Here is a 57,671-nt window from a genome sequence, read left to right on the forward strand (position 1 = left end):
AATGACCTGACTGAGAAGCAGTGATTTTCCTTTTAATCCAAGGTTGCCCCAAATCCTTGCAAAGGTAATCTGGATATTGCGGTCTGCCAAAACAAGCTTTGCCCCTGTTTCCTTGGCTGACTCAATTCCCTGAATCATTTCCTGGCCAGCCTTAATGCCAAATTGGTCGGCCATACGGTTTTGAAAGGATGAAATCGCCAGATTCATTAAAAGCAGTGATGCTTTCTTTTCCTTAATCACCTGGATGATATCCATTTCCTTCCACTTACTGCCTTCTGTAATCGACTGATATCTCTGCTCATCCAATTCCACACAAACAGAGTCAGGCTGTTCAGCCTCAATGACTTCCTTCACCTGTTCCGCACTGTACTTTGACACGTGTGCTGTTCCGATCAGTATGTATTCCTTGCCGTCTAAATGAATCCTCGTTATGTTTTCCTCTGACATAAATACCTTCCTTAGATACAAATTCTCTTATGTATGCATTAGCTTTGTCCCCATTATACCATGAACTGCGGGAAGATTTTAATCTATTAACCGCCAAACAGAACAAATGTTTTGATATAATATAAGAATGCATGAAAAAATGCAAATATCTCATAAAAGGTGGAAATAATTTTGAATGGTACCGCCCATGCAGCAATTGGAGCAGCAGCAGGATACGTGATAGCGAACACTGTTCATGCCAGCCCTTCCACAACACTATTATTAGTCGGCCTCGGAAGTGTTTCAGGATTAATCCCTGATCTCGATATTGATGGAAAACTACGCGGCCGGCTGACCCTATCACATGAAATCGTTCAGACAGTTGCCCAAATCATTGGAATTTTAATGATTATTTATAGTTTTTATGAGGGCTCCCAAAAAGAGAAATGGCTTGGAATGGCCATTGGAATCGGAATGACAGCCATTTCGGCGAAAATCAGGCAAAAGCATATGCTGACCATAACGGGAATTGGCGTCCTGGCAGGAGGAATCTCCCTGCAGGAGCTTTGGCTCATATTATTTGGGATCTATATATTGATAGCTTCCTTTGTTTCCCACCGCAGTTATACTCATTCCCTGCTGGGGGTTATTTTTTTCGCATTCATTTCTTCAAGATTTGAAATGTCCCTTGGTATAGAAGGAGTCTATTATACTTGCCTTGCCGGTTACATAAGCCATTTGATTGCCGATTTGAAAATCCTGCCCTTCAATAAAAGAGGGGTAAAGCTTTTTCTTCCCCTTTCATCGAAAGAGATTTAAGACAGCAGCCGCTCAAGTTTTTGAGCGGTTTAATCTTTGATTGGAATAAAAACTTCTGCCTCTTCCTCCTCATTTGGAGCGGGATAAAAAACTTCAATAATATACTGATCAGTAGACTGCTGGCGGTTATTCTCACTGAGCCAACGGTTAAGCCGCGAATGCAAATCACCCACTTCAGAAGTCTTTCCTCTGATTGATGCATAAGTTTGCACCGCATCTATATACTCCATCCCATTTGGCAGCATTTCTGCTTTTTCATGAACTAAATACCCGGTAAAAAAGGTACCCTCTAAGTGGTCTTCCCCTCTCTTAGGTTCATAAAAGGCCACTTCTAAACCGCTGCTATTTTGAACAAGATGTCCCTGCTTTAAAAAAGCCTGAGCTGCTTCAGGCACCAATTGGGCATAATCCTTAAATAAACCCCTGTTTCTTATGACAACCGCTTTGAAATCTTTTGATACCACATTGCACATATTAGGAATCCCCCCAAACTTTTATTCATATGAAATTCTCTAAGAGATGGGAAAATCCTCCTTTATTCTTTTGCATGAGAAAAGCGCAAGCGCCTTGCCCACGAATGAACGCAGACTAAGAACGCGACGTCCTGTGGCAACGTCTGCATGTCCCCCATCCTCCCAAAAGCTTTCGCTTTTGGTCGTGCGATGATTATGGTGACGAAGCCTTCCTCGTCCTGCGGGCCTCAGGTATAAGACGGTTCCTGTAAGAAGGTGTTTTTCCTTCTGAAAGGAAACGGCTTATGACCCCGAGTCCCTAAGAGCCGCAACTGGACAGGCTTGTGACCTCGAGGGGGTAGGCTGCTTGCGCTAGACAGTAATCGACGTTCAAAGTTTTATACTTTCTTATCTTTTTAGAAAAGACGCGCCTGGTGGGACGCGTCTCTTAACTACACGAGTTCATTATTTTAGTGACAGGCAAGGGGTATCTTCGGACTCTGCAAACTTTCGTATGTCTTTTTGAGTCTGAACCTGAAGCAACTTCGGACACAGCGACCTGGTTTTTCTGGTTTTGTGTCCGAACCCGGAGCAACTTCGGACACAGCGACCAGGCTCTTTCCAATGTTGAGTCAGAACCCAAGCAAACTTCCGAGACCTGAACCATCATTTCCCTTTTTTTAGTCTCAACCCAAGCCACCTCCTACTCAACAACCACCAATACCCCCTTTCAAGTCCACTGCTGCCCCATGCTAAATCATCAATATCTCCCGTATATCTTCTTCCGTCAGGCTTCCTGCTGCACTTTCATTTGAATCGATGATTTCTTCGATCAGGTACTTCTTTTTATCCTGAAGTTCATTCATCTTCTCTTCGATGGTGCCTCTTGACAATAATTTTATTACCTGGACGGTATTTTTCTGTCCTATGCGATGAGCCCGATCGGCTGCCTGTTCCTCAACGGCGGGGTTCCACCACAAATCATATAAGATGACTGTATCTGCACCAGTCAAATTTAGACCCGTACCGCCTGCCTTCAATGAAATCAGGAAAAAATCGCGCTCTCCCTCATTAAATCGGCGGCAGATTTCCACCCTTTCCGCGGAAGGTGTCTGTCCATCAAGGTAGAAAAACGGCAGATCCAGAAGGGCAAGTTCTCGGCCAATAAGATCAAGCATTTTAGTGAACTGCGAAAAAATAAGTACTCTTCTTCCAGACAATCTGGATTCTTCGATAATTCTCTTGAGCTGTTCAAATTTTGCTGAACTCCCTTTATATCCATCCACAAATAAAGCAGGGTGGCAGCAAATTTGACGGAGCCGTGTCAAACCAGCTAGGATTCTTATGCGGTTTTTTCTGAGTGTATCTTTATTTAAATGCTTTAAGGTATCTTCTCTCAGTTTTGCCAGGTAAGCTGCATAAAGCTTCTTCTGATCCGGCAGCAATTCAGCAGAATCAATAAGCTCCATCTTTTCAGGCAGCTCTGAAAGAACATCTACTTTCAGCCTCCTGAGCATGAAGGGACGAACCCTTCTGGCAATCGTCTTCCGTGTTAAATTACCGTAATCCTTTAACCCGCCAAACAATTCAGGGAAGACAACATGAAAAATAGACCACAGCTCTTCTGCTGAGTTTTCAACGGGTGTGCCTGTCAATGCAAACCGATATTTTGCTTTGATTTTCTTTACTGCTCTCGCTGTTTGGGTGACCGGATTTTTAAATACCTGTGCTTCGTCGAAAAATACCGTGTGAAATTGCTGCATCTCATACCATTTAATATCTTTAAGTACCAGTGGATAGGAAGTAATCACCACATCAACACCAGATAAATCCTTCTGCAGCATGGCTCGTTCATTTTGATTTCCGTCGATGACAATTGCCTCGATGTCCGGTGTGAACTTTGTCAGTTCGCTTAACCAGTTGTACGTCAAAGATGATGGGCACACAATAAGGGCAGGGCGGGTACTTTCCCGAATATCCTTAAGCTCAGACTGAATAAAAGCAATGCTTTGCAGTGTCTTCCCGAGTCCCATATCATCTGCCAAAATCCCGCCAAAACCATAATGCGCCATTGTCTTTAACCATTTAAAACCACTTTTTTGGTATTCCCTTAAAATAGAATCCATTTTTTCCGGCACAGAAATCTGCAGGCATGACGGATTCTCAAGCTCCGCCAAAAATGTCCTAAAAGATTCCTCATGACAGAACACTTCCTGATCACCAGATGCATCCAGCATTCTAAGACCAGATACAATCGGCATGTTCAAACCGCTTTCCAGATCCTCTGCCTGCTCTGGCACAGCTTTTAGAAAACGCTGGATTTCCTCAAATTCCCGTGTTTCCAAAGAAAGGAGCGCGCCATTTTTCAGGCGATAGAATTTTCGTTTCTCCTCAAGTGCAAATAATACATCCCGTATCTCCTGGTCAGCTATGCCGGTCAATTCAAACTTGAATTCCAGCCAATTGGTCCGCTCTTTTTTCATTTTTATCCGTATCTGCGGTTTGGCATTCTCCCTAAAAATCCGGTTTCTGACAGCCGTAGTCGCATATATTTGCACCAGTTTCTGCAGTTTAGGGACAACATGATAAAGGAATTCATATTCCAGTTCTTCATTCTGCAGAAAATAGCCTCCATCCGTCTTGGCAAAAGAGCTTTCCTCCATAAGCTGAAGGATTGCATCCTCTAGTGCCACATCTCTAATAATCCGCGTTCCGCCCTTCGGCTCTCTGCTCTCCAGCGGATTGATTACAATATTTTCGTAATGAAATTCAATTCCTGCCAGAAACCGGTTCCGCAGACGATCCAGGTACAGCTTGGCAGTCAAAGGAGTTTTCATAAATCTATGTGACATGTCTTCAGAGATACGGACATCCCCCAGTTTTCTCAATCCAGGAACCACTTTTTCCAGAAACAACTCCATTTGTTCAGCAGCTATCGGAATTTCATTTTTTCCGGTTGCCTCCAGCATTTGTGTTAAATCGTACAGTCGCTTACAGTCATCTTTCTTGAGCGTGATGAATTTGCCGCCGGATAGAACCGCACTATACGAATCCAGGATCAGCATCCTGTCCAGTCCTTTAACATGTAAATAATATTTATCATTTCTTTCGGCCAATTCAAATCGCAATGGCAGCCGGTCCTCTGAAAAAGTCATCCGATCAAATGTTTTTCCTGTTATTTCAAGCTTTACTTTTTCAGCAAACACCAAAACAGGCTTCAGCCGTTCCCATGATGATGGAGGGATTAAAAGCATATGCTTCGATGCTGTATAATCAAAATCATCCATTAAAGCATTGATATAGATAGATTCATCGTGTATTACCTGTATCAGCTGCTGAAGGACGGAATCCGCTTCAGGAGGGAAACAATGCAGGGCGGGATCATAGGAAAAAGAAAGTGATAATAGGCTTGGACTCCCCACTTTAACTGAATGGAGAAATTGACGGATATCCAGGACAGCAATTGGGCCGATGGAAATTTTAATGGCAAACAGATAATGCCCTTTTCCCAAATGAACAGGCACACAGGTGAACTCAGGCTGGAGCACTTGCCTGTTTTCAAAATGAAGCTGGTGCCCGCTTGACCTTCCCGGCTGTTCACTGAATAGTGTCATGAGGCTATCTGTTAATGCTTGTTCCGGAGAAGCATCAAGGCTTCCAGCTGATAGGGCTGGCAACTTATATTGCTGCATATCATGAATTGCCAGCAGTACAGCCGCGGCATGCTGGCACTCTTTATCAAATGATGCAAGCTTGGGACAGCTGCATGTAATTTTGTACCCATTACTTGAAGTTTTCTCTACTTCAACATAAAAATCTTCACCGGCAGAAACGGTTGCTTCACAAATATCACCATTGTATTTATTTATCGTTACTTTATGATTCCTGAAAAACGCGTCCCCTCTTTTGAAGGAGACAGTACCGCACAATTCTTTTATCATTTTGTGAGTCAATTTAATATCCACAAATGTTCTCCTTCCGGGAAAATCTATACCAAAATTGTATCATAGTCATCTGCCGAAATTCATTTTATGCAACACAAAAAGGGGGAGCATATCCCCCCTTTTTGAATCATCAATTATTTTAGTTCACTTTCCAGCCTGATAATCCATTTATAAAATATTACCACTAATAGAAGAAGGCATGGGTCAAGTATTGCCGCATGCCATAATCTCCACCAGCCATAGTGAAAATAGCCCCATGGTTCCGGCAATAAGGCGATGACTTCATACAGCAAAATGGCCACTACCCAAAAAAAGATATAAGAAAATCGTTTAATAAGATCTCCTTTAAATGGATACCAGTTCAGAAACATCATATTCACCGGGGGCACCAGCGCAACGTGCGCAAGCAGCCCTAACCAATTAGGCTCCCTGTCAAAATACCAATATCCTCCATATTTAAACTCAACCACAACATCAAATATCAGCTGAAAGGATATTGTAAATGTCCATATATGTAGAATTTGATTTTTCGTCAAACGCTTATTTGTTTTAAAGGCAATGAAATTAAAAAGAATGGTGGCTACCAGCAGTCCAATCATAGCAAAATCCTTTTTATTTGTTAATGTCTCTTAAATGGCTTTTTTTATTCTTGATTTGGTAACATTAATCATACTAACTGTGATTAAAAGGAGAATTTAATGGAGCGTTTATTGCTTACAATGTTTCTTCCTGCTATTCAGCGGCGGCATACCATATTATTTGGCTTCCCCCATCCATCAAGTGCAAATGGCCAAAGGGCTAAGCAGTTTGAACAGAACAAACATGCTATGACCGAAACAATCAAAAGGTGGGAAAGGCGGCTTTAACAAAAAGTTATCAGTCAGAATAACGGGCTGAAAATGAAAAAGAGCAGATCTCTAAAAGGAAATCTGCTCAAATATTTTAAGCTTTAACTTTCTCTAATCTTTCTTCCACTTCTGCCTCTGAAAGGCCGTGCTCAGCAATATAACGGTTCCGGGGATGTGTGCGGCATTCATCAGAACAGCTGCGCATATATTTATGCTCGTTTTCTTCAGAGCAAAGGATTTTTTTATTGCAGGCAGGATTTGCACAGTTGACGTAGCGTTCACAAGGCTCGCCTGTGAAGTAGTCCTTACCTACGATTACATGCTCCTTTTGGTTAACCGGTACGCCAATGCGATCATCGAAAACATAAAGCTGGCCATCCCAGAGCTGACCCTGTACCTCTGGGTCTTTTCCATATGTGACAATTCCTCCATGAAGCTGGGCTACATCTTCAAAGCCTTCTTTTACAAGCCAGCCGGAGAACTTTTCACAGCGGATGCCGCCTGTGCAATACGTAATGATCTTTTTATCGCCAAGCAATTCTTTATTTTCACGGACCCAGTTTGGCAGATCGCGGAAGTTTTCAATATCCGGCCTTATCGCTCCTCTGAAGTGTCCAAGATCATATTCATAATCATTTCGTGCATCCAGCACAATCGTGTCTTCATCCTGAAGTCTTTCGTAGAACTCTTTTGGCTCAAGGTATTTGCCAGTAATCTCGTTCGGGTTCACATCGTCTTCAAGGCGAAGTGTTACAAGCTCAGGGCGTGCACGAACCTTCATCTTAGGAAATGCATGTCCATCTGCTTCATCTATTTTGAAAACCATCTCCGCAAAGCGCGGATCCTGCTTCATCACTTCCATATAGTGGTCGGTCTGTTCCACTGGTCCGGATACAGTCCCATTAATTCCTTCATTCGCAACAAGAATACGCCCTTTAAGGCCCAGCTCATTGCAGAATGCTTTATGCTCCCTTGCGAACTCTTCAGGGTCCTCAATAGGAACATACATGTAGTAAAGCAATACTCTGTACGGTTTTTGACTCATTTGTATTTCCACCTATCACTTAATATTTGCAAGATATATCTGTTAATAGGTTAAAACAATATATACTTACCTAGATAAGTATAACAGATGATGTCAAGTTTCAAAATTTTCGGAGAGCGAAAGATTAATGGAATCTAATTCAATTCCCATGTAAACCACTTTCCATGCCCTTCTGTTTGACCGGCCAGTTTCTTGTATTCTGCGGCATATAAATAATAATCAAGATGCAGATTCCGGTCCTGGATATTATTATAAAGATGAAAGACATCCCTCATGCGTCCGCTTGCTTTTATTGTTGCAAGCAGATTCTCTTTTACTTCTGGCGGCATTTGATTGGCCACGTGTGTGTGGAATACACAGATTGAATGTTCTTCAGGTATACCTTCAATCAAACTTGGCAAAAGCTCAACACCATCTCCTTCTATAAGGGAGATTGGGTTTTCCCTAACACATTGGGCAGCTTTTTTGAATAGAGTTCTTCTCTCCTCATGTTCAGGCCAGATAAGTGATTTCAGCCACAAAAAATCTTCCCCGATATTCAAGTCATTTATATGAAGATCAATGCCAATTCTTGAAGCAACCGGCGGCATTTTTTCAGGAAAAATGGGGACTTTGCCCCCCTTGATTTCAGAGGATAAATGAACGTTCGCGTTTGGATTCCCGTATGTTTCTCCTGTTCCATAAGAGTAGCTGTACTGATCCCAAAGAAGCTGCAGGCCGGCGCTAGTCCCTATCTCAATCAGGGCCAGCGGCTTTTTGGTTTGCTGGTAAATATAAGCGAATACAGGGTACAGGTAAGCACAGCGCCTTACTTCATTCGTCTGAACTATTCTTGTTTTGACTATCTCTTTAATTTCTTGTGAATACAGCATGCAGAAATCTTTAAAGCTTTGAAAGGAATCCTGAGGGTTTCTTGGATCCTCCACTATACTTAGATAGAATTCCTTAAGCTCATGCTCTTTCCCTTTTAACAGCAGATAATGAATGGCTCCAAAAAACAAATTCGGCACAGGCTGGCCGTCTCTAGCTTCTGATGCCAAACCCAGCAACTCCTCATCCTCGGCAATTTTATAAGATAAAAATTCATAAAGATTACTCGAACCGCGGCATTCATATTGTCCGAAAGTCTTGAATACCGATGATAAATTCGGCTTTACCATTCTCCAGCGCCCCCGTTATATCATGTAAGTGACTGCATTCCAATGCTTTGAACCAGTTCTTCTCTTCCCGGTCCATCCGGATTTTTGAAGTTCTTTTGCAATATAGAGGTTGAAAAATCCGTGCCCTATGAGAACGGCATGCTGATGTTCCCTCGCAAAAGAAGTTAACTTTAATGAAGCCCGTTTTGCCCGTTTCTTTGCCTCACTGTATGATTCACAGCCATGTGAATAGCCGCAGATCCAAAGTAATCTTAAAAATACAGCCCATGTATTTGGCTTTAATCTCACGCCCGGAAATTTAATGTCAGGGACCGGCAATTCCATTTCCCTGAATATCGGATCAGATTGTATCTCTGCTGAAGGGTTAAGGGTTCTGGCTGACTCGATTGCCCTTCTTAAATCACTTGTGAGTAAAATTGATGTGGTGGCCCCTTTTTCGATTGCATCCATAGAGCAGCTCTCACCCTCAAGTATCCCTAAATGGTCATACGTTTCAACCCATTTTTTGTATTCCTTGCTGTTCATGCGGTGATTTTCAATTTGTGCTGACCTGCCATGTCTGATAAGTGTTATTTCCATTTAAAAACCCCAAAATTTATATATTTTATCCTTTATGGATAATTTAATTAACATGGAGGTGAAGACCATGCGGGAACAAGAATATCCAAACGTAAAGCTCGGCGGAAAAAAGGTGCACGAAAAGGGAAATGGCGGAGACCAGGTGCGCGGACATGAACAGGAAAATAAAAACGGGACATTTAATACAAATCCTAAATCTGATCTATAACCAAAATAACGGGACACCCTCATATTGAATGGCGGGTGTCTTTGAAAATTATTTAGACCCAATCCATTTTTCTCATGATGTAATGGAAAAACTGTTCTCCATCTATTTTTATTTCGCCAGCAAGCTTGAAGCCGCATTTTTGCAGAACTTTATTGGAACTGGCGTTGCTGGTTAATGCAACAGCATTTAGTGTTTCAAGAGCCGTTTTTTCAAAAAGAAAACCTACTAGCCCTTTTGCAGCAAGGGTGGAATAGCCTTTATTCCGGCAGTGCTTTGATATGGCATAGCCAATTTCCCTGTTCGGTTCCGGCAATTCATCCTTTATTCCTGTATTGCAAAAGCCTATAAACTCACCAGTTTCCTTTAGAATAATTCCCAAATTCAAAAATCCGGCATCTTTCAGATCTGGCATTGAAGACTTGAATTTTTCATTGGCCGGAATTTCATAATTCTTCATCCAGTTCACCCGCTGCTCAAGCGTAGCCTGTGCACCTTGAATAAACTCATAAACTTCCGGCTGGGAAGTAATTTCATGGAGTGCCTGGACGTCCTCCATCCGGTATTCCCTGAGGATTACTTCACCGCAATCAATCATGATTTCTTCGTTCATTTTTTCATCTCCATTGGTTATAGCTTTCTGCATTTAATAATAAAAGCAGCGGGTACAGCTCTTGCCTTTTCATAGGAATACCATCGATTGGCATGCCGCTGAACATCATCCTCAGTAAGACTTACATCTTCAATTACCCTTTCAACCGCAAACCCGTTTTCAATTAATAGATTGATATATGTACTTAATTTATATTGCTGCATAATGGCAGGCAGGTTCCATGCAATGTGCTGATAAGGGCCTTCTTCATGATAGGATTTATCCATAGTTAATACTCCATTTTCAGCTTTAATCCGGTTATATAAGGGATGCTCCCAGCTGAAAATAAACATCCCGCCTGATTTAAGATAGTAATGAACATTTTTCAGCGTCTCTTCTAAATTCGTGGTCCAGCCAATCGCATAAATGGAAAAAACGGCATCGAAATAATCAGCAGGGATTCCGGGATTTTGTTCCATCGGGGATTCAACCAGCTTTACTTTTGACGAGGAATTTTTCAAAAGTTCCTTGGCAGCATCGATTTGTCGGGACGATAAATCCAATCCCCATAACTCACCCGCTCCACGCTGATCCAAATATTTTAGGGAATGCCCGCTGCCGCAGCCAATCTCCAGCATTTTTAAACTGCTCACATCTCCAAACAAGTGAAGGTCATCTTCAGTTGGCGCCAATGGTCCATATTCAGGCAGCGGATTGCGACCATAAAACCTTTTAGCCGCTTCATCCCAGCTTTTCTTATTTATTTCCAGTGTTTCATTAATCATAAATAACTCCTTTATACTGAAAAATAGTAAACCTCTTCCTCTCCCCATTTCTCTCCAGTGGGGGAAAATCCGAAGTTTTTATAAAGTATCCTTGCGTGTTGATTTTCTTTATGAACCGTTAAGCGGATTTCCTCGCATTTTGGAACTTTAGATTTTATCCAGCTGATCATCACGGCTAATGCTGCACGGCCATAGCCCCTGCCCTGATACTTCTGATCAATAAAAAAACCGTTTATCCAATACATATTAATTGTATCCGGCTCATAGGCATGCATGATGAAACCAACCATTTTATCATTGTCGTAGATTGAGAATGGAATATACTCTACTGCATCCCCATCTGGTTTAATATAAACCTTGGCAAGTGAAACAGCCGCTGAGGGAACGAACTCACGCTGCCATTCTTTTACCTTCATCTGTATGGCTTCTTCCCAGTTGTCTCTTGTGACGGGTTTTAACTTAATGGTCATTAGTCTCAGCCCCTCTTACAATTTCCTGTTTTTCTCACCATCATGAATAATGATGCTTACATAAGCGGCCTCTCCATTTTCAACATGGCTTTTGATTTGCGACACATCGATCTCTTTCTCAATACGGATGAGCTTTACCTCGTTAGGGAGCAATTTAACGTTAGCAGTTTCACCGCTGTTCATCAGTGAAAGCATCTTTACATCCTCTTCAAATAAATATCTGTCATAAAAGCCGATAGTTTTTAATCAAGGCAGATCCTCCTTTACTTCTTTTCTGAGGATCCAAACGATGCCCCAATGGCAACTCCCATGGCAATGCCCAAAGCCCAATTTTCAAAAAGCATTCCAAAAACTAACCCCAGCGACAGACCATAGGCCATTCCGCTTCCTGAAAAACCCCAATTCACTTTTTTCACCCATTAAACCGCCTTTAAATGTTTTACCTTATATACGAACTATTGGACCTTTAGTTTCAGATTTTTGGAAAAAAGCAGGCAGTTATCTTATCATCACTGAGCTGCCAGCTGTCTTTTTAACACCCGGATTTGCCCCCGATGGCTGATTTCATCCTCCATAACGTGATACCAGAACCAATAGTTGTTGAAAGGGACTCCATTGTTCCACTTTCCTTCTTCATATAGCCAGCTATCCTGTTTAGATGCTAAAAGGTTTAACGTTGTCTCTCTAATTGATGATAGTTCCTCCAAGTAAAATTCTAGAGGATTATGATTAATTTCATTCCTTGCTTTCTCACCCAATTCATACGCCGCGGCCCATTTTGAGTATTCTTCATCGTTAAGATCTCTATTTTCAAAAGTAATGATTTGGTGAACATATTCAACAAAAGCAATATGCTTCAAAAGTGACCCTATTGAATTACTGTTTTCATCGGGAAGAAAATCCAGCTCATTCTGTGTCAAGCCAGCAACATCTTTAAGCGTCACAGACCTGGCATGTTCAAGCATTGACACAAGCTCTCCTATTTTTTCATCGTAGCCCTTCACATGTTTAATTCGATAATCGATCACTTATAAATTCTCCATTCCTATTTTTTCAGGGAAAAGACTGCCGGGAAGGCAGTCTTTAACATTATGCTATCGAATCCAGCAGCTCAATATCTAAATCCTCAATATTCTCCCAGCTATAATGGATTTCTAGGTGCCACTCATTTTTCAGCCGTTTGTATCCCTTTTCTTCAATCCAGATGTGCAATTCCCTATAGGAATTTCCAATCTCAACATTAGGTCCTTTGTGCCGGATAGAAGCATATTTTTGGGGTGGAATTTCTAATGAGAACATTCCATCAGGAACACTGATAAATTCATCCACCTCAATGCCAATCCAATAGCCGTCCTCATCAGGAGAGTCTTCCTCCACTTTAAAAGCACCAACAAGCCGATCTGGATTTACAGCTCCCTTAATTTCGGTAAGGCGTTCCGTTAATAAATTAATCGCCCGCGGAATTTCAGCTGGGTACTGATCCGGCGGGCATAAGACGCGGATCCCTACTAGTCTCAAACTTCCGCGTTCTGTCTCAGCAGCCCGCATAATCAATTCAGACATCCTTTCCCTCCTTATTAAGCAATGAGCAATGCCAGTTCTCTAAACCTCTCAGCTGCTTTTTGGATATCTGTGTCAAAGCCCATCTCGTTCATTGTTTCACCGATCAGCACAATGGCCCTTTCAAGCATCTCTTCAGTCGAATTTCCCATATGGCCGATTCGGAATGCTTTTCCTGCCAGATGAGCCAGGGCTCCGGCAACAATGACACCTTTTTTCGCCAGAGATGCCCGGAATTCAGCATCATCCATCCCTTCAGGGTAAAGGATACAGCTGAGAGTTGCTGCAGCGGCATTTTCGTCGGCAATTGCCTTCATACCATATTCAGCAAGTGCTGCCCTCACAGCTTTTCCAAATGCTTCATGGCGCTTATAGCGATGTTCCATTCCCTCCGCTAACACCAGTCTCATTCCCTCATCATAGGCATAAATCAGATTCACTGGAGGTGTAGCAAAGTATTTTTGTGGATCATTCATAATAGGAATCCAATTATAAATATCGCAATAATAGGCAGGAACCCGTTCCATTTGTTCACGGGCAGCCAATGCTGTCTCATTGAATGCCACAACAGCGAGTCCTGGCGGCACACCGATCGCTTTCTGTGAGCCTGTTAAAACGACATCAATTTTCCCTTTGCCATAAGACTTGCTCATATCCTCTTCCATCGCCGCCGTCGCACAGACTCCATCCAGAATAACCAGTGCCCCATGCTCTTTAGTGATAGGCACCAGGGAATCCAGGTCAGCCGCAACACCTGTTGATGTATCAGCATGGGTTATCGTCACCGCTTTATAAGAACGTGATGCAAGCTTTTCCTCAACAGCGGCGGGGTCCACCTGCTTCCCCCATTCGGATTGAATAATATCTGCCTGGATTCCGAACGCCTTGGCTAATTGCAGGAAACGATCACCGAAAAAGCCCTGGCTTATAATCAATAGCCGTTCTCCTGCTGCTACCGTGTTCACCAGAGCCATTTCCATCGCAATCGTACCGGAGCCGGAGATCACAAACACCTCACCATCTGTCTTCAGCATCTCCCTCGTTTTCTCTATCGCACTCTTATAAACAGCTGCAAATCTCGGATCTGTATGCCCCCTTGTTTCCTGTGACATAGCCTCATATATCGAATCCACAACAGGCGTAGGTCCCGGGATCAAAAGCATTTCCTCGTTTGGCATGATAAATCCTCCTTTGGTTGATATATAGATATCTAAATGTTTCGACATTTTATTTTAAAAACCTTTATTCTTATCATCAATTAATGTTAATTCATATTTTCTGTTCTTATATACTCCGGTGTGGGGTAGTTCCATAGAGTTGAGTAGTCGTGTAGTAGCTGCTGGAGAATCACAAGAGGAATATCACGCCGTTTTACAATCATTTTTTCACTCCAATCTATATTAATCTTGTTTGGATTGTTTATCGCACTTGAGCAAAAAAAGACAGGGCACCAGCCCCATCTTTCCTCAACCTCAATTATGAAAATTAGTCCCGTCCGTTGTCGCTTCTATAATACCCGCCCGGATCACGAAGTCGCCAAAATGCTCGCCTTCCTGACGTTCACGGGCGTAGCGCGGCAGGATGACGCGCAGCTCGTTCAGGATTTCTTCTTCCCCGATATTTTCGCGGTACATTTTGCTGAGGCGGCTTCCGTCAAAGGATGCCCCGAGATACATATTGTACTTGCCGACCGCCTTGCCGATAAAGCCGATTTCTCCGAGTGCGTGACGCGCACAGCCGTTCGGGCAGCCGGTCATGCGGATCGTGATTTCTTCATTCCGCAAGCCCGCCACATCGGCGATTTCATCAATTTTATCGATCAATCCCGGCAGATAGCGTTCAGCCTCAGCCATCGCCAAACCGCAGGTCGGCAGGGCAACACAGGCCATGGATCCGCGGCGCAGTGCACTGTAGCGGCTGCCGTCTGTTAAGCCATATTTTTCAATCAGCGACTCAATCACAGCTTTATCTTCGTCAGCCACACTGCCGATAATCAGGTTCTGATTGGCCGTCAGCCTGAAATCGCCTTTATGAACCTTGGCGATCTCCCGCAATGCTGTTTTCAGCTTATAATCTTCGAAGTCTGCCACACGGCCTCCTTCTATGAACATAGTAAAATGCCATTTTCCGCGGACACCCTTTACCCATCCGTAGCGGTCACCGTTGGAATCAAACTTAAATCCGCGTGCTTCCTCCAGCTTCCAGCCTAAGCGGTTTTCCAGCTCTTCAATAACTGTCTCCAGTCCAAGGCGGTCAACCGTATATTTAAATCGTGCATTTTTCCGGACAGAACGATTTCCGTAGTCTCGCTGAATCGTAATAGTCTTTTCAGCCACTTCGTAGATTTTATCTGCCGTCACAAAGCCGATTACCTTCGAAAGCTGAGGGTATGTGGCTTTATCTCCATGTGAGAAGCCCATTCCGCCGCCAATTGCCACGTTAAAGCCAGCCAGTTTGCCATCTTCAACTATCGCTATAAAGCCGAGATCCTGTGAAAAGACATCTATATCATTGGAAGGCGGTACAGCGATCCCAATCTTGAATTTCCTAGGCAAATAAAGCGGGCCATACATCGGCTCAATCTCTTCATCCACTTCTGGAGAGCCGGCTACTTTTTCTTCATCCAGCCATATTTCATGATAGGCACGTGTGCGGGGAAGAAGATCGTTACTTAGCATCTTCGCCAGCTCATACACTTCCTCATGAATTTCAGATTGATCAGGATTGGAGATGCACATGACATTCCGGTTCACATCTCCGCATGCCGCTATCGTATCAAGCATCGTCGAATGAATGCCCTGGATTGTCTTTTTCATATTCCATTTCAGGATTCCATGCATTTGAAAGGTCTGGCGTGTTGTTAATTTGAGTGTGCCGTTGCCATACTTCTCAGCCAAGTCATCCACGACAAGCCATTGCTCGGGTGTTGCGACCCCTCCGGGAAGACGCAGGCGGAGCATAAACTGATAAGCCGGTTCAAGCTTCTGCCTCTGGCGTTCATTCCGGAGATCCCGGTCATCCTGCAGATAGCTGCCGTGGTGCTTCATTAACCGGTTATCATCATCCGGGATTCCCGCGCTGATCCGGTCCTGCATGACTTCCGCCAGCGTTCCGCGCAAATAGTTGCTTCGATCCTTAATTCCCTCAACATCACTCGGAGGGCCGTCCGGTGCTTTTAAATTTGGGTTTACCATGCTGAAAAACTCCTTTCCTTCCAAATCAATATACGTCGCGCTGGTAGCGTTTATTTTTCTGCATATCGGCCAGATATTCCGCAGCCTGTTCGCGGCTCATTCCGCCTTCTTTTTCAATAATATCTATAAGTGTGTTATGGACATCATGTGCCATGTTTTTCTCATCGCCACAGATATAGACAGCAGCACCTTCCTCGAACCACTGGAATAGTTCCCTGCTGTTTTCCTGCATCCTATGCTGAACATAAACCTTCTCATCATCATCCCGGGAGAAAGCGACATCCAGCTTCGACAAGACTCCATCCTTGAGCCACTTTTGCCATTCAGTCTGATAAAGGAAATCGGTCACAAAATGCTGGTCGCCAAAAAATAGCCATGATTTCCCTTCCGTTCCGTTTTCTTCACGCTCCTGCATAAAGGATCGGAACGGGGCAATTCCGGTTCCAGGGCCAACCATAATGATTGGTGTGTCCGGATTCTCAGGCAGTTTAAAGTTTTCGTTATGCTGAATAAATACTGGCAGTGTATCGCCAGGCTGGAGACGATCCGCACATAAAATGGAGCAGACACCTTTGCGTTCACGGCCATGGGCATCATAGCGGACAGCACCGATTGTTAAATGAACTTCATCAGGATTCGCTTCAAAGCTGCTGGAAATGGAATATAGACGCGCAGGCATCTTGCGCAGTATAGAGACAAACTCCTGTGCTGAACTGTTCCATGGTTTAAAGTCACGGACTAAATCAATTAAGTCTCGCCCATCCATATAGGTTTTCAGTTGATTGCTGTCTGACACAAGCTGTTGCAGATCTTCATTTCCGGAAAGCTTTGCAGCCTTTTCAACAAGCGGTTTGGTTAGGACAGTAATCTCAAAGTGAGACGAAAGGGCTTCTTTTAATGTTACTGTCTCCTCCTTCACTCTGACTGCTTCCTCAGGATCCCAGTTCATCTCAGCTAAAAGCAGGTCAACCAATTCAGGATCGTTCTCAGGGTATACTCCCAGGCTGTCACCAGGCTGATACGTCAGTCCTGAACCCTCTAACGAAATCTCTAGATGGCGTGTTTCTTTATTGGAGCCGCGGCCATTGAGATTAATATTCTCAAGCACTTCTGCCCTAAACGGATTCGAACGGGAATAGACTGACTCGGCAGGTGCTGAAGCTGAAACTGCTGCTGCAGGTGAAGGACTGCTGCTTTCTCCTTCGCTCAACCCCGCTAAAACGGCTTTTGCCCACTCTGCTGCAGGCTCTTCGAAATCAAGATCACAATCAACTCTTGGTGTTATTCTCGTTCCGCCAAGCTCCTCGAGACGTTTATCAAAATCCTTCCCGGTCTGGCAGAAGAATTCATAGGAGCTGTCGCCAAGAGCCAAAACGGAGAATCTGAAGTCTTCCAGTTTTGGCGCTCTTTTTCCGTGAATGAATTCATGGAATGTCAAAGCGTTATCCGGAGGGTCTCCCTCACCATGAGTACTGACGACAATTAACAGGTTTTTGACCTTTTTAAGATTATTAGGCTTAAAGTCACTCATTGCTGAAACGTTTACTTGAAAACCTCTCTCCTCAAGCATTTTCCCGGATTTTTTTGCCAGATTCTGCGCATTCCCGGTTTGTGACCCAAATAAAATGGTTACCTCCTTTGGAATAGCCGGCGCCGCTGCCGGTGCTAGACGCTCTTCCACTGCAGGGGCAGCCTGCAATGATGAGGACTGTAACGCGGCAAGATATCCGCTCAGCCAGAGGGATTGTGTCTCTGTCAGAGTCGGGAGAAGACGATTAAGGAGCTCTGTCTGCTCCTGATTAAACGGACTGTTCATTACCTGAAGTTGCAACATGATCCACCTCGCAAACCAGCGCAAAGGCTGGTCTTATAGTATTTCTTTAAATTTCCTCTTTTCCTATAAAAAAAGTCGGTTTTATACGCAAAAAATATATATCTATTACTTTACCGAATGAGATTCCATTAGTAAAATAAATATTAATTATCGCAGCTATTAATATTACTAATTATAGAAGGGGTGATAATTTGTACTATGATGCCTTAAAGACATTCGTCACTTTGGCTGAGGTGAAAAATTTCACAAAGACGGCTGAGCTCCTTCTCATGTCTCAGCCCAGTGTCAGCCTCCATATTAAAAATCTGGAGAAGGAATTTCAGACAAAACTCTTTCAGCGTTCACCAAAATACTTGAAGATTACGCCCAGCGGTGAAATATTATATGACAGGGCCAAGCAGATGATTACCATTTACGAGCAAACCAGGCAGGAAATTTTAGATCAGCAGCATACCATTAAAGGGGATCTGAAAATTGCGGCCAGTTTCACAATAGGAGAATACATCCTTCCTCCCCTTCTGCTTGACCTGCAGAATGAATATCCTGAACTGAATCTCCAGATGACGATTGCCAACACAGAGGAAGTTGTTCAGTCCACTCGTTCCCATCATGTCGATATCGGCTTGATTGAGGGCCAGACAAATGAAAAAGAGCTTATCGTGACTCCCTTTTTAGAGGATGAATTATTTATTGTGACCTCTAACCAGCATCCCTTGGCACAAAAAAAAGAAGCAACGATTGCTGACCTCCAGGATCAGGCCTGGATTATGAGGGAAAACGGGTCAGGAACCCGGGAATATTTTAACCATGTGGTCAGATCAAATGGTCTTAAGGTGAAATCACTCCTGACCATCTCAAGCAATCAGGGAATAAAAGAAACACTCATCAACGGGCTGGGAATGAGCATACTTTCCGGAAGTGTAGTAGCAAGGGACGTAAAACAAAACAACCTGGCGATTATCAAGGTGAAAAGCCAGGAATTCAAACGCACTCTGTCCTATGTACTTTCTCCAATAATGCAGGAAAAAAGGAATGTCAGCATTTTTATCGAAGCTCTCAGCGAAAGATGGCATCATAAATAATGGCGCTGAGTCTGAAGTTACCTCGGGTTTGGACTCAAAAATGGAAAGATTCTGACCGCTGTGTCCGAAGTTGCTTAAGGTTCAGACTCTACATTGGAAAAACCTGGTCGCTGTGTCCGAACTTGCCCAGGTTCAGATTTAAAAAAACTTGACAAGCTTTTTTTCACACTAGTCCTAATTTATTCATATATTATAGTGTCGTGGTGTATAAAATCTGTCCATTTTATTCAAAATAAGGAAAAAATGGCTGAGGTGAAAAAAATGGGATTATTGAATGCCTTTAATGAATGGCGCGAAATGAGATATCAGAATCATGTCAATCGCATGAAGGAAGAAAACAAGTGTCCGGACTGTTACGGCAGGGGTTTTTCACTTTATCCGGGGAATGAATTCGCTTATCATGCTAACCAATTTGACTGCCAGGGCTGCAATGGAACCGGACTGTATTCAGAATGGAATAGTTTATCATAATTGAGAGGCCATGATCCACTTCCGGATCATGGCCTTATTTTGGCTTTATGCTAATGCCTTATTCGACTCGAATTCTTCTTTAACCCTTTTTAAAAGCTCCTTATTTGTTAACACTTCATACCCCGTAAGTGCCATTGCCTTAGCTCCAAGGATCATGGCTTCTCTGGCCTGTTCACTCATCGCAGCTTCGCGGAATTCATGTGTATGGCATGCATATGCCTCGTTGCAGATTTTAATATAAGGATGAATGGAAGGTGCCGCCTGGCTGACATTCCCCATGTCAAGAGAACCTGACCCGTCCTTCTGTTCCAGAATTTCCTCCTCATTCAAACCAAGGGAAATCAGTTCCTTATTAAATGCTTCTGATAAAGGACTGTTCGTAACCATATCGTCATAAGAGAATTCATAAAAGGACCACTTCATTTCTGCACCAGTCTGCAGAGCTGCCCCTTCAGCACATTTTTTGACCTTTTCTACTAACTCATTTACATATTCACGCTTTGCAGCACGAACATAAAATTGGGCAACCGCATAATCCGGAACCACGTTTGCCGCTTTGCCCCCTTCTGTTATAATTCCATGAATCCTTGCATCTGGTGTAATATGCTGGCGCAAGGCATTTATGCTGCTGAAGGTTTGAAGAACAGCATCCAGCGCATTTATTCCCAAATGCGGGCTGGCAGCTGCATGTGCTGACTTTCCAAAAAACTCAAACTGGATCGCATCCATCGCCAATGATGAACCGCTCTTCACATAATTGTCGAGGGGATGAACCATAATCGCTGCATCCAAAGCGTCAAAAATACCCGATTCGGCCATGGTCACCTTGCCGCCCTTTGTTTCCTCTGCAGGCGTGCCAAAGACAATGACTTTTCCACCTGTTTCATGAATCACTTTGCTCAGACCAATTCCGGCAGCAATCCCCATTGTTCCAATAAGATTGTGGCCGCATGCATGCCCAACTTCAGGCAATGCATCATATTCAGACATATATCCAACTACAGGCCCTTCTTTCCCGCTGTCATAAGTAGCTGTGAAAGCAGTGGGCAAACCGCAAGTGCCAATTTCCACGGTAAAACCATGCTTCTTAAGCTCCTCTGTCAATACTTTGCATGCCTTGTACTCTTCATGCCCCAGTTCGGGATTCTCGCCTATGTAAGTGCTTATTCTATTAAAATCATCTTGAAGTTCATCGATTTGGTTAATAATAAGATTTTTTCCCATATATCTGCTCTCCTAATCCGCCAATCTATATATTTATTCATATATGATTATAATAATACAACATTTTATATTTTTACAGCACGTTTATTTCGTTATTTTTTCTAATGGCCGTTCAACGATCAGTGCATCTTCCCAGTCCTTGCAGACATCCACCCAGGCTTTGGCATCTGAATATGTATTGATTTCATCAGGAGTCAGTTCAATGGCGGAATTGCTGCTTCCACATGCAGGAAAAAGAGTTTCGAATCTGTTCATAGATTCATCCAGATAGACTTCCAGGTCATTCTTCAGTCCAAATGGACACACCCCGCCAACAGCATGGCCGGTCTGTTCGAGAACTTCATCCGCTGAAAGCATACGGGCTTTAAATCCGAACGTTTTCCGGAACTTCTTGTTGTCAATTTTCGCGTCGCCTGCTGCCACCACAAGAATTGCTTCATCCCCATCACCCTTGAAGGAAAGCGTCTTGGCAATTTGTGCAGGGCAGACACCGATTGTTTCAGCAGCCTGTTCCACTGTTGCGCTTGAAGAATCAAACTCCATTACATCCTGTTCCCTGTCCCATTTCTTAAAATGGGCTTTCACACTTTCAATTGACACTCACACTCATCCTTCCCTTTTGTTAAAATCTTATATATATTCATTATCAATACTTTATAGTTGTCTATTTTAACATATTATCTGAGCCTGTCACCGGGATAATTCTCTTTTATCAGAAGATTTGCATTTGCTCTTATTGGTTGCTTGTACTAATATTAATTTAGATTAAAAACACATATTTAAAAAAGGATTTTTTATGAAACAGACTATTCCATATAAATTTATAGGAGGACGCATTGCCAAAACCGGACTGGCTGTTTTTATAACAGCTTTTATTTGTCATATGCTGAATTGGCCAGCCATGTTTGCTGTAATTACGGCCATCGTTACCATTGAGCCCACTGTTGCGGACTCCATCCGGAAAGCATATGTCAGGTTTCCGGCTGCTGCCATTGGTGCGGGTTTTGCTGTATTATTTACGTTCATTTTCGGGGACAGCCCTTACAGTTATGCTTCCGTTTCGCTTGCGACAATCATCCTCTGCCATAAGCTGAAGCTTCATGACGGGATGCTGGTGGCTACGTTGACTGGTGTTGCCATGATTTCTACCGTTCATGATCATTATTTGTCCTCTTTTTTCATTCGATTGGGGACTACCACTACCGGAATTGTCGTTTCCACAGCAGTCAACTTTTTTGTCATGCCTCCCAATTACTCAAAATCAATTATAAAAAACATACATGCCCTTTACAGACGATCCGGTGACATTTTATATAAAAGAGGCCTTGAAATTTTTAATTCACAGGGATCAGATGGCACTGTCCGTTCTGATTTTCAAAGACTTATTAAAGATATCGATAAAACGGAAACTTTATGCCATTATCAAAAAGCTGAATATAGATATCACCGATTCAGCCGTGAGGATATGCGCGACTTTCATTATGAATATAAAAAACTGACTATTTTAAGGCAGATTACCTATCACGTAGGAAACTTGATCTTTCTGCCTGCTGGCCTGCCAGAGCTGGAGGAGGACAGGAAAAAGACTGGCGCTTCTGTTCTTGAGGATCTAAAAAACAGCCTGTATGACCCGGGTTTTTTTATTACAGAAAGCCATCATAAAAAAATCAGCGAAGTAACACAGTGGTTTATTGAGCAAAAACAGCTGAACCCTGCGGGCGGTTTAAAACCTCGCACACACCACCATGTCCAGCCTGAAACAGCCATTCTATATGAAATTCTTTCCATACATGACTTAATTGAGGAATTGAAACAAATTCAGACTATGGAAATTAAGCACCGGAAGCTTTTAAAAGTTCCACTTGAAGCAGATGCCCATAAAATGAGGGGAACAGGCATGAATAAATGAAGACCGGGAATTCAAATCCCCGGTCTTTTCTTTCGTCAGGAAGATATACTCGCTTTATCGAGCAAATATCCTGCTATTATTCTTGTTAATACATCTCGGTCCATTTGCAGCATGGGAACCCCTGCAGCTGCAAGCAGCTTTTCCGTATTGTCTGATGGAAAATCAATGCTCCGCTGGAAATAACTGTGGAAAATGCTCATTGAATCATGAAAAGCCTTTTCCTCACTTGTCATTTCTGCAGAGTATCCAGGAACACACATCTCCAATTGCGGAAAATCCAGTACCTCTTTTACTATTTCATATACATCTGATTGCAGAGGCGGGTTAGGGTTTGTAATATTGTAAATCCCGCCATTTTCTGCATGAATCAAGGCGGCATTCAGTGTATCTATCACATAATTCACCGGCACGAAATTCTGTGACACTTCAGGATCCAGGTAGATTCTGCAGGTTTGGCCGTTTGGTTTTCGCAGGGACCGTTTTTTTAAGATCTTAATGCCTTTTAAAAATCCGTATAAGCCGAAGTTTGTATCAGCTTCACCTGTTCTGGAATCTCCGATGATAATCCCGGGCCGGAGAATAACAATATCAAGTTTATCCCGGAATGTATATACGAGGTGTTCTGCCTCGCATTTGGAAGCTTCATAGGGATTTACAAAATGCCTGTCGGCTGAATAAAGAGCCTCCGCCCCCTCTGTCTCTGTCCCAACCGTATAAGCGGTACTGATATATAAAACCTTAGGACAATTTATTTCCAAAGCAAGCTTCACAACATTTTCTGTTCCACTCACATTCACTTCAAAAGTCTTATTCCGATCTCTTTCATCAAATGACAGAAGTGCCGCACTATGGTATAAGGCATCTATCTTTCCTTTTAATGAACCCGCAAGTTCTCTATTTAATCCAAGATGCTCTTCTGTCACATCTCCTTCCAATATATGAATCTGCTTGGAAAAACCGCTTCCTTCGCCTTGCATGAAGGCATCCAGCCGTTTTCTGCTTCTGACTAATAAATAAAGTTCATGACCCTGTTCCAAAAGCTTTAATGAAAGCTTTTTCCCCAAAAACCCGTTTGCACCCGTAATAAGTATTTTCAAAAAAGAATCACAGCCTTTCTATCTGACATCCCTTTAAAAACTTTAGCGGGAAATTCAATTAAAAGCAATGGAAAAACATTTACTTTGAAAGGACTTGGAATTAAAGTAAGCTGTGATATTTCAGCACTTCCTGCATCCTCCTCTTCAGCTGCTGCGGAAACAACCATCAAATAATCTGAATTTTATGGTATGATCAATTTACTATAAGGAAGGAGCATGTGGATATGAACTCTTACAGCAGTACCTTAAATGGTGTTTTTCCATCTGTCTGCTCCTTGGATTGCCCAGATCAATGCGGCCTTCTTGTACATAAAAAAGAAGGGAAAATCGTAAAGATTGAAGGAGACCCCAATCATCCCGTCACACAGGGGAATATATGCAACAAGGTCCGGAGCATGCCTGCAAGGATTTATGATCGGAATCGGCTCAAGTATCCACTGAAGCGTGCCGGGAACAAAGGTGAAGGACATTTTGTACGGATTGGGTGGAAAGAGGCTATAGACACGATTACCTCCAGATGGAAGGATCTAATTGCCGAAAATGGTCCTGAAAGCATCCTGCCATACAGTTTCTATGGAAATATGGGCAGATTAAGTGCAGAAGGAATGGACCGCCGTTTCTTCCATAAACTCGGAGCAAGCCGTCTTGACAGGACGATTTGCCAATCTGCCGGTACAGCAGGATATGCTTATACAATGGGAGGAAGCTTTGGAATCGATCCGGAGGATACCATCCATTCAAAGCTCATTATTCTATGGGGCATTAATGCAGTCAGCACGAACATGCATCAAATGATTCTCGCCCAAAAAGCAAGAAAAAACGGTGCGAAAATCATTGTAATTGATGTCCATAAAAACCAGACCGGGAAAATCGCCGACTGGTTTATACCGATTACACCCGGCACTGATGCAGCTCTGGCACTTAGCATCATGCATGTTCTGTTTGAAGAAAACTTAGTGAATGAGACCTTTCTGGAGGAGTTTACGGTTGGCTCCCAGGAGCTTCGCGAACATGTGAAGCAATATGACCCTGAAACAGCAGCAGGCATAACAGGTGTGCAGAAAGAGGATATTATCAAATTAGCCCGTATGTATGGAGAGACTTCCCCCGCTTTTATCCGGATCGGCAACGGTCCACAGCATCATGACAATGGAGGAATGTGCATCCGCACCATCGCATGTCTTCCTGCCATTACAGGACAATGGCTCATAAAGGGCGGCGGTGCCATCAAGGGAAACTCCGGCTATCTTGCTTTTAATACTGGAGCTCTTCAAAGGTCAGATCTCCTGCACAAAAAGGATACACGCATTGTTAATATGAATCGGATCGGTTCTGCATTGCTTGAACTGGAAAAACCGATTAAATCTATGTATGTCTATGGGAGCAACCCTGCTGTTGTGGCACCGGAAGGGAATAAAGTCCGGCAAGGGCTGCAAAGGGAGGATTTGTTCCTTGTGGTCCATGATCTGTTCATGACCGAAACGGCTAAATTTGCTGATATTGTGCTTCCGGCGTCTTCTTCTTTTGAAAATACGGATATCTATTCATCCTATTGGCATCACTACATGCAGATTCAGGAGCCAGTCATTGAACCATATGGCGAGTCAAAGTCTAATGTAGAAGTGTTTCGGCTTCTTGCAGAAGGTATGGGCTATCAGGATGCTGTATTTTATGAAACGGAAGAAGAAATGATTAATGCCGCATTGAATTTTCCAGCTAATCCTTTCATTGAAGAAATCAATGCTGAATCCCTGAAGAAAGACAAATTTATCAAAGCGAGGGTAAAACCGCTGTTTCCCGGCAGGCTCCACACGCCAAGCGGAAAAATTGAATTATATTCGCAGAGAATGAAAGATGATGGACATCCTCCTCTGCCTACCTATATACCGCTGAAGGAAGACAACACCTTCCCGTTTTTATTTGTGCCTGCACCCAATCATAACTTTTTGAATTCAACCTTTTCAAATAATGAAAAACATGCAGGCATGGAGAAGGATCCCCGCCTTCACTTGAATAGTAAGGATGCGAAGGATGCTGGGATTGAGGATGGTGAGATAGTCCGCATTTGGAATGAGCGCGGAGAATGCGAACTCAAAGCGGCTGTTGGGGAGCTTGTCCTTCCAGGCACGGCAGTTTCTCAGGGAATCTGGGCAGATATCCCAGGAACCAAACATTTGGTCAATTCGCTGACACCGGACCGTCTTTCCGATATGGGCGGCGGTGCCGTTTTCTTCTCAGGCCGGGTGAATGTTTCGAAAATCAGTAAAGAATAACCCCTGCAAAAGTGCAGGGGGTTTCCTATTTTATAAAGCATTGTCAGTTTTGACATCGAAATCTTCAAGGAAAGAATCTATATCCAATCTGTTTTTCAGTACTATGACCTTTTTACCTTCTGCTGCAAACCTGTCAAGCCGCTCTGCCATTTTTCTTTTGCGTGGCCCGTAAGTTGTCACAATGAAATTAAGAAACTTCCAGTCCATTTTCTCCCTGCATCCGGCTGCCATATCAGGCCGGGTTTTGCCAAAATTGGTCACCCGCCTTTTTAATACCCTGTACAGGCAGAGATACAGGGGTACATCCAGATATATGACTGTATCACAAGCAGCTGCCCTGATTTCAAAAGTATTGCTGTAATTGCCTTCAATAATCCACTGCTTTTTTTTCACTATTTCACGCTGTGCATCCGAAAACTCCTGTAGCCCGCTTTCCACCCAGCCGGGCTTCCAGTATAAAACATCCAGATGATGTTCCTCAATGCCTGTTTTATCACCCAATTTTCTGGCGAAGGTTGATTTCCCTGCGCCTGCTGAAGTCCCAATCACCATTACTCTTTTCAAAAAATCACCTTCCCTCGCCGACTTAATCTAATCTTTGCGTGTAAGAATAATAACCGCTCTAAAGGAAAAAATATCTATCATAGTCAATTTCCATACGATGGAGGCATTCCAATGCTAAAGAATAATACCCGGCTCACTGCAGCAGAAATTGCATCTTTGTGGACTTCCTATATGAATGACAGCCTGGCTAAGTGCATTCTAGGTTTTATGATTAAAGACCTGGAGGATAAAGAAATAAAGGGAGTAGTCCAATATGCATATGATTTGTCCGCCGCTCACTTAAAAAAACTTGCAAGGTTCTTTAAGCAAAGTGAGCTGCCCCTGCCTGATGGTTTTTCTGATAACGATGTAAATATGTCTGCTCCATGGCTCTTTTCAGATATTTTCTGTTTAACGTACATAAACCATATGGCCCGGACAGGTCTTATTTCTTATGGCGGCTTTCTCTCCATGAGCACAAGAGAAGACATTTGTGAATACTTTACAAATGGGCTACAGGAAACTGCCGGTCTATATAATAAGTCAAACAAGATTGCACTCAGCAAAGGACTGCTGGCAAGACACCCTTATATTGAAACACCTGCTGTCTCTGAATATATAGACAGTAAAAGTTATTTAAGCGGGCTGAATCCTTTGTCAAATAAAAGACCCTTAAATGCGATAGAAATTTCCCATTTATATATGAATGTCATGACCAATGCCCTCGGGGTAAACCTTAGCCTCAGCTTTGCCCAGACTTCACCTGTAAAAGAGGTTTCGGATTTTATGCTCAGGGGGGCAGAAATAGCCAATAAACATATTAAAATCTTTACAGATATACTGCTGCAAAATGATATACCTACTCCCCGTCTCCCTGATGTCAGTGTGAGCAATTCAGTTACACAGACTTTTTCAGAAAAACTGATGATGTTCCATATGAGTTTAATCAGTGCAGCGGGAACCGGAAATTATGCTACGGCTGCAGCTGCCAGCCAGCGCAGCGACCTGGCCATGAATTATGAACGTTTATCCATTGAAATTGCCAAATATGCGAAGACCGGTGCAGACATAATGATCAAACATCATTGGATGGAAAAGCCGCCCGGTACAAAAGACCGAAAAAAATTAGCCCAGAATAAAAACCGCTTTTGAAGGAATAGAAAAAGAGCTGCCCCTTCTCTTTTTCTATTCTGCCCTATATCAGCCCCTCTTTAATAAATCCGTTTAATTACATTCAACACCTTTGCTTTTATTCCCTCTTCGGAAGCCAAAGTTATTCTTACTTAAATATTCACCCTGATAAGTGCTATAATATGTAAAGTATTTTAAGTAGAGGGGCTTGATCTTATGGCAATGACGAAGAAAAAACGGGTATTAAAAGAGGTAAAACAGCTCATCATGATCACGATAGGTGCGATGATTGCAGCAGCAGGACTTGAGTTTTTCCTCGTTCCCAACAACATTCTTGATGGCGGTGTTATCGGTCTTTCCATAATTGCTGCAGAACTGACCGGGATGACCATGAGTATATTTTTAATTATTCTAAACCTGCCATTTCTCTATATTGGCTACCGCAAAATAGGAATGAAATTCACGATACATACCTTATTTGGAGTAATTGTTTTATCCGCAAGTACCGCATATCTCCATCATTTTGAGCCTGTTACAGATGATTTATTCCTGGCAACAGTCATTGGAGCAGTCATTCTGGGAACAGGGGTTGGCCTTGTGATCAGAACAGGCGGAGCTTTGGATGGATCAGAGATTATTGCCATCCTGGTCAGCAAAAAGCGTCCGGTATCAGTTGGCCAATTTATCATGATTGTCAACGTATTTATCTTTATTCTTGCAGCTTTCCTCGTTTTCAGCTGGGAAACAGCCATGTACTCCATTATCACCTATTATATTGCTTACAAAATGATTGATATTGTTGTGGAAGGTATGGAAGAGCTGAAGTCCGTTACGATCATTTCTGATATGCCTGAAGAAATCTCAGCCGAGCTCCTAAAGCAATTAGGACGCGGAATGACCTATATTCAGGGCCAGGGTGTTTTTACCGGAGAGCCCAAAAAGATCATTTATACAATTGTAACAAGGATTGAGTTATCAACGCTCCGTTCCATTGTGGAAGAAATTGACCCTGGAGCATTAGTGGCTATTGAAAATATTGCAGATGTCAGCGGCAGCAATTTTGATAAAGGTACAGCGCACTAATAAAGTGAAAATTCACTCAGTGAGAAGTATTTTTCTCCCCACTGATTGTTAGTTGAACCAATCGGGCCTTTACGGGCAGTTTGAACCCCGCTTATCCTCCATTGATTCCTCTGAGTCTTGAAGTGGGGGTCTTACTGCCCGTTAGACTGCGATAAAAAAGCAATCTCCCTCACACATGCACCAATGCGGGAGACTGCTTTTTGTTATATAAACAGCAGTAAACTGAGCGCCATGACGGCCATGCCTGCCACAAGACCATAAATGGAGGTATGGGCTTCGTCATACTTCTTGGCAGCCGGCAATAATTCATCAAGAGAAATGAACACCATTATTCCTGCTACTGCGGCAAAAATGACACCAAACATGACATCGTTTAAATATGGCATTAAAATCAAGTAGGCCACTATTGCGCCAATCGGCTCTGAAAGCCCTGATAAAAAAGAGAGCTTAAAAGCCTTCTTCTTACTTCCTGTGGCATAATAGACAGGAACTGAGACAGCGATTCCCTCCGGTATATTGTGAATGGCAATGGCCGCCGCAATGGCGATACCAAGCGAAGGATCCTGGAGTGCAGAAGTAAATGTTGCAATTCCTTCCGGGAAGTTATGAATCGCAATCGCCAATGCCGCAAAGGTCCCCATTTTTAAGAGAGCCGGATCCTTGACGATATTGCCCGAATCATTCATTTCTTCAACTGTTCTCACTTCATGGGGATTATCCTTTTTAGGAATAAACCGGTCAATTAATGCAATAAGGAGAATGCCCCCAAAAAAACCTCCAACAGTTGCCCAGTTGCCGCTTACTTGACCTAATGCTCCTACAAGTGCATCTTTGGCTTTTACAAAGATTTCAATCATGGAGACATAAATCATCACACCAGCGGAAAAGCCAAGTGCCAATGACAAAAACTTCGTATTCGTTCTAGAAGTAAAAAAAGCCATTAAACTGCCAATACCTGTCGCTAAGCCGGCAAACAAAGTAAGACCTAATGCAAATAATACTTCCTGCGACATTTCACTCTCTCCTTTTTCTCTATTGCCAAAAAGTTTCTCCAGGGCAACTTTTGTGTTAAAAAAATATATATGCCAAATTACTATTAAGTATATGCGCCTATCTTAAAAAGTTTACTTTGGTAAACATTCTATCTCCAACCCAAACCAAAAGCAATAAAAAAGGACTATTCAATTATTTTTTTCTTCATTATTATAAGACGGATTGAGGAAAATGTGCATAAAAAAAGAAAAAACCTTCGCCTTTTACTGCTGCGAAAGATCAATCCCAGACACGTTTTAATTTGAAAAGTTCCTGAAGGTACCCAAAAACAGAGGCTGAATAATAATGCTTGGCCCCCACATTTTTGCCTGATAACGGTCGTGTCAGTAAAGATATCAAGAAGCTTATAATTCCTCTTTCTTTTTAGGGCTCTCAACTTTATCAATAAATTCAATTACACTGTAATCGTTCTCTTTTATTTTTACTTCCTACATAATAACCCAGCCCCTTATTTGGATTTGAATAGAATTTCTCTAAAATACAGGTAATTTCCTTCTGAAAGCATACCTCAACACAATAAAGAGCAACCATATGATTGCTCTTCACCCAAAATCTTATTTTAAAAAGGTACCATCCCTATATTCCTTATATGCGGTCCGTATTTCTTCTTCAGTATTCATGACAAACGGTCCACGGGCCACAACCTGTTCTTTGACTGGCTCGCCTGCATATAGCAGAAATCGCAAAGGCTCTTCGGCTTTCACGGCTATTTCGCTTTCAGCGTTCCCGCCATCACCTAATTCAAGGACCTGGCCATTAGCCCCTTGAACTTCATTTTCTCCAAAAACCCCGCTGCCCTCGATAATATAAATAAAGCCTTTGTAGCTGCCAGGCAGTTCCTGTGAAGCTGCAGCGCCTTTTTCCATCCTTACTTCAACCATTGTGACAGGCACATAATTTAAGGTTGGTGATACAACTCCTCTAGAGGAACCGGAGAAGACTTTAAAAACTGCACCCTCTTCCACCCGGACAGGTACTTCACTGCCTTTAAGGTTTTGGTATCTTGGTGCTGTCATTTTCTTTTCCCGTGGAAGATTGATCCACAGCTGCAGCGAATGGGCAGTAATTCCTTCAGATGGCACTTCATTATGAACGACACCGCTCCCTGCTGTCATCCATTGAACATCACCAGGACCTAACACACCGCCCTCACCTGAATGGCTGTCATAGTGCTCAATGGCCCCTTCAATGACATAAGTTACCGTCTCAATCCCGCGATGGGGATGAATGTCAAACGCTCCCTTTTGAAACTTATCTTCCATCATCAGCAGAAATGGGTCATACTTCTCCCAATTTCCCGGTTCTATCACAGGACCTGCTGCATGAATAGAGCTATGTTTCTGTAATTTTACTTTCCTGATTGAGGCAATCTCCCGCTTTGTTATTTTTTCATTCTGCATCCGCCATTTCTCCCCTTTATATGTAAAGGAAGCAATTGAAAACAATTGCTCCAACTATATTATTGATTTCCCTTTTTAATCCATTCAGCAACAGTGACAGTCCTTTTTGCCTGAAACTTAACAGCTTCTTTTACATCCTCAATCATTTTTCCATCCTGATCAACCGTTACGCTTGTTCCATATGGATTGCCGCCTGCTCCGAAAAGAACCGGATCGGTGTAACCTGGAGCGGCTACAATCGCTCCCCAATGATACATCGTGGTGTAAAGAGAAAGAATCGTTGCTTCCTGGCCCCCATGCGGATTTTGGGCTGATGTCATTGCGCTGACTGCCTTATTCACAAGCTTTCCTTTTGCCCAAAGACCTCCAGTTGTATCAAGGAACTGCTTCATTTGGGAAGGCATATTTCCGAAACGGGTCGGCACGCTGAATATAATAGCATCTGCCCATTCAAGATCGTCAGACTTAATTTCAGGCACATCCTTTGTCGCTTCTACAGTTGCTTTCCATGCTGGATTGCCTTCAATTGCAGATTGCGGTGCCAGTTCCGGAACCTTAAAAACTTTAACTTCCGCACCAGCTTCTTTGCCGCCTTCCTCCGCCCATTTAGACAATTGATAGTTTGTTCCGCCCATGCTGTAAAAAATGACTGCCAAATTTACATTTTCCATATTAATCGTCTCCTTTTTTATTGAATTTCCAAATAACCTTGATAGGATACCCATGATTGCACTCCCTATTCTTTCATTCTCTTCCCTTATAATTCGTTAGAATAACTTTTTTTATATTAGTTTATACCAGCTGGCTGCAGCCTGAACTTCACCCATTGTTAATTGGTGACCAAAACTTTCCCAGTGAAGTTCGACTCTCGCTCCTGCACTTTCCAATAAGGACTGTAAATCAGTGGATTCTTCTGCAGGACAAATCGGATCATTGGTTCCGGCTGCGATAAATACTGATGTTCCGCTGAGATCAGGCAATTCAGCACCACGCCTTGGAACCATAGGATGGTGCAGAATTGCTGCTTTTAAGGAGTTTTCATGATGGAATAATAAGCTTCCTGCAATATTAGCTCCATTTGAATAACCGATTGCCACAATGTTTTCACGCTCAAATCCGTATTTCTGTGCGGCTTCATCTAAAAAGCCGTTTAATTCTTTTGTTCGAAAAATCAGATCTTCTTCATCAAAGACACCTTCTGCCAGCCTGCGGAAAAATCTCGGCATCCCATTTTCCAGCACATTACCGCGCACACTTAGAACAGAAGCCTCCGGATCAATATGACCTGCAAGCGGCAGCAGGTCAGTTTCTGTACCTCCCGTTCCGTGAAGCAGCAATAATACAGGCTTGGAAGGATCCTTTCCTTTTTGAAAAATATGTTTCATCGTATCTTCCTCTCTTTGTTTTATCGCAGTCTAACGGGCAGTAAGACCCCCACTGATTGAAGTTTCACTTTATTCCACTTCCCTGACTTCAATAGGGATTAATTTTCGCTCAATGCGATCTCTCATATTCTCATATTGTTCAGGAAGCATCAGCTTCTCCCCCATTTTCCCGGGTGATTCATCATGCACAAATCCGGGAGGATCAGTTGCAATTTCAAAAAGAATTTCCCCATGCTCCCGAAAATATATGGCATTAAAATAATTCCGGTCCCTGACTGGGGTAACTCCATAGCCATTGGACCTCAAATATTCCTGCCACTCCAAATGATCCTGGTCATCTTCTGCCCGCCAGGCGATATGATGGACAGTGCCGACACCCATTTGTCCGCGCTTGCCGGGAATCTTTTTCAGGTCTATGACATTGCCGATTTGGGCTGAGGATTGGAACCGGATCATTTCTCCTTCTTCCCCAATTCGTTCAAGGCCCATTACCCTTTCAAGCAGTAATGCAGTTTGGTCTGGCTGGGATGAATAAAGAGTCGCCCCTGCAAAGCCCTTCACTGCAACATCAGGAGTAATGCCTCCAAATGTCCAAGTATTCGTCTCACCATCATCTCTTTCCACCATTTCCAATATCAAACCATGAGGATCCCGGAATCTTATTGATTCTTCACTGAATCTTTTTTCCGTTGTGCAGGAAATTTTAAATTTTTCAAATCTGTCTTTCCAGAATCCAAGGGCACCCTTTGGAATTGCATATGAGGTCACCCCAACCTGACCATCCCCTATGACTCCCTGGGAGGCATTTGCCCATGGAAAAAATGTAATGATTGTTCCCGGCTTCCCTTCATTATTTCCAAAATAAAGGTGATATGTGCCGGGGTCATCAAAATTCACAGTCTGCTTGACCATCCTTAAACCTAATACGCCTGCATAAAAATCGATATTCTCCTGCGGGTGGCCGACGATAGCACTGATATGATGAATTCCACTAGTTCCTTTGTTCACATTCACACCTCTTCTTCATTAATGTAACCAAAATCCAATCTATGAAACTCATTTAAATCAAATATTTTCATTTCAAGATAATGCCAAACATTATTACCTCGAATTTATTTATCTCGAATTCAAGATAATTATAAAATACATTTATGCTGGTGTCAATATTTCGGATTGGAAAATCGAACGGAAAAGAAATTGAATTTCCACTTAATCGTGCCAGGTATATTTGATTTAGATTCAGCATATTGACATCTTCTTAAGCATAAAGGTATATATGAATTATACTATTAGAATCTTCCGAAAATTAACGGAGGTAATGAAATGTACAATGCATACTGCCGAATGTACCAGAAAACCTTTAAGCTGGTATCGCCTTTTCTGCCCTGGCGCGAACCGGAGCTGATAGAAGGCAACAATTGCCTGGACAAACTGCCTGATATTATTAAACAGAAAGACATCAGCAGAATTTTGATTGTAACTGACAGCGGCATCACGGCTCTTGGGCTGATGGATGGTTTGCTATTAAATTTACAGAAAAGGAATATTGAATTTTATATTTATGATAAGACTGTTCCCAATCCGACCATTACCAATATTGAAGAAGCACTGGAAGTTTACATCAGCAATAATTGCCAGGGTATTCTTGCCTTTGGCGGGGGTTCGCCAATGGATTGCGCTAAAGGAGTTGGTGCAAGAGCTGTCAGGCCCGAGAAAAGCATTTCACAATTAAAGGGCCAATTTAAGGTTAGAAAAGAGCTCCCTCCCCTTTTTGCAGTCCCAACCACAGCAGGTACTGGAAGTGAAGCCACTGTTGCAGCGGTCATTACTGACAGCCGGTCACATGAGAAATACGCCATTATTGACCTGTGTCTAATCCCGCATTATGCAGTTTTAGACCCCATGCTTACCATAAAATTGCCTCCTCATATAACAGCTGCAACCGGTATGGATGCACTAACCCATGCCATCGAAGCGTACATTGGAAGAAGCAATACAGCAGAGACGAGAAAATTCAGCACTGATGCAGTCCGGCTTATCTATGACAATCTCTATGAAACCTATATCAATGGCGAAAATCTGGAGGTAAGAGCCCATATGCAAAAAGCTGCTTATCTGGCCGGGCTGGCTTTCACCAGGTCCTATGTAGGCAATGTTCATGCTATCGCCCATACGCTCGGAGGATTTTATTCTGTTCCTCATGGTTTGGCTAATGCCGTCATTCTTCCATATGTACTGGAGCATTATGGTGAAGCAGTCTGGGGATCTCTAGCTGAACTGGCATTGGCCGCAAACATTGGGGATCCGGAAGCTTCAGCTGAAGAAAATGCAAAGAGCTTTATAGGCAGCATAAAATCCCTTAACCAAAAAATGGGGATTCCCCAAAAGGTGGGCAAAATTAGAGAAAGTGACATTCCGGTAATGGCTGAACGTGCCTTAAAGGAAGCCAATCCCTTGTATCCTGTGCCGAAAATCTTTGGCAGAAATGATATGTTAAAACTGTATCAGATGATAAAGGAATAATTTTCAGGCACAGCTTCCGCACGCATGGTTTCAATGCGTTAATAATACGAGTTGCTCACACAAAAAGGCAGATGCACAATAAAATGCATTCTGCCTTATAGCTGTTTTATCTGAACCAGCCCTTCTTCTTAAACCACCAAAACATGCCTAAGGCAATAATAAACATTAATAACAGCGTTTCAAAATATCCATATTTCCAAGTTAATTCCGGCATGTTTTCAAAATTCATTCCATAAATGCCCGCTATGAAGGTTAAGGGCATGAAAATGGTGGTTATCACGGTAAGGACTCTCATCACCCGGTTTGTCTGATGGGAATTGATCGATAAATAACTGTCACGGATATCGGTCGTCAATTCCCTGTTTCCATCAATCATTTCAGTCAATTTCAATAAGTGATCATGAATATCAGCAAAGTATTCGTACCTTTCCTTTACACCTTTAAGCCTATGGGAATTAATGACACGGTATATTAAGTCCCGCATTGGAATCACAGTATACCGAATCTGCAATAAATGATGGCGTATATCAAATAATTTCTCCAATAATTCTTCCATCGTTTCATCATTTGGGTTATCTTCAATGAGACTCAGACGATCTTCCAGCTGATAAACGATAGGAAAGTAATTATCCACTATTTTATCTATGATATGGTACATGACCAGATAAGGGTCCCATTTACTAATCTTCTTACTTAAGCTCAGCCTTTCCCAAACATCATCCATTTCCCTGGAGAGCTCATGGTGGTAGGATACTATGTAATTGGGACCAATAAAAAAGTTAATTTCCTGTTTATCTTCGTTAATATGATTTAAGCTATGGGTGACAAAAAAGCTATAGTCTTCATAATAGTCCATTTTAGGGCGCTGGAGTTTGACAACACAATCCTCAATGGCCAGGGGATGAAAGTGAAAAGTTTTATCTAGTTCAGCTGTCTCCCCTTCGGTTGGCTGATTAAAATCAACCCAAAACCACTTATAACTTTCCCACTCAGCTTTCAGCCTCTCTAAAGTAATATCCTTCTTCAGTTCATTTTTCTTATTAACAGCTTGTATTCTAATCATGATTGTCTCCTAGTCTTTCCTTCATAAAACATATTTTTACCAATTTTGATCACGATATCCTGAGGAAGACTCTTCAACTGGTATATTAGTTACCTCTTTGATGAAGCATCTTCAGTAAATTGGATGATCCGTTTGATGGTGTGATCTCCAATCGAATGGGAATTTCTTTTCCCTGATAGAAATTAATTATTTGATTCAGAGCTTCGGCATCTGCTTCGTTAAATCCTTTTACAAGATTGAAGGATGGACCCGGAATATTCCTGACAGTAAAAGCGGTTGTCCGGCCAATTCTTATAATTTCCACTCCCATTGGGTTTCCATCCGGATTTTTAATTGCCGTCAATCTGGAGTGCAGCAAATTTGTCTCTGCCTGGTCCAGTCTCTCAGCTAAGTCACTTTACATTACTAGATTCATAACTTTCACCTCATACTAAGCAAGCTTCATTTTAAGAAAAACAAGCCAGCCTCATTCAAAAGTATTGTTCTCCCTTTGAAATGAATTCTCCTTTAAAAACAATAAAAAAGGAAAAGAGCCGATGCTCTTTTCCTAATCAATCCACTTTACAATATCATTGAATGGTCTGCGTGTTTTCGGCCTTGGGTCTTTCACTCTGTACCCAAATGCACACATTACCGACAGCCCGAAGCTTCCATCTTCAAGCAAACCTTCCTCACCCAGCAGCTTATTCATTTTTTCAATATCAAAGCCTTCAATCGGGCAGGAATCTATGCCAATTTGTGCAGCAGCGGTCATCATATTCCCAAGTGCGATGTAACTTTGCTTGCATGCCCAATCAAAGAGAGGGCGGTCACCTTCCAGAAGATCAAAATCGGACTTCTGGAATTCCTCAATACGCTGCAAATATTTTTCCATCATTTCTTCCGGCATTCCCAGTGTATTTCTAAAATGATCCTGCAGATACTGGGAATCATATTTAGTATCTTTTTTCGTTCTTGCAAGGACTAAAACAAAGTGGCTTGCTTCAGGCAGTTTCCCGAATGCTCCCCAGGAGGCATTCTTAATTTTCTCACGGAGCTCCTGGTTCTGAACAACCACGAAACGCCATGGTTCAAAACCAAATGAACTTGGTGACAGACGGCCTGTCTCCAATACAAACCGGAAATCTTCCTCGGGGATTTCTTTATTTGGATCAAATTCCTTTGTAGCATGTCTGAATTGATAGGCATTCAGTATTTCTTCCTTTAAAGCTTCCTTTTCACGCAAAACCAAACACTCCTTTTCTGGCTGTTCTAAATTTTAACGTAACACATTACAGCTTAACATTCATGAAATCCGCTTATAGTTTGCCTTTTCGCTGCTATTCCTAATCATTTGGAGCACTTTCTTTGTAAATCCATAGACAGTCTGATCATGTCCAGGCAATGAATTCCATTTTCATGGATATCATCTTTGTAATGCCGCACAAAGGCTAGTTACATTAATATGCAGTAAAAAACCAGCATTCGCTAAAATGCTGGTTCTACTTTTATTTTTTAGGAGAAATCTCCAATCCTAATTGATTTAGAGCGTGTGTGATTCCCTGCTGCAGAACTGAAAAACAAGGAATCTGTGTTTCTTTAATTCCGCTCTCGATGATTTGCAGGCTCAGTTTAGGAGATATCCCGACAAATATGCAGTTTGTGCCCAATAGGGAAGCTGCTTTGACGAACTTCTGCAGAAAATCGAAAGTATATTGATTAACACCCTTTAATGCAGTTAAGTCCAATATTAAATACTCTGCTTTATACCGTGGAAGATTCAGTAATGTTCTGTTCAGCAGCTCCTCCGCCCGCAGTTCTTCATATCTTCCCACTAAAGGAATGACCAAAATGGAATCGATCACTGGAATAATTGGAGAAGAAATCTCCTTAATAATTTCAGATAATACTCTCGTCTGCTCAGCAATTTCCTTCTCCAGCTCTTTCTGGGCGCTTTGATTCTGCTCTTTAATCATGGCACTGATATTCTGAGAGGGCGTAATGTCAGACTCAAAAAATTCGTATTCGGAATACTGATCCCCCTGGACCTGACTTTGCCTTACTTTATACCATATATTTGTTTCAAAAATGCCGCTTAGCACACCTGCCCAATGTCCAGGCAAGAAAGTGCCTTCTGCTTCTTTTTTTTGTTCCACATTAATCTTATATTCCCAGCCATTTTTAACACGAATGATGGCTTTCTTTTCTTCGAGACAAAAGGAGGCAATCTCTGTCTTTCCCCATCCGGCAGTTAAATAGATATTGGGTAAGTGATTAATAATTTCTTCTTTTTCTTTATTTGATTCCAAATAAAATTTGCTGACAATTTTCCCTGTCCGGTATCCAGCTGTTTCCATCACAAGCTCGGCCGACTTTTCACCAGAGATTTCTTCAATGGAGTCCAGCAGAGTCTTAAAAGCTGTGTTTACCCAAAAAACCACCACTTCGTCATTTTCAAATTTAAACGTTGCATCATCCAGATCCCAATCAAACAGAGATCCATTCACATTTATTTCATACTTGAAAGAGTTAGCCTCCATCGAATGTCCTCCCTCTCTTATTGTTGTCAATTCATCTATTTAAAGAACATTATTATTCTAACCTCAAGGATATTTCGGAGTCAAAAATGATTATGCTGCTGGTAAAACCTAATTTAAAATAAAGAAAGTCCAAATAATATAACTGCTGAGGATTGCCGGAAATAGTCAAAATCTATCTAATTTTACGCATGCAGAGTTTTTTTCACCCCAAAAAAAAGAATAGGCAAGCAAGTCTTCCCCGCTTATACCTACCCTTCCTCTTCCCACTTAATCATAAATGTACTGCCTTTTGCCGAACTTTCTTTTAAAAATAAATTTGCGTTCAGAGCATCAGCCAGCAGTTTGCTGAAAGGAAGCCCCAAGCCAAGCCCTCTTACTTTCAGCTTCTTCTTTTCCCCCCTGTAAAAACGCTCAAAAATATAAGGCTGCTCCTCTTCGGCTATTCCTGATCCGTTATCATGAACCTCAATAAATCTTTCGGTTAAAATAACAGTAATGCTGCCATCTTCATCAATGGCATGATAAGCATTATTCAATAAATTAATCATAATCTGCTGCAGACGGTACGGGTCTGTTGATCTCCTGATGGTTTCAGCGGGCACTTCCACACGATAGTAAAAATTGCCTTTCTGCGCAAGTGCCCATTGCCTTACAATATCCTGCACGAGCTTATTCATATCACAGTTTTCATGCCTGATTGAAAATGCACCCGACGAAAGTGAATTGAAATCGAGCAAGTCCTCGATCATTTTCTGCAAACGGCTGACTTCTTTTAAAGAAATATCAAGAAATTCCTCTTTCTCTTCCCCGCTTACAACATCATCACGGACTGCCTGAATTAGACCGCTTATAGATGTGACAGGTGTTTTCAAATCATGCGTGACCCCAGCCAGCAATTCTGCCCTTAGTTTTTCAAGGTGCATTAGCCTCTCTGTCATTTCTTTAAACGAAATAATTAAATTATGAATCTCTTCCTCATTGGCACTGGCTTTCAGTTCGATTTTATAGTCACCTTCGCTGACTTTCGAGGCAGCTTGAGCTACTTCCTGAATGGGCCTCGAAATTTTCCTCGAAAGAAAATAAATGACACTCCATCCGAGCAGACCCAATCCTGAGAGCATGATCAATAACAGGGAATATTCCTGATTTACGTTCGTCAAATCATCTGCGCTTTGGACCACAACGACCCATCCCACCGGGTTATTATCGATCGATATCTCCGACTTGACCGCATAAACCGCTTGCCCATCCTGTGTATCCAGTTTTTGGACGTTCTTTTGATTATCAAGCAAATCTGCAGGCAGAGTTCCGAGATTGGGACCAGCCTGGTTATTTCTCTGCATACGCCCAGATTTTTTATATAATATTTGGCCATTTAAATCGCTTATGAAAACCTGGGGATTAAACTTAAATTCCAGCAGCTTCGCTCTTTCCTCCAGCATTCTGTTAAAAAATGGATCAAACTCGATGCTTCCGTCCTGCTGCACGACACGATCTGCTGTCTCAACAGCAACGTACTGCAGCAAATTCAGCCGGTTTTCAAGAGTTGTCTGCCTGATCCACCACATAGATCCCGCTGCCAGTATAATAAGTCCAATGATAAGTGTAAATAGATAGCGGGTTGTCCAATAGCGGAGCAGGGATGTTCTTTTGTTATTTTTCATAAACATGGAATTGGTACCCCATTCCTCTGAGCGTCCTTATCTCACCTTCTGATTCCGGCCAGTCGGTTAAAGCCTGTCGCACTCTTTTTACGGCCAAATCGACTGCACGATCGCTTCCGTCATAATCCATTCCCCAGACATGTTCAATCAACTGATCCCTGGTGAAAGTTCTGTTAGGCCTTTCAGCCAAAAACAGAAGCAAAGATAAATCCCGCGGAGTCAAACTTACTTCCTTGCCATTCAGGAAAATGGTATGCGCATCAAAATTTATCGTTAAGCTTCCATATTGCTTTATATGTTCATCATTGTACACATTGGCTGATCGCCGTAATACGGCATTCACGCGTGCAATAACCTCATCCCCGATAAAAGGCTTTGAAATATAATCATCTGCACCTGTATTCAAGCCCTTCAGCTTGTAATCGATATCCCCCAGCGCTGTAAGCATGATGACAGGACATGCGCTTTTTTCACGAATTTTTTTAAGTACACTCCATCCATCCATCCCAGGCATCATAATATCCAGGATCACAAGCTGAGGTGAGTGACTGAAAAATTGCTCAAGGGCACTGGTGCCATCATATGCAGTTAGAACTTCAAACCCTTCCCGCTGCAAATAGGCGATTAAAACCTTGGAAATAGCTAATTCATCTTCTGCTACAAGGATTTTTTTCATTTTTACCTTCCTCCAATAAGTTAACTATACAGAAAAATCCCCGAATTTGTACACGGGGATTTTTAAAACTATTACAAAGAGCCTGAATCTGTACTTGTATCAGTTAGATCTTCTTTAGATGCCCGCTGTTTCATGCTTCCACCTTTTCCATGTCCATGACTGCCTCTCATTTCCTTTTTGCCAAATCCTTTGATGCCCATAAACGTTTCTCCAAGAAGGTCCCGTAATTTAGCACTGTCCTTCTTTTCTATTTCCTTGATAAGGTCTGCTGTTGATTTATTATTGGTGGAAATCCCTAAGTCCTTAGCGAGTTCTGCCACTTTTTTCTCCCTAACCTCTTGGGCGATTTGCTGAATGAATTTCCCATCTATTGAAATGCCCAGTTCCTTCGCTTCTTTTTTGACCTTCACGGAAAAGACCTCTTGTGCCGCTTCCCTGATATCTTTGCCTTCAATGGAAACTCCTAATTTTTCAGCCTCTTTTTTTACTGATGCTGTGTATATCTCTTGCTTTAGTGTCTTTAGATCTTTGCCATCAGCAGAAATTCCAAGCTCTTTTGCCTGCTTGTTTAAGGAGGCAGTCTCTATATCTTTCTTTAAAGTCTCCAAATCTTTGTCTTTAGTCGATACTCCCAGTTCTTTGGCCTCCTCTTTCAGTTTTGCAGTGCCAATTTCTTCATGGAGAGCTTCTGCATCTTTTCCTTCTGTTTTGATGCCCAATTCTGCAGCTTCCTTTTTCAGCTTAGCAAGCATTACTTCCTCCATAAGGTCTACAGCGTCTTTTCCAGCCGTTTTAATCCCAAGCTCTTTCGCTTCTTTCAGAATTTCTGCTTCCCGGATTTCACCAATTAAAGTTTCGGCATCTTTTCCTTCTGTTTTTATATCGAGCTCTTGAGCCCTTTGAAGGATAGATTCAGTGTCATTAGTGAACCCCCTGCCATGATGGCCAAACACCTTGTTTTTAAATTTCCATCTTAACTCGCCTTTTTCTGCAGAAGTATCTGTATCTGCTGCAAAAGATGTTGTTGCGTACCCGCCTGCCAGTAATAAACCTGCAAGGCTAAAACCAATGATTGTTTTTTTCATGACTATACCTCCTGATTATTTTAAAGGCCAAGCATTCTTAACCTCGATTTTACTATATCGGTGCAATATGTCAGGAAGATGTCAAAAAAACTCAATAATAAAAAAACCGCCAATTCCGCAATAAGCGGACTGACGGTTTTAGCCTGCTTCTCTGATTTCTTCAATGGTAAATTTTCTCTTCTGGATAAAGATGAGCCTCATCGAAAGACAAACACCTGCAGCAAGAAGTCCGAAGGTAAGGCCAAGCCAATATCCAGTAGCCCCAAGGTCTGTATAGTGTGCAAGAACATAACCAGCAGGCAGACAGATAAGCCAATAAGAAACCAGTGTGATAACAAAAGAAATATTCACATCTTTATATCCTCTTAAAGCCGCTTGTGCAGTAGCCTGAATGGCATCGGAAATCTGAAAAAACAGCGCATAAATCAGAAAATGGGCAGTCAGGTCAATAACCGCTTGATCAGTAGAGTAAAAGCCTGAAACCTCATAGCGGAAAAATACAACCAGGAGGCCTGTGAACAGCGCAATTAAAATAGACAGATAGATGCCAAGCCAGCTGTAGGATTTTGCATCCTTATACCTGCCTGCGCCCACTTCAAATCCGACTAACACGGTCTGCGCCATGGAAATGCTGATTGGGATCATATACAGGAAGGAAACAATGTTTAATGCAGACTGATAGGCAGCAATAGTTGTAACATTGAACTTACTGATTAAGATGGTCACCGCGGCAAACATACTCGTTTCAAAAAAGATGGACAGTCCCATGGGTACGCCTATCTTTAAGATTTCTTTGCATTTATCCCATGAAAATTCCTTAAGACCGCTAAAAATGGCATAGCTTGAAAAAGGATCCTTCGTTTTTATAATAAGAGCACTGATGACAAGGATGAACCAATAAGTAATAGAAGTTGCATACCCTCCTCCTGCACCTCCCAATTCAGGAAATCCCCAATATCCAAAAATCAGGACATAATTCAGGAAGAAATTGATGGGAAGCGAACAAAACAAAATCACCATTACAACTCTCGTTTTGCCGAGTGCATAGATGAAAGATCTTAAAACATTAAATATGAATAAAGGAATGATTCCAAAGCTGAGTCCCACAAGATAGCCACGAGCTATTGCTTTCACACCATCAGGCAGATTCATGCTATTAAGCAGAGGGTCAAGCAAAACTGAACCCAATAGGATAACTGCAAAGGCAATGATACAACCCAATAAGATGCCATTTTTTACGATAGATGAAACTTCTTTGTTCTTTTTTTCGCCAATCGCTTGAGCGGCAATTGGGGATACAGCCATTAATATCCCGCTAAGCCCGGTAAAAACCGGATTCCAAATGGAGGAGCCAATCGCTACGCCAGCAAGGTCGGAAGCATTATATCTCCCCGACATAATTGTATTAAAAAAGACCATTGCAAACATGCCAAACTGCGTGATTAGGATAGGAATTAACATGAATGTTATTTGCCTGATCTTCTCCTGTAAAGTAAACGTCTGATACATCATAAAGACTCCTTCACAAAATAGTAAACACAAATATTATTATATTATATCTTTAAAAAGAAAGACCTCATTTTCATTCAAAAGAAAAAAGAGCTGAGGCAGCTCTTTTTCCAGGACATTACTCAATTTCTTCTTCAACTATATATTTAAGTTTTTGCAGCTTATTATCCCAGAATTGTTCATAATAGGCCAGCCATTGCTTCAATTCTTTCAGCGGCTCAGGCTGGAGCTGATAGATTCTTTCTCTGCCTGCCTTTTTCCCTCTTACTAACTCAGCTTCAGAAAGGATATGAAGATGTTTAGATATTGCGGTCCGGCTTATGGGAAAATGAGCACTTATCTCTGAGATCGGGCGTTCTTTTTCAGCCAGCAGCCTTAATACTTCTCTCCTCGTTGGATCGGCGATTGCCTGAAACACATCATGTTTCCTGGCAGAAGCACCCATTATTCCTCAACAGCCTTGCCAAGCATTGCGAGAATTCCTGTCCATCCCTGGGACATTCTTTCACGGATAACCGCACTCTCGGCTTGAGCTTTCTCAACCAGTTCATCTGACTGTTTCCAGCCGCCATGTATAAGCGTAAATTCAGTTTTGCCGTCCAAATCTTTTAAAATGAAAGATACAAACCATCCATCCTTATCCCATTCAAAAGAAAGCCGGTTAGGTTCATCCAGTTCTGTAACCTTACATGGGGACGGACCAAATGGGGACTGAATATAAAATTCATAGCCAAGTTCAGCCTTAAAATCATTTGGCATAAACCACGCTTCGATTCCTTCTGATGTAGAAACTTTCTTCCAGACCTTTTCGATAGGAGTATTAAGAATTACGGTTTGTTTAATATCCTGAAGTTTTTCCATTTAATAGCTCTCCTTTGCATATAAAATAAAACCTTTTGGTTTCGTTTATATCATATATAACCTTTTGGTTTCATGTAAACTGCTTCAAAAATAGAGCCTAACTATGCAGGTTAATCCATATAATTTACAGAATACTTATTATATCTTAAGGAGGGATTTTAATGCAGGCCATACATGCACAAAAGCTATCTGATCTGGAAACTGCGATTCATACATATGTGCGTCCCGACACCTTTCCGCTTGCCATTAGAGTGATGAAAAAGGAGGAGGCATTGCCTGACAGGGTCAAGCGGCCGGCAAGAGATTTTAGCAAAACTTTCAGCATCTGCCAGGGGGTAACGATGTCAAGAAGATATGGCTGGTCCATTGCCATGGGCAAAGAAGACTTATCATGCCCAATTGCCAAAATCGCTTTTGGTTTTGAAGAGGAACTGGACTATTATTCAAAAGGAAGCTTAACAGATGGCATGTATACAAAAACCTGTGACCTTGGCGCCTTAACCGAAGCTGCCGTACCCAAGTTTACAAAAGAGGAAGCTGGGACAGTGCTGATGGCTCCTCTGGGGAGAGCAGCATTTGAACCGGAAGTAATCACTGTTTATGGGAATTCAGCCCAAGTCATGAGAATGGTGGCTGGCGCACTCTATCATACGGGCGGTGAAATTACTTCCACTTTTACAGCCCGGGCAGATTGCGCCGATATTGTTATTAAGACAATAAAGTCCGGTAAGCCACAAGTAATCCTGCCATGCTATGGGGACCGGGTTTTCGGACAGACGCATGATCACGAAATGGCTTTCACCATTCCTTTTTCCATGGCAGATGAATTTGCAGATGGATTAAAGCAAACCCACAAAGGCGGTGTACGGTATCCGGTCCCATCTTACCTTCAATATGAGGCAAAATATCCGGACACTTATGAAAAGCTGAACGAGATGTTCAACAGCATGCCTTGATTGAAAGCTGGCGCCTGTGATAGTGGTGCCGGCTTGTTTCATTTTGGGAAAAGGGTAAAATAGAAAAGACAGCTATTAAGAAATGAGTGAAATAATTGAGCAGCTTATTCCCATCCCTATATGATCTGGCCATGCAGCCTCTTGAGAAAAGAAAATTCCAGAAAATCAGAAGCGAGATCCTTACCATGGCTGCCGGCCGTGTTCTCGAGATCGGAGCCGGCACAGGCATTAACTTCCCCTTATACAAAAAGGCGGAACGTGTCGATGCCATTGAACCGAATCAGGCAATGATTGAAAAATCTCTTACTCGAAGAAATGAGGCTTCAGTTCCAATACACATTCACGAGCAGTCTGCTGAACAACTTGAATTTGCGGACAATACATTTGATTCAGCAGTTGCCACTCTGGTATTCTGCTCAATTCCAAATCCCGAACAAGCACTCGCAGAAATCAAACGTGTCTGCAAGCCACAGGCAAAAATACTATTCTTTGAACATGTGAAAATGAACCAGCCCGCTCTCGCATTTGCCCAGGAAGCCCTCAATCCTTTATGGAAACGGATATGTGACGGTTGCCACTTAAACCGTGACACACTGCAGGCTATACAGGATTCAGGCATGAAGATAACAAACGTGACTGCCTATTATAAAGGATTGTTTATAGTGGTGGAGAGTAAAAATCCAGATGGCGGCCGTTAATTTTTATTAGCGCGCCATTTGTAATTAAGTTGAAGATATTTGCCTGGAAGTTTCTGAGGGACCTGATTGACTAAGATTTCTGAGTTGTTCCGGCTGATTAACTACCATTTTCCCACCCGCCACCTCTTTTTTTTGGCGTTAATCAAAGTTCACCAGTAAAATTCCATTTCCTATGCCGAAAAAAGAAGGCCGATTCAATCAGCCTCCCTTGACTACACCCTCTTTAATTCGTAATTCCGCTTATCCAACAGCTTCTTATCATCCTTTTTAATAGAGCCTGACGCTGTTAATTCAAGAATCGGCTTAACCCTGATCACATTCTGGATTTTTGAGGCAAGTTCAGGGTTTAATCCTTCTTCCGATTCTATGAAAATCTTAATCTGGTCCTGCCCCCGTTCATTTGTTACCACAGCCTGGAAAACTGGATATCCAGCTTCATTCAATACTTGCGCCAGCTGTTTTTCTCTTACAAACATTCCTTTTACCTTTATACCATCACTGACACGCCCCAGCACTCCTGCAATCCTTTTCCCCTCATACCCTTTAACCCAGCGCGAAAGGTCGCCTGTGCCAAAGCGGATAAGCGGGTAGCTTTTATCAATTAAAGAGACAACCACTTCTCCTTCTCCATCTGTAACTTCCAATCCAGTCTGCGGGTCACAGATTTGAACAATGGCAGAATCCGTGATTCTTAGTCCAGGCCCCAATTTGTCCTCATAAGCAAGACACCCGCAATCTGCCGTCCCATACCCTTCATATACGGAAATGCCATGGTCTTCACACATTTTCTTCATTTGTTCCGTGAGCATTTCAGCAGTAAAGAAAGCTTTATTCAAGACAACATCATTTCCCAACTCCCATCCCTTTTCTTCAATAGCCTCAAGCAAAAGGCTAAAGAAGCTCGGGGTTCCCACGTAGCCGGTTACCCTGACATCCTTCATAATCTGGATCTGCAGCTCCCGATTCCCGGTACCGGCAGGGATGACAGTTGCTTCTAATTCACGAAGTGCGGAGTCAAACATAAAGCCTGCCGGTGAGAGATGATATGAAAATGTATTTTGTACGATATCCCCTCTACCAAAGCCTGCCGTCTTGAGAGCTTCTGAGAAACGCCAGAAATCTTTCCCTGTCGTTTGCGGATCGTAAATCGGACCTGGCGACATAAAAATTCGTTCCATCTCATTTGGCTTTACAGCGGCAAAGCCTCCGAAAGGCTGGTCTGCAGATTGCAATTCCGGCAATCGATCTTTTTTAAGCACAGGGATTTTTTCCAGGTCTATTAAGGTTTGTATGTCACTTGAAGAAATACAGGCATCATCAAGCCGTCTTTTAAATCCGCTTGCATTTTCATATGCATGGTGAATTACTTCCTGTAGCCTTTCCACTACAGCCACCTCTTTCTTCTTTTATAAGATTTAATATCTTTATAGCTTTTCCGGCCCTTATCCCCCATTCCAAGATAAAATTCACGCACATCCTGATTGGAAAGAAGCCGGTCCACCGTTCCATCCATCACAATCCGGCCGTTTTCCATGATGTATCCGTAATCGGCAATCGATAAGGCAACATTGGCATTTTGCTCAACTACCAGTATAGTGGTTCCCTCTTCTTCATTGATTTTTTTAATAATCCCGAATATCTCTTTTACTAATAGAGGGGCAAGTCCTAATGAAGGTTCATCGAGAAGCAGCACCTTTGGCTTTGCCATGATTCCTCTTCCAATGGCAAGCATCTGCTGCTCTCCGCCTGACAGATATCCGGCCTGTCTGTGCTTCAGCATTTCAAGCTTCGGAAAGTAATGATAGACTTTTTGGATATCGCCTTTAATATTCTTCCGGTCTTTTCTGGTATGTGCACCTGCGATCAGGTTATCCTCAACAGAAAGATGCTTGAACACACGTCTTCCTTCCATGCACTGAAAAATGCCTTTCTTTACGATGGTTTCAGCATCGCTTACATCAATGCGCTCGCCATAAAGCTCGATAAAGCCATCCGTCACTTCACCGTTTTCGCTTTTCAGCAGGCCGGAAATCGCCTTAAGAGTGGTCGTTTTCCCGGCGCCATTGCTGCCGAGCAAAGCAACAATTTTTCCTTTTGGCACCACCATCGACATCCCTTTTAATACAAGGATGACCTTGTCATACATCACTTCGACGTTGTTTATTGTCAGCATGCTCTGTCCTCCCGGCTATTTCTCTATTTTTCGTTCTCAGGTCAAGTTCTGAATTATTTGTTATTTGCTGGTTTTCTTTGTTTATTTGCATAATCAAAGATTTGTTTGCTGATTCCGATGATTTGTTTGCAAAGTTTCAAGTTTGTTTGCCAAATTTCCGAGTTTATTTGCAAAGTTCACAAGGTCCAGGCCTTAAAAGTAACAGGAGGCGGGTATAAAACCTCGCCCCCCATCATGTTAGTAGCCGATATAATCAGTGAACACTTCAAACTGGCCGTTCTTCACTTCTGCCAAGCGGACTTGGTTTGTACCGGCATGGTTGTCAGGTGAAAAAGTAACCGGAGCGGCTAAACCGCCAAGGTCCAGATTTGAAATCTTCTCCAGGCCGGCACGGATGCCTTCGCCCGAAGTCGGGTCTTCAGCAAGCTTTAGGCCTTCAACCATAATTTTGGCTGACACCCACCCCTGGATAAACTTCTGGTTCTTGTCTTCCAGCTTTTCGCCCTTGCTTTCTACGAACTTCTTGATTTCTTCCATTCCAGGCAGATCTTCATATGGGAAGGCATGTGTGACGACCCCGATAAACCCTTCAGCCGCATCACCGGCAATTGGAAGCAAGCCTTCACCCGTAGCCCAGTTTAAACCGATGAATTGTGTGTCCAAGCCAAGCTTTTTAGCATCTTTTAGAATCGTTGCTGTTGCACCCCAAGTTTGGTTGATTATCGCATAATCAGGATTTTTCTTTTCCATGTTCAGCAATTGTGATGTTGCATCAAGTGTTTTCAGGTCAACAATTTGTTCATCTACAATTTCAATGCCATTTTCCTTGGCAAACTTTTTAGCATCTTCAATAGGCGATTTGCCAAAAGCCGTATCATTGTAAATTAATGCTACAGTCGGTGTGCCGCCAGTGTGATTTTCTTTTATCCACTTTAATACGGATCTTGCCTGGTCAGAATATGAAGCCGCAGCCAGGAAGTTATATGGGCTTTCGTCAATATTTTTCAGATTCTCTGAGTATGAAGCCGATATGAATGGAAGCTTGTCGGCTGCCACCTGCTGGCGCAGGGCTTCAGTGTCCCCTGTTCCCCATCCCAAAATGGCCGATACTTTATCTTTTGATTTTAATTTCTGATAAAGTTTTTGGGCTTCCGGGATTTTATAAGCATAGTCATCACCAATTAATTCGAGCTTATAGCCATTAATCTCCTCGCCTGCAATGGATTCAAAAAATGCTTTTTCACCCTCTGCATATGGTGTTCCAACATCACCGGTACCTCCCGTAAGGTCAAAGATACCGCCGATTTTAACAGTGCCTCCTTTCTTGTCCCCTGATGCTTCCTCGCTGCCTCCAGAACAGCCTGCCAGCATTCCAGCCATTAATGTTGCTGCCAATAAACCCTTCCAAACCTTCTTCATAATGTTCCCCCTCATTTTTTCTTTTTTATTGGCTCTTTTCGTATTAATTTGTTTATCGCTTATCAATGTTGTCCGTTGATTTCCGCTCCAGGATGCTCAGCGAACCTCGGAGCGGGCGGTGAGCCTCCTCGACTCTATGCGTTTGCGGGGTCTCACCTGTCCCGCTACTCCCGTAGGAGGCTCGCACCTTTCGCTACAACCAACTCAGTAAACATAATACAAATAGCAACAAACTTTGCGAAAACAGCCTTTTTATAAAAATTTGAAAGATTTACTTTCAAAATTTTCAGATATTATTACCCGGGAATTAATAGGAAAATGGCCAGAGCTTAAAATAGTCTTTGATGTTTTTCCATATTTTTGCGAGACCCTGCGGTTCATAGATCAGGAATAAGATAATGACAAGGCCGAATACCACCTCTTTCATCCCGATTAAGACAGCCGATAAGTCAGGAAAAACTCCGCTCATCATTTCTACCCCGGACCTTAGGACAACCGGAAGCAATGTGATAAATACAGCTCCGTAAATAGACCCGAATACGCTTCCCAGGCCACCAACCAATATGATCGCTAAGTATTCGATCGACACTGTAATGCTGTATAGCTCAGGACTGACAACCATTGTATAATGGCCCAGTAAAGCACCGGCAATGCCAACAAAGAAGGAGCTTACAATAAATGCCAATACTTTATATTTAAACAAATCGATCCCCATAACCTCTGCTGCCACATCACGGTCACGGACTGCTATGAATGCCCTGCCGACTCGCGACCTGAAAATGTTCAGGGTGAAGAGGGCCGTTATAACCAGCACAACAAACATAAGGTAGTAATAGCTCCGTTCACTGTAAAAGACAAAACTGCCAATTTCAGGCCTCGATAGGACCATTCCGGCTGTTCCCCCAGTCAGCGCATCCCAGCGGGAAATAACAAACAATATGATTACCTGTGCTGCAAGGGTGGCAATCGCCAAATATAATCCTTTTAGCCTTAAGGATGGCAGTCCGAATAGTCCGCCGACAATCGCCGTCACAATACCGGCTGTCGGCATGGCAATCCAGAAGCTTAATCCCAGCTTTGCTGTCAGAATAGCCGATGTATACCCGCCTACCCCGAGAAACGCGCCTACCCCTATGGAAATCTGTCCAGTAAAGCCTGTCAGGATGTTCAGACCGATCGCACCAATAGCGGCAATTCCGCAAAGTGTAGCCAGTCCAATGATATAATCGGATGCAAACATTGGGAAGACTGCAAATACAGCCAGAAGAATGAACACGCGCATCCTTACTCTGGTGATCTTCCAGATCGCCATATCTTGTTTATAATTCACATGGAACTCTCCACAATCCATCACAAAAGGATTTCTCATCGGTTACACCCTCTCGATTTCTTTTTTTCCGAACAAGCCATATGGCTTGAACATCAGGATAAATACGAGGATGACAAACGGCATAACCTCTTTCAGACCCCCGCCAACCAATGGATCCAGATATCCACCGGTCAGGCTCTCAAGAATACCGATGATCAGTCCGCCGATGATGGCCCCTGGGATACTGTCGAGTCCTCCAAGAATGGCAACCGGAAGCACCTTTAAGCCGATCGCTGAAAGGGATGCATTCACACCGTTGATGTTTCCTAGAAGGATTCCCCCAACTGCTGAAACAATGGCTGCAATCGCCCAGGCAACTGCGAAAATCATTTTTACGCTTATTCCCATTGACATTGCCGCCTGCTGATCATCTGCGGTTGCTCTCATCGCAATTCCGAGCTTGGAATATTTGAAAAAGAGGGTGAAAATGACAAGCATCACCACAACGATTAACAGTGACCATAAATAGACCGGTGCAATGACGATCTCACCAAGGTTAACAGGCTGTTCAGAGAAAATCCTAGGAAATACACGTGTTTCATGGCCCCAAATAATATGGACAATCCCGGCAAGAACACTCGATAATCCGATCGTCGCCATAATCATGGATATGACGGGCTCTCCAATAAATGGCCTTAAAACGATCCGTTCAATGACAAATCCTAAAACAGCACTGAACATCAGTGCAATTAACAGGGCTGCTATAAACGGAATGTTGTAGGCTGTGATAAGCGTTAAACAGACATATGTTCCAATTAAAAGGAACTCACCCTGCGCAAAGTTGATAGCATCACTGGATTTATAAATAAGCACAAAACCCAGTGCAACAAGTGCATAAACGCTTCCTACCACGATGCCTGTTACAAGCATTTGCAAGAAAAATGTCATTAAGCTGCCCCCTCTCCTTCATCCATAAAAATCACCTGAAGCGTTGTCTGGATGGTTTGTTCCATACCATCACGATACTTGATCGTGCCATTGACACGTATTTTTTTGTCCTCTGTATAAAGTCCATCGATTAAGGCCTGATATTTTTTTGCAACAAACTGCCTGCGGACTTTCTTTGTTCTTGTAAGCTCTTCATCATCTGCATCAAGTTCTTTATAAAGCAGAACAAATTTTTTCACCCTGGCCTTTTCAGGCAGAGTCTGATTGATTTCCTGCACCTGTTTTTCAATCAGCTCCAGCACTTGCGGCTTGGAAGATAAATCGGTATAAGTGGTATAGCTAATTTGATTTTTCTCCGCCCAGCGCCCTACATTTTTCATATCGATATTAATCATGGCAACCACATATGGACGGTCCTTCCCGATAGCTACCGCTTCCTGTATGAACGAGCTGAATTTCAGCTTGTTTTCAATAAACTGCGGAGAGAACATTTCCCCCGTATCAAGGCGAATAACATCCTTAATCCGGTCAATGATATACAAATGCCCTCCTTCATCCAGCCTCCCTGCATCCCCGGTATGCAGCCACCCATCCTGAATGGTTTCAGCTGTGCTTTTCTCATTTTTGTAATACCCCTTGCAGACACTGGAGCTTTTGATGAGAATTTCCCCTTCTTCAGAAATTTTCACTTCAGTCCCCGGTATAGGAATGCCTACACTATCAAGCTTAATATCTCCATCCCTGTGCACAATTGAAATGCCGGCTACCTCTGTCTGCCCGTAAATGCTTTTTACATTAACGCCTATGCTATGAAAAAATTCAAATACATCAGGTCCCAGAGGGGCACCGCCCGTATAGGCTCGCTTGATCTTCAAGAGTCCAAAGTGATCGCGGATCGCACTGAACATCAGATAATCAGCCATTTTATAAAGAGCCTTCGAACTCGTGCTGACCGGTTTATTTTCAAAATGGGCCTTTGCCACCTTTTCGCCGATCGGCTTGCACCAGTTATAAATCCTTCGTTTAAGCCAGCCGCTGTCCTGAATTCTGACCTGAAAACGCGATACCATATCTTCATAGATTCTGGGCGGCGAAAACATAACCTGAGGTCCAATTTCACGCAGGTCTTCCAAAACGGTTGCCGGTTCTTCCGGGAAATTTATCGTCATCCCATTGTATAAGCCCATGGCAAGGGTCATCATCTGTTCCCCGATCCAGGCAAGCGGAAGGAATGAAACATATTCGTCCTTATCTGTCAGCGGATCAATGTCTGACAGATTTTTAGCCATATCGATCAGATTTCGGTAAGTAAGCATCGTTCCTTTTGGATTGCCTGTCGTTCCTGAAGTATAGGATAAAATCGCCACGTCATCTGCAGACCCCTGATCAACTTCCTCTGAAAATAAGCCAGGCTGCCCTGAGTGAAAACTCCGTCCCATTTCCAGAACTTCGTTAAATTCCAGCAGAAAATCCTCCCGGTAACCCCTCATGCCACGTGAATCATAATAAATAATCTTTCTGACTTTAGGTATGGATTCTTTAATGTCCAGCAGTTTATCCACTTGCTCCTGGTCCTCCGCAACGATTATGGTTGCGTCACAATTATCGATAATATAACTTAGTTCAGCAGGCAGGGATTCCTGATAAATCCCTACTGAAATACCGCCTAAACTTTGCGCAGCAAGCTCACTGATTACCCATTCGGGCCTGTTATCGCCAATAATAGCAAGCTTATCTTCTCTTTTCAGACCCAGCGATGCCAAACCCAAGCTGAAGTTCTTTACTTTGTCCAAGAACGCTTCATACGTGATTTCATTCCAAATTCCAAATTCTTTTTCTCTTAAAGCAACTTGCGACCCATTTCTGTAAGCCCTTTCAATTAGCAGCTGCGGAAACGTCTTGCTCATAGAATCGCTCCCCCCTCCTAAATATCTAAAAATCACTTTAGCCGGTCTATCTTTCAAACGGCATTCTCTTCTCCCAGGTAGGCTTCTATGACTTTAGGATTATTCTGAATCTCTCCCGGTGTCCCATAGCCAATCAGCTTCCCGAAATCAAGAACTGCAATGTGATCGGATAAGTCCATTACAACCCCCATATCGTGTTCAATTAATATAATGGTTGTATTCATTTCTTCGTGAATATCGATAATGTATCTGGCCATGTCCTCTTTTTCCTCACTGTTCATTCCTGCCATCGGCTCATCCAGAAGGAGAATTTCAGGTTCCAGTGCCAGAGCCCTGCCGGTTTCGACCCTTTTCTGCAGTCCATATGAAAGAGTTCCCACGGGGGTATTACGGATATCCTCGATTTCAAGAAAGTCGATCACCTGCTCAACTTTTTTCCGATGTTCGATTTCCTCTCTCTGCGCCTTCCCCCAATATAGCCCTCCTGCAAGCAGCCCGGTTTTCATTCTCACATGCCTGCCAAGCATCAGATTGTCCAAAACAGATAAGTGCGGGAAAAGTTCGATATTCTGAAAAGCACGTGCAATGCCCATACTGGCTCTTTTGTGAGGTTTACATCGGGTTATATCTTCACCCTTAAAATAAATCGATCCAGATGATGGTTTGTACAGCCCGCTTATGCAATTCAGCATACTAGTTTTACCTGCACCATTTGGACCAATCAGCGAAAAAATCTCTCCCTCCTGCACTTCATAGGAGACATGGTCTAGAGCTATTACACCTCCAAACCTTAAAGTTGCATCCTTAATCTCCAAAATTCCCAATCTTTTAACCCCCTTTATTTCGATTGGTGAAATATTTTTCATAAAATTATGAATAGTTTAAATATTCTTTACGCGGTTGTTTTCTCCTTTTAATATTTTAAATATTTTTCTCTCTTGAGCTATTTTTCATTTTTATGTGAATGGAAATATTGATATGACAAATTCCTTATGTACAAGTATTTTTCACTATGAAAATGGTGATATAATAGCTGGGTCAGTTTATTAATAAAAGCCGGACACAAATGTGCCCAGCTTTGAAGCCATCCTATTAATCTTCAAATTTTATAACGATACGCCCATTTATTTTCCCTTTTTCAAGATCCTCAAAGACTCTATTAATTTCTTCAAGGGATGCCGTTTCCACGATTGTTTTTACTTTTCCGTCTGCTGCAAATTGGAGGGCTTCCTGCAGATCCTTTCTTGTTCCTACAATAGAACCGACAATGCTGACACCGTTCAGAACTGTATCAAAAATTGGAACTTCCATAACTTCCGGCGGCAATCCTACGGCTACGCATTTTCCTCCGCGTTTGACAGCACGATATGCTTCATTGAAAGCATGTTTAGACACTGCCGTGCATATGGATGCCTGAACCCCGCCAATTTCGCGCTGTATGAAGACAGCAGAATCCTCAACTTTAGGATTAACAGTTAAATCTGCACCCAAATCTTTTGCCAGCTCCAGCTTTTCGTTAAATGTATCGACTGCCACGACCTTTAATCCCATGGCTTTTGCATATTGGACTGCCACATGCCCAAGGCCTCCAATACCATAAACAGCGACCCATTCACCCGGCTTTGCTTCCCCTACCTTGAGCGCTTTATATGTCGTTACACCAGCACAAAAAATCGGTGCTGCCTCAACATAGTCAAGAGAATCAGGAACCTTCACCACATATCGGGCATCAGCAAGACAATATTCTGCGTATCCGCCATTAATAGAATATCCCGCGTTCAGCTGATTATGGCAAAGTGTTTCACGCCCGGTTAAGCAGTATTCACAATGTCCGCAGGCTGAATATAACCACGGCACTCCGACTCGGTCTCCTGCCTTCAAATGTGCAATGCCTTCTCCCGCTTCTACAACTTCGCCTACCCCTTCATGACCCGGTATAAGAGGAAGTGCCGGTTTAACAGGCCAGTCACCATGTGCAGCGTGTAAATCAGTATGGCATACCCCACAGGCTTTGATTTTTACTAAGACATCATTTTTTCCAACGGATGGTACTTTGACTTTTTCAATTTCCAGGCTTTCCTTAAAATTATGCACAACTGCTGCTTTCATCATGTTTTCACTGCTGCATTGTTCACACATGTCCGTCACCTCAATTGTTATTTAGGAATATCAATCACATCGTCATTGTCTAACAAAACATTTATTCCGCCAATTATCTTGTGAGTATTTTCACAAATGTGACGATACTTTTTTACAGCTTTGCAAACAAACCAATTTATGACTTGCTATTTCCTATTAACGATATCTTTATTAGTCAGGAGGTACTATTATAAAAGTAGTGATGCATATGGAGGATTTTTGAATGATTGGAAATCAAAGAGAACTCAGTAAAAGGAAAACGGCCATTGTGATCGGAGGGAGCATTGCCGGCATGCTTGCGGCGAGAGTGCTTTCAGATTCCTTCGAAAAGGTCATGATAATCGAAAAGGATGGAGAACAGCCGAAGGGCAGTCCGCGAAAAGGAGTACCACAAGCCGCTCAGGGTCATGTTCTTCTGAAGAGCGGAGAGAAAATACTTGAGGACCTTTTCCCGGGTCTGAGAGCTGAAATGATAAAAGGAGGTTCGGTTCCTGCCGATTTTGCCAATGACATAGCCTGGCACCACCATGGAAGCTGGAAAATCCGATATAACTCAGGCTGCTCTATTATTCAGCAAAGCCGTCCATTTCTTGAATATCATCTGTGCAAAAGAATAGATCAGATAGAAAATATACATACTTTATATAACACAAAGGTAATAGGTTTTACCTTAAATGATTCTAGAATTACGGGTGTTGAAGCGGAAAACGCAGAAGGCAATGCTATATACCCTGCAGATTTAACTGTTGATGCATCCGGTGCGAACAGCCTTGCATTTCGGTGCCTGGAAAAGCTCGGAATGGCCCAGCCAAAGAAAACAGAGATATCTATCAACTTATACTATGCAAACCGTATTTACAGAAGGCTCCGGGCAGATCCTGAATGGAAAAGTTTATTGGTTTATCCGAATCCCCCGCGTCAATCCTTTGGAGGAGCCGCCTCTCCAACCGAGAACAATGATTTGATGATTACCCTCTTTGGATATGGTGCCAATAATCCGCCAGCGGATAACAATGAATTTCTCGAGACAGCGAAAAGCCTGGAAAAGCCGCATATTTATGATTGTATAAAAAATGGAGAACCTGTTTCAGATATAAAGGTTTACCGCTTTCCTTCGATGAGGCGATATCATTTTGAAAAAATGAAGACCTTTCCTAAAGGACTGCTTGTCATGGGTGATGCTTTTTGCCGGATGGATCCGGTATTTGCGCAGGGGATGAGCATTGCTGCAAAGGAAGCAAAGGCATTGCAGGAAATCCTTATAAGTGCAGGAGAAGCGGATCCATATAATTTCCATAGAAAAATCAGCAAAATTGTGGATATCCCCTGGTTAATTGCTTTAACTGAGGATTTCAGATTCTCCCATACAGCTGGAGCTAAGCCTTGGGGACTGCCCCTACTTCAATGGTATGTCAAAAAAGTGGTCAATGCCTGTTCCTTTGATCCCTATACATATGACTGCTTTATGAAAGTGCTCCATCTGCAGGCACATCCGGCAGTATTGTTCACCCCGAGAGCAGTATGGAATATATTTCGAGGACGAAAGAAATAAATAAATTTCCCTCGATGAATGTGGATTACTTTGCAGGTATATGTTACTCTTAATCTTTAGAATAGGAAGTGATGATATTGATAAAAATTGAAATACCAGAGCCTAA

The 57,671-nt window shown here is 42.6% G+C and carries 58 protein-coding genes and 1 pseudogene (2 of these 59 cut by a window edge); 14 read left to right on the forward strand and 45 right to left on the reverse strand.

Features of this window, described 5'->3' with window-relative positions; translation table 11 throughout:
* Window positions 1-447, reverse strand: the 5' end (the start) of a protein-coding gene (locus tag PBF_RS09640; protein WP_035329501.1) for a TraB/GumN family protein. Its footprint begins 720 nt before the window's first position; only the first 447 of its 1,167 coding nucleotides appear in the window; the start codon lies at window positions 445-447; its stop codon lies beyond the left edge, outside the window.
* A gap of 171 nt (window positions 448-618) precedes the next feature.
* On the opposite strand from PBF_RS09640, the gene PBF_RS09645 reads away from it, so the two are divergent.
* The gene (locus tag PBF_RS09645; protein ID WP_035329502.1) at window positions 619-1,245 is read left to right on the forward strand and encodes a metal-dependent hydrolase; all 627 of its coding nucleotides are present in this window, start codon (window positions 619-621) and stop codon (window positions 1,243-1,245) included.
* A 29-nt stretch (window positions 1,246-1,274) separates the two neighbouring features.
* Here PBF_RS09645 and PBF_RS09650 read toward each other — a convergent pair whose 3' ends face one another.
* The 3 genes from PBF_RS09650 to PBF_RS09660 all read right to left on the reverse strand — a co-directional run bounded on the left by PBF_RS09650 (window position 1,275) and on the right by PBF_RS09660 (window position 6,240).
* The gene (locus PBF_RS09650) at window positions 1,275-1,718 is read right to left on the reverse strand and encodes a GyrI-like domain-containing protein (RefSeq protein WP_035329503.1); all 444 of its coding nucleotides are present in this window, start codon (window positions 1,716-1,718) and stop codon (window positions 1,275-1,277) included.
* 731 nt (window positions 1,719-2,449) lie between these two features.
* Window positions 2,450-5,662: a DEAD/DEAH box helicase gene (locus PBF_RS09655; protein ID WP_035329504.1), complete on the reverse strand. Its 3,213-nt coding sequence runs from the start codon at window positions 5,660-5,662 to the stop codon at window positions 2,450-2,452.
* Window positions 5,663-5,775: 113 nt separating this feature from the next.
* Window positions 5,776-6,240: a hypothetical protein gene (locus PBF_RS09660; RefSeq protein WP_035329505.1), complete on the reverse strand. Its 465-nt coding sequence runs from the start codon at window positions 6,238-6,240 to the stop codon at window positions 5,776-5,778.
* A 99-nt stretch (window positions 6,241-6,339) separates the two neighbouring features.
* Here PBF_RS09660 and PBF_RS26120 point away from each other — a divergent pair, with 99 nt between their 5' ends.
* Window positions 6,340-6,507 (forward strand): hypothetical protein, encoded by a 168-nt coding sequence (locus tag PBF_RS26120; protein WP_160169254.1) that lies wholly within the window; start codon window positions 6,340-6,342, stop codon window positions 6,505-6,507.
* Between the two features lie 76 nt (window positions 6,508-6,583).
* Here the strand turns inward: PBF_RS26120 and PBF_RS09665 are convergent, their stop codons facing one another.
* The 3 genes from PBF_RS09665 to PBF_RS09675 form a co-directional block, all read right to left on the reverse strand.
* Window positions 6,584-7,534, reverse strand: coding sequence for a rhodanese-related sulfurtransferase (locus PBF_RS09665; protein WP_035329506.1), 951 nt, complete (start codon window positions 7,532-7,534; stop codon window positions 6,584-6,586).
* A 134-nt stretch (window positions 7,535-7,668) separates the two neighbouring features.
* On the reverse strand, window positions 7,669-8,694 hold the full coding sequence (locus PBF_RS09670) for a DUF2332 domain-containing protein (RefSeq protein ID WP_035329507.1): 1,026 nt from the start codon (window positions 8,692-8,694) through the stop codon (window positions 7,669-7,671).
* Between the two features lie 15 nt (window positions 8,695-8,709).
* Window positions 8,710-9,273, reverse strand: a complete 564-nt coding sequence (locus PBF_RS09675; protein WP_035329508.1) for a histidine phosphatase family protein — start codon at window positions 9,271-9,273, stop codon at window positions 8,710-8,712.
* 67 nt (window positions 9,274-9,340) lie between these two features.
* On the opposite strand from PBF_RS09675, the gene PBF_RS26440 reads away from it, so the two are divergent.
* Window positions 9,341-9,481: a hypothetical protein gene (locus PBF_RS26440; RefSeq protein WP_169799759.1), complete on the forward strand. Its 141-nt coding sequence runs from the start codon at window positions 9,341-9,343 to the stop codon at window positions 9,479-9,481.
* Window positions 9,482-9,533: 52 nt separating this feature from the next.
* Here PBF_RS26440 and PBF_RS09680 read toward each other — a convergent pair whose 3' ends face one another.
* The 10 genes from PBF_RS09680 to PBF_RS09720 all read right to left on the reverse strand — a co-directional run bounded on the left by PBF_RS09680 (window position 9,534) and on the right by PBF_RS09720 (window position 17,910).
* Window positions 9,534-10,091, reverse strand: coding sequence for a GNAT family N-acetyltransferase (locus PBF_RS09680; RefSeq protein WP_035329509.1), 558 nt, complete (start codon window positions 10,089-10,091; stop codon window positions 9,534-9,536).
* Between the two features lie 17 nt (window positions 10,092-10,108).
* Entirely contained in the window at window positions 10,109-10,855 is a 747-nt protein-coding gene (locus PBF_RS09685; RefSeq protein ID WP_035329510.1) for a class I SAM-dependent methyltransferase, read from the reverse strand.
* 11 nt (window positions 10,856-10,866) lie between these two features.
* Complete coding sequence (locus PBF_RS09690; RefSeq protein WP_035329511.1) at window positions 10,867-11,325, reverse strand: GNAT family N-acetyltransferase; 459 nt, start codon at window positions 11,323-11,325, stop codon at window positions 10,867-10,869.
* A gap of 15 nt (window positions 11,326-11,340) precedes the next feature.
* Complete coding sequence (locus PBF_RS09695; RefSeq protein WP_035329512.1) at window positions 11,341-11,520, reverse strand: hypothetical protein; 180 nt, start codon at window positions 11,518-11,520, stop codon at window positions 11,341-11,343.
* Between the two features lie 68 nt (window positions 11,521-11,588).
* Window positions 11,589-11,741: a hypothetical protein gene (locus tag PBF_RS26125; protein WP_160169255.1), complete on the reverse strand. Its 153-nt coding sequence runs from the start codon at window positions 11,739-11,741 to the stop codon at window positions 11,589-11,591.
* Window positions 11,742-11,834: 93 nt separating this feature from the next.
* Window positions 11,835-12,353 (reverse strand): DinB family protein, encoded by a 519-nt coding sequence (locus PBF_RS09700; protein WP_035329513.1) that lies wholly within the window; start codon window positions 12,351-12,353, stop codon window positions 11,835-11,837.
* Between the two features lie 61 nt (window positions 12,354-12,414).
* Entirely contained in the window at window positions 12,415-12,888 is a 474-nt protein-coding gene (locus tag PBF_RS09705; protein WP_035329514.1) for a GyrI-like domain-containing protein, read from the reverse strand.
* 14 nt (window positions 12,889-12,902) lie between these two features.
* Window positions 12,903-14,063: a pyridoxal-phosphate-dependent aminotransferase family protein gene (locus PBF_RS09710; RefSeq protein ID WP_035329515.1), complete on the reverse strand. Its 1,161-nt coding sequence runs from the start codon at window positions 14,061-14,063 to the stop codon at window positions 12,903-12,905.
* 294 nt (window positions 14,064-14,357) lie between these two features.
* The gene (gene cysI, locus PBF_RS09715) at window positions 14,358-16,079 is read right to left on the reverse strand and encodes an assimilatory sulfite reductase (NADPH) hemoprotein subunit (RefSeq protein ID WP_035329516.1); all 1,722 of its coding nucleotides are present in this window, start codon (window positions 16,077-16,079) and stop codon (window positions 14,358-14,360) included.
* Window positions 16,080-16,104: 25 nt separating this feature from the next.
* Window positions 16,105-17,910, reverse strand: coding sequence for an assimilatory sulfite reductase (NADPH) flavoprotein subunit (locus PBF_RS09720; protein WP_035329517.1), 1,806 nt, complete (start codon window positions 17,908-17,910; stop codon window positions 16,105-16,107).
* Window positions 17,911-18,104: 194 nt separating this feature from the next.
* Here PBF_RS09720 and PBF_RS09725 point away from each other — a divergent pair, with 194 nt between their 5' ends.
* The gene (locus PBF_RS09725; protein WP_035329518.1) at window positions 18,105-18,995 is read left to right on the forward strand and encodes a LysR family transcriptional regulator; all 891 of its coding nucleotides are present in this window, start codon (window positions 18,105-18,107) and stop codon (window positions 18,993-18,995) included.
* A gap of 261 nt (window positions 18,996-19,256) precedes the next feature.
* Window positions 19,257-19,466, forward strand: a complete 210-nt coding sequence (locus PBF_RS09730) for a hypothetical protein (RefSeq protein WP_035329519.1) — start codon at window positions 19,257-19,259, stop codon at window positions 19,464-19,466.
* A 45-nt stretch (window positions 19,467-19,511) separates the two neighbouring features.
* Here PBF_RS09730 and PBF_RS09735 read toward each other — a convergent pair whose 3' ends face one another.
* Together PBF_RS09735 and PBF_RS09740 are read right to left on the reverse strand one after the other, a co-directional pair.
* Complete coding sequence (locus tag PBF_RS09735; protein ID WP_035329520.1) at window positions 19,512-20,690, reverse strand: M20 family metallopeptidase; 1,179 nt, start codon at window positions 20,688-20,690, stop codon at window positions 19,512-19,514.
* A gap of 84 nt (window positions 20,691-20,774) precedes the next feature.
* A complete protein-coding gene (locus PBF_RS09740) occupies window positions 20,775-21,290 on the reverse strand; it encodes a YbaK/EbsC family protein (RefSeq protein ID WP_035329521.1) in 516 nt (171 codons plus the stop codon).
* A gap of 196 nt (window positions 21,291-21,486) precedes the next feature.
* Between PBF_RS09740 and PBF_RS09745 the strand changes: the two genes are divergently transcribed.
* A complete protein-coding gene (locus tag PBF_RS09745) occupies window positions 21,487-22,599 on the forward strand; it encodes an aromatic acid exporter family protein (protein WP_035329522.1) in 1,113 nt (370 codons plus the stop codon).
* A 35-nt stretch (window positions 22,600-22,634) separates the two neighbouring features.
* On the opposite strand, the gene PBF_RS09750 is transcribed toward PBF_RS09745, so the two are convergent.
* The gene (locus PBF_RS09750; protein WP_035329523.1) at window positions 22,635-23,696 is read right to left on the reverse strand and encodes an SDR family NAD(P)-dependent oxidoreductase; all 1,062 of its coding nucleotides are present in this window, start codon (window positions 23,694-23,696) and stop codon (window positions 22,635-22,637) included.
* Between the two features lie 224 nt (window positions 23,697-23,920).
* On the opposite strand from PBF_RS09750, the gene PBF_RS09755 reads away from it, so the two are divergent.
* Window positions 23,921-25,969, forward strand: coding sequence for a molybdopterin-containing oxidoreductase family protein (locus tag PBF_RS09755; RefSeq protein WP_035329524.1), 2,049 nt, complete (start codon window positions 23,921-23,923; stop codon window positions 25,967-25,969).
* 30 nt (window positions 25,970-25,999) lie between these two features.
* Here the strand turns inward: PBF_RS09755 and PBF_RS09760 are convergent, their stop codons facing one another.
* Entirely contained in the window at window positions 26,000-26,533 is a 534-nt protein-coding gene (locus tag PBF_RS09760; protein ID WP_035329525.1) for a topology modulation protein, read from the reverse strand.
* 111 nt (window positions 26,534-26,644) lie between these two features.
* Here PBF_RS09760 and PBF_RS09765 point away from each other — a divergent pair, with 111 nt between their 5' ends.
* Both PBF_RS09765 and PBF_RS09770 read left to right on the forward strand, forming a co-directional pair.
* Complete coding sequence (locus tag PBF_RS09765) at window positions 26,645-27,664, forward strand: DUF3231 family protein (RefSeq protein ID WP_035329527.1); 1,020 nt, start codon at window positions 26,645-26,647, stop codon at window positions 27,662-27,664.
* A 195-nt stretch (window positions 27,665-27,859) separates the two neighbouring features.
* Window positions 27,860-28,726 (forward strand): YitT family protein, encoded by an 867-nt coding sequence (locus PBF_RS09770; RefSeq protein WP_035329528.1) that lies wholly within the window; start codon window positions 27,860-27,862, stop codon window positions 28,724-28,726.
* Window positions 28,727-28,929: 203 nt separating this feature from the next.
* Here PBF_RS09770 and zupT read toward each other — a convergent pair whose 3' ends face one another.
* The 6 genes and pseudogenes from zupT to PBF_RS09795 form a co-directional block, all read right to left on the reverse strand.
* The gene (gene zupT / locus PBF_RS09775; protein ID WP_035329529.1) at window positions 28,930-29,739 is read right to left on the reverse strand and encodes a zinc transporter ZupT; all 810 of its coding nucleotides are present in this window, start codon (window positions 29,737-29,739) and stop codon (window positions 28,930-28,932) included.
* A gap of 321 nt (window positions 29,740-30,060) precedes the next feature.
* Window positions 30,061-30,198: pseudogene (locus PBF_RS26755) on the reverse strand (DUF1801 domain-containing protein); the annotation flags it as partial.
* Window positions 30,199-30,333: 135 nt separating this feature from the next.
* Complete coding sequence (locus PBF_RS09780; RefSeq protein WP_035329530.1) at window positions 30,334-31,179, reverse strand: pirin family protein; 846 nt, start codon at window positions 31,177-31,179, stop codon at window positions 30,334-30,336.
* Between the two features lie 59 nt (window positions 31,180-31,238).
* Entirely contained in the window at window positions 31,239-31,850 is a 612-nt protein-coding gene (gene wrbA, locus PBF_RS09785; protein ID WP_035329662.1) for an NAD(P)H:quinone oxidoreductase, read from the reverse strand.
* Window positions 31,851-31,961: 111 nt separating this feature from the next.
* Complete coding sequence (locus tag PBF_RS09790) at window positions 31,962-32,564, reverse strand: alpha/beta hydrolase (protein WP_035329531.1); 603 nt, start codon at window positions 32,562-32,564, stop codon at window positions 31,962-31,964.
* A 69-nt stretch (window positions 32,565-32,633) separates the two neighbouring features.
* On the reverse strand, window positions 32,634-33,572 hold the full coding sequence (locus tag PBF_RS09795) for a ring-cleaving dioxygenase (RefSeq protein ID WP_035329532.1): 939 nt from the start codon (window positions 33,570-33,572) through the stop codon (window positions 32,634-32,636).
* Between the two features lie 315 nt (window positions 33,573-33,887).
* On the opposite strand from PBF_RS09795, the gene PBF_RS09800 reads away from it, so the two are divergent.
* Entirely contained in the window at window positions 33,888-35,087 is a 1,200-nt protein-coding gene (locus PBF_RS09800; protein WP_035329533.1) for an iron-containing alcohol dehydrogenase, read from the forward strand.
* Between the two features lie 106 nt (window positions 35,088-35,193).
* On the opposite strand, the gene corA is transcribed toward PBF_RS09800, so the two are convergent.
* The 10 genes from corA to PBF_RS09850 all read right to left on the reverse strand — a co-directional run bounded on the left by corA (window position 35,194) and on the right by PBF_RS09850 (window position 44,464).
* Complete coding sequence (gene corA / locus PBF_RS09805) at window positions 35,194-36,150, reverse strand: magnesium/cobalt transporter CorA (protein WP_035329534.1); 957 nt, start codon at window positions 36,148-36,150, stop codon at window positions 35,194-35,196.
* An 85-nt stretch (window positions 36,151-36,235) separates the two neighbouring features.
* Window positions 36,236-36,508: a hypothetical protein gene (locus tag PBF_RS09810; protein WP_235192232.1), complete on the reverse strand. Its 273-nt coding sequence runs from the start codon at window positions 36,506-36,508 to the stop codon at window positions 36,236-36,238.
* A gap of 189 nt (window positions 36,509-36,697) precedes the next feature.
* A complete protein-coding gene (locus tag PBF_RS09815) occupies window positions 36,698-37,375 on the reverse strand; it encodes an NAD(P)H-dependent oxidoreductase (protein WP_035329535.1) in 678 nt (225 codons plus the stop codon).
* Window positions 37,376-37,637: 262 nt separating this feature from the next.
* Window positions 37,638-38,669, reverse strand: coding sequence for an STAS domain-containing protein (locus PBF_RS09820; RefSeq protein ID WP_035329536.1), 1,032 nt, complete (start codon window positions 38,667-38,669; stop codon window positions 37,638-37,640).
* Between the two features lie 248 nt (window positions 38,670-38,917).
* Complete coding sequence (locus PBF_RS09825) at window positions 38,918-40,339, reverse strand: sensor histidine kinase (RefSeq protein ID WP_035329537.1); 1,422 nt, start codon at window positions 40,337-40,339, stop codon at window positions 38,918-38,920.
* Window positions 40,323-41,009 (reverse strand): response regulator transcription factor, encoded by a 687-nt coding sequence (locus PBF_RS09830; RefSeq protein WP_035329538.1) that lies wholly within the window; start codon window positions 41,007-41,009, stop codon window positions 40,323-40,325. The genes PBF_RS09825 and PBF_RS09830 overlap by 17 nt, the downstream gene beginning before the upstream one ends.
* Before the next feature lie 71 nt (window positions 41,010-41,080).
* Window positions 41,081-42,094 carry a hypothetical protein gene (locus tag PBF_RS24920; protein ID WP_051488853.1) on the reverse strand — a complete coding sequence of 338 codons (1,014 nt, stop codon included), beginning with the start codon at window positions 42,092-42,094 and terminating at the stop codon, window positions 41,081-41,083.
* 138 nt (window positions 42,095-42,232) lie between these two features.
* On the reverse strand, window positions 42,233-43,603 hold the full coding sequence (locus PBF_RS09840; protein ID WP_035329539.1) for an MATE family efflux transporter: 1,371 nt from the start codon (window positions 43,601-43,603) through the stop codon (window positions 42,233-42,235).
* Window positions 43,604-43,721: 118 nt separating this feature from the next.
* Window positions 43,722-44,048 (reverse strand): ArsR/SmtB family transcription factor, encoded by a 327-nt coding sequence (locus PBF_RS09845; protein ID WP_035329540.1) that lies wholly within the window; start codon window positions 44,046-44,048, stop codon window positions 43,722-43,724.
* The gene (locus tag PBF_RS09850; protein ID WP_035329541.1) at window positions 44,048-44,464 is read right to left on the reverse strand and encodes an SRPBCC family protein; all 417 of its coding nucleotides are present in this window, start codon (window positions 44,462-44,464) and stop codon (window positions 44,048-44,050) included. The genes PBF_RS09845 and PBF_RS09850 overlap by 1 nt, the downstream gene beginning before the upstream one ends.
* A 161-nt stretch (window positions 44,465-44,625) precedes the next feature.
* On the opposite strand from PBF_RS09850, the gene PBF_RS09855 reads away from it, so the two are divergent.
* On the forward strand, window positions 44,626-45,420 hold the full coding sequence (locus PBF_RS09855) for a DUF169 domain-containing protein (RefSeq protein WP_035329542.1): 795 nt from the start codon (window positions 44,626-44,628) through the stop codon (window positions 45,418-45,420).
* Between the two features lie 95 nt (window positions 45,421-45,515).
* Window positions 45,516-46,118: a class I SAM-dependent methyltransferase gene (locus PBF_RS09860; RefSeq protein ID WP_035329543.1), complete on the forward strand. Its 603-nt coding sequence runs from the start codon at window positions 45,516-45,518 to the stop codon at window positions 46,116-46,118.
* A 212-nt stretch (window positions 46,119-46,330) separates the two neighbouring features.
* On the opposite strand, the gene PBF_RS09865 is transcribed toward PBF_RS09860, so the two are convergent.
* From PBF_RS09865 to adhP, 8 genes are all read right to left on the reverse strand, one after another.
* On the reverse strand, window positions 46,331-47,503 hold the full coding sequence (locus PBF_RS09865; protein WP_035329544.1) for a phenylacetate--CoA ligase family protein: 1,173 nt from the start codon (window positions 47,501-47,503) through the stop codon (window positions 46,331-46,333).
* The gene (locus PBF_RS09870; RefSeq protein WP_035329545.1) at window positions 47,503-48,291 is read right to left on the reverse strand and encodes an ABC transporter ATP-binding protein; all 789 of its coding nucleotides are present in this window, start codon (window positions 48,289-48,291) and stop codon (window positions 47,503-47,505) included. The genes PBF_RS09865 and PBF_RS09870 overlap by 1 nt, the downstream gene beginning before the upstream one ends.
* A gap of 237 nt (window positions 48,292-48,528) precedes the next feature.
* Complete coding sequence (locus PBF_RS09875; protein WP_035329546.1) at window positions 48,529-49,710, reverse strand: ABC transporter substrate-binding protein; 1,182 nt, start codon at window positions 49,708-49,710, stop codon at window positions 48,529-48,531.
* 307 nt (window positions 49,711-50,017) lie between these two features.
* Window positions 50,018-51,079 (reverse strand): branched-chain amino acid ABC transporter permease, encoded by a 1,062-nt coding sequence (locus PBF_RS09880; RefSeq protein WP_035329547.1) that lies wholly within the window; start codon window positions 51,077-51,079, stop codon window positions 50,018-50,020.
* 3 nt (window positions 51,080-51,082) lie between these two features.
* Window positions 51,083-51,967: a branched-chain amino acid ABC transporter permease gene (locus PBF_RS09885; RefSeq protein WP_035329549.1), complete on the reverse strand. Its 885-nt coding sequence runs from the start codon at window positions 51,965-51,967 to the stop codon at window positions 51,083-51,085.
* Window positions 51,967-53,874: an AMP-binding protein gene (locus PBF_RS09890; protein ID WP_035329550.1), complete on the reverse strand. Its 1,908-nt coding sequence runs from the start codon at window positions 53,872-53,874 to the stop codon at window positions 51,967-51,969. The genes PBF_RS09885 and PBF_RS09890 overlap by 1 nt, the downstream gene beginning before the upstream one ends.
* 53 nt (window positions 53,875-53,927) lie before the next feature.
* Window positions 53,928-54,698, reverse strand: a complete 771-nt coding sequence (locus tag PBF_RS09895) for an ABC transporter ATP-binding protein (RefSeq protein WP_035329551.1) — start codon at window positions 54,696-54,698, stop codon at window positions 53,928-53,930.
* Window positions 54,699-54,966: 268 nt separating this feature from the next.
* Window positions 54,967-55,983 carry an alcohol dehydrogenase AdhP gene (adhP, locus tag PBF_RS09900; protein ID WP_035329664.1) on the reverse strand — a complete coding sequence of 339 codons (1,017 nt, stop codon included), beginning with the start codon at window positions 55,981-55,983 and terminating at the stop codon, window positions 54,967-54,969.
* A 253-nt stretch (window positions 55,984-56,236) separates the two neighbouring features.
* Here adhP and PBF_RS09905 point away from each other — a divergent pair, with 253 nt between their 5' ends.
* Both PBF_RS09905 and PBF_RS09910 read left to right on the forward strand, forming a co-directional pair.
* On the forward strand, window positions 56,237-57,565 hold the full coding sequence (locus tag PBF_RS09905) for an FAD-dependent oxidoreductase (protein ID WP_035329552.1): 1,329 nt from the start codon (window positions 56,237-56,239) through the stop codon (window positions 57,563-57,565).
* 77 nt (window positions 57,566-57,642) lie between these two features.
* Window positions 57,643-57,671: the 5' portion of a nucleotide excision repair endonuclease gene (locus tag PBF_RS09910; RefSeq protein ID WP_035329553.1), read on the forward strand. Its footprint extends 346 nt past the window's final position; the window shows 29 of its 375 coding nt (coding positions 1-29); its start codon is at window positions 57,643-57,645; its stop codon lies off the right edge, out of view.

Source organism: Cytobacillus firmus DS1, from assembly GCF_000565285.1.
GTDB lineage: Bacteria > Bacillota > Bacilli > Bacillales > Cytobacillaceae > Cytobacillus > Cytobacillus firmus_A.

What these genes read in the sequence shown, in the direction of transcription:
- PBF_RS09650 (WP_035329503.1), bottom strand. Translation starts at nt 1,718, where the DNA reads ATGTGCAATGTGGTATCAAAAGATTTCAAAGCGGTTGTCATAAGAAAC.
- PBF_RS09660 (WP_035329505.1), bottom strand. Translation starts at nt 6,240, where the DNA reads ATGATTGGACTGCTGGTAGCCACCATTCTTTTTAATTTCATTGCCTTT.
- PBF_RS26120 (WP_160169254.1), top strand. Translation starts at nt 6,340, where the DNA reads ATGGAGCGTTTATTGCTTACAATGTTTCTTCCTGCTATTCAGCGGCGG.
- PBF_RS09665 (WP_035329506.1), bottom strand. Translation starts at nt 7,534, where the DNA reads ATGAGTCAAAAACCGTACAGAGTATTGCTTTACTACATGTATGTTCCT.
- PBF_RS09670 (WP_035329507.1), bottom strand. Translation starts at nt 8,694, where the DNA reads ATGGTAAAGCCGAATTTATCATCGGTATTCAAGACTTTCGGACAATAT.
- PBF_RS09675 (WP_035329508.1), bottom strand. Translation starts at nt 9,273, where the DNA reads ATGGAAATAACACTTATCAGACATGGCAGGTCAGCACAAATTGAAAAT.
- PBF_RS26440 (WP_169799759.1), top strand. Translation starts at nt 9,341, where the DNA reads ATGCGGGAACAAGAATATCCAAACGTAAAGCTCGGCGGAAAAAAGGTG.
- PBF_RS09680 (WP_035329509.1), bottom strand. Translation starts at nt 10,091, where the DNA reads ATGAACGAAGAAATCATGATTGATTGCGGTGAAGTAATCCTCAGGGAA.
- PBF_RS09685 (WP_035329510.1), bottom strand. Translation starts at nt 10,855, where the DNA reads ATGATTAATGAAACACTGGAAATAAATAAGAAAAGCTGGGATGAAGCG.
- PBF_RS09690 (WP_035329511.1), bottom strand. Translation starts at nt 11,325, where the DNA reads ATGACCATTAAGTTAAAACCCGTCACAAGAGACAACTGGGAAGAAGCC.
- PBF_RS09695 (WP_035329512.1), bottom strand. Translation starts at nt 11,520, where the DNA reads ATGCTTTCACTGATGAACAGCGGTGAAACTGCTAACGTTAAATTGCTC.
- PBF_RS09705 (WP_035329514.1), bottom strand. Translation starts at nt 12,888, where the DNA reads ATGTCTGAATTGATTATGCGGGCTGCTGAGACAGAACGCGGAAGTTTG.
- PBF_RS09710 (WP_035329515.1), bottom strand. Translation starts at nt 14,063, where the DNA reads ATGCCAAACGAGGAAATGCTTTTGATCCCGGGACCTACGCCTGTTGTG.
- cysI (WP_035329516.1), bottom strand. Translation starts at nt 16,079, where the DNA reads ATGGTAAACCCAAATTTAAAAGCACCGGACGGCCCTCCGAGTGATGTT.
- PBF_RS09730 (WP_035329519.1), top strand. Translation starts at nt 19,257, where the DNA reads ATGGGATTATTGAATGCCTTTAATGAATGGCGCGAAATGAGATATCAG.
- PBF_RS09735 (WP_035329520.1), bottom strand. Translation starts at nt 20,690, where the DNA reads ATGGGAAAAAATCTTATTATTAACCAAATCGATGAACTTCAAGATGAT.
- PBF_RS09745 (WP_035329522.1), top strand. Translation starts at nt 21,487, where the DNA reads ATGAAACAGACTATTCCATATAAATTTATAGGAGGACGCATTGCCAAA.
- PBF_RS09755 (WP_035329524.1), top strand. Translation starts at nt 23,921, where the DNA reads ATGAACTCTTACAGCAGTACCTTAAATGGTGTTTTTCCATCTGTCTGC.
- PBF_RS09765 (WP_035329527.1), top strand. Translation starts at nt 26,645, where the DNA reads ATGCTAAAGAATAATACCCGGCTCACTGCAGCAGAAATTGCATCTTTG.
- PBF_RS09770 (WP_035329528.1), top strand. Translation starts at nt 27,860, where the DNA reads ATGGCAATGACGAAGAAAAAACGGGTATTAAAAGAGGTAAAACAGCTC.
- zupT (WP_035329529.1), bottom strand. Translation starts at nt 29,739, where the DNA reads ATGTCGCAGGAAGTATTATTTGCATTAGGTCTTACTTTGTTTGCCGGC.
- PBF_RS09780 (WP_035329530.1), bottom strand. Translation starts at nt 31,179, where the DNA reads ATGCAGAATGAAAAAATAACAAAGCGGGAGATTGCCTCAATCAGGAAA.
- wrbA (WP_035329662.1), bottom strand. Translation starts at nt 31,850, where the DNA reads ATGGAAAATGTAAATTTGGCAGTCATTTTTTACAGCATGGGCGGAACA.
- PBF_RS09790 (WP_035329531.1), bottom strand. Translation starts at nt 32,564, where the DNA reads ATGAAACATATTTTTCAAAAAGGAAAGGATCCTTCCAAGCCTGTATTA.
- PBF_RS09800 (WP_035329533.1), top strand. Translation starts at nt 33,888, where the DNA reads ATGTACAATGCATACTGCCGAATGTACCAGAAAACCTTTAAGCTGGTA.
- corA (WP_035329534.1), bottom strand. Translation starts at nt 36,150, where the DNA reads ATGATTAGAATACAAGCTGTTAATAAGAAAAATGAACTGAAGAAGGAT.
- PBF_RS09820 (WP_035329536.1), bottom strand. Translation starts at nt 38,669, where the DNA reads ATGGAGGCTAACTCTTTCAAGTATGAAATAAATGTGAATGGATCTCTG.
- PBF_RS09825 (WP_035329537.1), bottom strand. Translation starts at nt 40,339, where the DNA reads ATGTTTATGAAAAATAACAAAAGAACATCCCTGCTCCGCTATTGGACA.
- PBF_RS09830 (WP_035329538.1), bottom strand. Translation starts at nt 41,009, where the DNA reads ATGAAAAAAATCCTTGTAGCAGAAGATGAATTAGCTATTTCCAAGGTT.
- PBF_RS24920 (WP_051488853.1), bottom strand. Translation starts at nt 42,094, where the DNA reads ATGAAAAAAACAATCATTGGTTTTAGCCTTGCAGGTTTATTACTGGCA.
- PBF_RS09840 (WP_035329539.1), bottom strand. Translation starts at nt 43,603, where the DNA reads ATGTATCAGACGTTTACTTTACAGGAGAAGATCAGGCAAATAACATTC.
- PBF_RS09845 (WP_035329540.1), bottom strand. Translation starts at nt 44,048, where the DNA reads ATGGGTGCTTCTGCCAGGAAACATGATGTGTTTCAGGCAATCGCCGAT.
- PBF_RS09850 (WP_035329541.1), bottom strand. Translation starts at nt 44,464, where the DNA reads ATGGAAAAACTTCAGGATATTAAACAAACCGTAATTCTTAATACTCCT.
- PBF_RS09855 (WP_035329542.1), top strand. Translation starts at nt 44,626, where the DNA reads ATGCAGGCCATACATGCACAAAAGCTATCTGATCTGGAAACTGCGATT.
- PBF_RS09870 (WP_035329545.1), bottom strand. Translation starts at nt 48,291, where the DNA reads ATGCTGACAATAAACAACGTCGAAGTGATGTATGACAAGGTCATCCTT.
- PBF_RS09875 (WP_035329546.1), bottom strand. Translation starts at nt 49,710, where the DNA reads ATGAAGAAGGTTTGGAAGGGTTTATTGGCAGCAACATTAATGGCTGGA.
- PBF_RS09880 (WP_035329547.1), bottom strand. Translation starts at nt 51,079, where the DNA reads ATGAGAAATCCTTTTGTGATGGATTGTGGAGAGTTCCATGTGAATTAT.
- PBF_RS09885 (WP_035329549.1), bottom strand. Translation starts at nt 51,967, where the DNA reads ATGACATTTTTCTTGCAAATGCTTGTAACAGGCATCGTGGTAGGAAGC.
- PBF_RS09890 (WP_035329550.1), bottom strand. Translation starts at nt 53,874, where the DNA reads ATGAGCAAGACGTTTCCGCAGCTGCTAATTGAAAGGGCTTACAGAAAT.
- adhP (WP_035329664.1), bottom strand. Translation starts at nt 55,983, where the DNA reads ATGAAAGCAGCAGTTGTGCATAATTTTAAGGAAAGCCTGGAAATTGAA.
- PBF_RS09905 (WP_035329552.1), top strand. Translation starts at nt 56,237, where the DNA reads ATGATTGGAAATCAAAGAGAACTCAGTAAAAGGAAAACGGCCATTGTG.